The 55132-nt window shown below is 62.2% G+C and carries 58 protein-coding genes (1 of these 58 running past the window's edge); 26 read left to right on the top strand and 32 right to left on the bottom strand.

Going from position 1 to position 55132, the window contains the following annotated elements; translation table 11 throughout:
* Positions 1–15: 15 nt before the first annotated feature.
* The 10 genes from JI748_RS09195 to JI748_RS09240 form a co-directional block, all read right to left on the bottom strand.
* Entirely contained in the window at positions 16–522 is a 507-nt protein-coding gene (locus JI748_RS09195) for a DUF6456 domain-containing protein (RefSeq protein ID WP_201629787.1), read from the bottom strand.
* Positions 515–874, bottom strand: coding sequence for a helix-turn-helix domain-containing protein (locus tag JI748_RS09200; RefSeq protein ID WP_201629789.1), 360 nt, complete (start codon positions 872–874; stop codon positions 515–517). Before JI748_RS09200 ends, JI748_RS09195 begins: the two co-directional genes overlap by 8 nt.
* Positions 875–1012: 138 nt before the next feature.
* Positions 1013–1435 (bottom strand): MucR family transcriptional regulator, encoded by a 423-nt coding sequence (locus JI748_RS09205; RefSeq protein ID WP_201629790.1) that lies wholly within the window; start codon positions 1433–1435, stop codon positions 1013–1015.
* A gap of 122 nt (positions 1436–1557) precedes the next feature.
* Positions 1558–1914, bottom strand: a complete 357-nt coding sequence (gene mnhG / locus JI748_RS09210; RefSeq protein WP_201637189.1) for a monovalent cation/H(+) antiporter subunit G — start codon at positions 1912–1914, stop codon at positions 1558–1560.
* Positions 1914–2216 carry a cation:proton antiporter gene (locus tag JI748_RS09215; protein WP_201629791.1) on the bottom strand — a complete coding sequence of 101 codons (303 nt, stop codon included), beginning with the start codon at positions 2214–2216 and terminating at the stop codon, positions 1914–1916. The genes mnhG and JI748_RS09215 overlap by 1 nt, the downstream gene beginning before the upstream one ends.
* Positions 2213–2692, bottom strand: a complete 480-nt coding sequence (locus JI748_RS09220; RefSeq protein WP_201629792.1) for a Na+/H+ antiporter subunit E — start codon at positions 2690–2692, stop codon at positions 2213–2215. The genes JI748_RS09215 and JI748_RS09220 overlap by 4 nt, the downstream gene beginning before the upstream one ends.
* On the bottom strand, positions 2689–4269 hold the full coding sequence (locus JI748_RS09225; protein WP_201629793.1) for a proton-conducting transporter transmembrane domain-containing protein: 1581 nt from the start codon (positions 4267–4269) through the stop codon (positions 2689–2691). Before JI748_RS09225 ends, JI748_RS09220 begins: the two co-directional genes overlap by 4 nt.
* Positions 4270–4272: 3 nt before the next feature.
* Positions 4273–4650 carry a Na+/H+ antiporter subunit C gene (locus JI748_RS09230; RefSeq protein WP_201629794.1) on the bottom strand — a complete coding sequence of 126 codons (378 nt, stop codon included), beginning with the start codon at positions 4648–4650 and terminating at the stop codon, positions 4273–4275.
* On the bottom strand, positions 4650–5078 hold the full coding sequence (locus JI748_RS09235; protein ID WP_201629795.1) for an MnhB domain-containing protein: 429 nt from the start codon (positions 5076–5078) through the stop codon (positions 4650–4652). Before JI748_RS09235 ends, JI748_RS09230 begins: the two co-directional genes overlap by 1 nt.
* Positions 5075–7477 carry a putative monovalent cation/H+ antiporter subunit A gene (locus tag JI748_RS09240; RefSeq protein WP_233280475.1) on the bottom strand — a complete coding sequence of 801 codons (2403 nt, stop codon included), beginning with the start codon at positions 7475–7477 and terminating at the stop codon, positions 5075–5077. Before JI748_RS09240 ends, JI748_RS09235 begins: the two co-directional genes overlap by 4 nt.
* Positions 7478–7656: 179 nt before the next feature.
* Here JI748_RS09240 and JI748_RS09245 point away from each other — a divergent pair, with 179 nt between their 5' ends.
* The 3 genes from JI748_RS09245 (at position 7657) to JI748_RS09255 (ending at position 11113) form a co-directional block, all read left to right on the top strand.
* The gene (locus JI748_RS09245; RefSeq protein WP_201629797.1) at positions 7657–9738 is read left to right on the top strand and encodes a S9 family peptidase; all 2082 of its coding nucleotides are present in this window, start codon (positions 7657–7659) and stop codon (positions 9736–9738) included.
* 69 nt (positions 9739–9807) lie between these two features.
* Complete coding sequence (locus JI748_RS09250) at positions 9808–10410, top strand: superoxide dismutase (protein WP_164534904.1); 603 nt, start codon at positions 9808–9810, stop codon at positions 10408–10410.
* 154 nt (positions 10411–10564) lie between these two features.
* On the top strand, positions 10565–11113 hold the full coding sequence (locus JI748_RS09255) for a response regulator (RefSeq protein WP_201629799.1): 549 nt from the start codon (positions 10565–10567) through the stop codon (positions 11111–11113).
* A 170-nt stretch (positions 11114–11283) separates the two neighbouring features.
* Here JI748_RS09255 and JI748_RS09260 read toward each other — a convergent pair whose 3' ends face one another.
* From JI748_RS09260 to JI748_RS09275, 4 genes are all read right to left on the bottom strand, one after another.
* On the bottom strand, positions 11284–11826 hold the full coding sequence (locus tag JI748_RS09260) for a hypothetical protein (protein ID WP_201629801.1): 543 nt from the start codon (positions 11824–11826) through the stop codon (positions 11284–11286).
* Positions 11826–13301 carry a helicase HerA-like domain-containing protein gene (locus tag JI748_RS09265; protein WP_201629803.1) on the bottom strand — a complete coding sequence of 492 codons (1476 nt, stop codon included), beginning with the start codon at positions 13299–13301 and terminating at the stop codon, positions 11826–11828. The genes JI748_RS09260 and JI748_RS09265 overlap by 1 nt, the downstream gene beginning before the upstream one ends.
* Positions 13302–13354: 53 nt before the next feature.
* Positions 13355–14359 carry an asparaginase gene (locus tag JI748_RS09270; protein ID WP_201629805.1) on the bottom strand — a complete coding sequence of 335 codons (1005 nt, stop codon included), beginning with the start codon at positions 14357–14359 and terminating at the stop codon, positions 13355–13357.
* 63 nt (positions 14360–14422) lie between these two features.
* Positions 14423–14761: an SH3 domain-containing protein gene (locus JI748_RS09275; RefSeq protein WP_201629807.1), complete on the bottom strand. Its 339-nt coding sequence runs from the start codon at positions 14759–14761 to the stop codon at positions 14423–14425.
* A 178-nt stretch (positions 14762–14939) separates the two neighbouring features.
* Between JI748_RS09275 and JI748_RS09280 the strand changes: the two genes are divergently transcribed.
* Positions 14940–16208: a DUF3422 domain-containing protein gene (locus tag JI748_RS09280; RefSeq protein WP_201629812.1), complete on the top strand. Its 1269-nt coding sequence runs from the start codon at positions 14940–14942 to the stop codon at positions 16206–16208.
* Here JI748_RS09280 and rhaM read toward each other — a convergent pair whose 3' ends face one another.
* From rhaM to JI748_RS09310, 6 genes are all read right to left on the bottom strand, one after another.
* A complete protein-coding gene (gene rhaM / locus JI748_RS09285; protein ID WP_201629816.1) occupies positions 16209–16541 on the bottom strand; it encodes an L-rhamnose mutarotase in 333 nt (110 codons plus the stop codon).
* Positions 16538–17539, bottom strand: coding sequence for an ABC transporter permease (locus tag JI748_RS09290; RefSeq protein ID WP_201629818.1), 1002 nt, complete (start codon positions 17537–17539; stop codon positions 16538–16540). The genes rhaM and JI748_RS09290 overlap by 4 nt, the downstream gene beginning before the upstream one ends.
* A 157-nt stretch (positions 17540–17696) precedes the next feature.
* Positions 17697–18677 carry an ABC transporter permease gene (locus JI748_RS09295; protein ID WP_201629820.1) on the bottom strand — a complete coding sequence of 327 codons (981 nt, stop codon included), beginning with the start codon at positions 18675–18677 and terminating at the stop codon, positions 17697–17699.
* On the bottom strand, positions 18674–20176 hold the full coding sequence (locus JI748_RS09300) for a sugar ABC transporter ATP-binding protein (RefSeq protein WP_201629821.1): 1503 nt from the start codon (positions 20174–20176) through the stop codon (positions 18674–18676). The genes JI748_RS09295 and JI748_RS09300 overlap by 4 nt, the downstream gene beginning before the upstream one ends.
* Before the next feature lie 163 nt (positions 20177–20339).
* Positions 20340–21329 (bottom strand): rhamnose ABC transporter substrate-binding protein, encoded by a 990-nt coding sequence (gene rhaS / locus JI748_RS09305; protein WP_164532700.1) that lies wholly within the window; start codon positions 21327–21329, stop codon positions 20340–20342.
* A gap of 32 nt (positions 21330–21361) precedes the next feature.
* Positions 21362–22168: a DeoR/GlpR family DNA-binding transcription regulator gene (locus tag JI748_RS09310; protein WP_201629822.1), complete on the bottom strand. Its 807-nt coding sequence runs from the start codon at positions 22166–22168 to the stop codon at positions 21362–21364.
* A gap of 179 nt (positions 22169–22347) precedes the next feature.
* Between JI748_RS09310 and JI748_RS09315 the strand changes: the two genes are divergently transcribed.
* Together JI748_RS09315 and rhaI are read left to right on the top strand one after the other, a co-directional pair.
* Positions 22348–24444, top strand: a complete 2097-nt coding sequence (locus tag JI748_RS09315; protein WP_201629823.1) for a bifunctional rhamnulose-1-phosphate aldolase/short-chain dehydrogenase — start codon at positions 22348–22350, stop codon at positions 24442–24444.
* A 169-nt stretch (positions 24445–24613) separates the two neighbouring features.
* Positions 24614–25903: an L-rhamnose catabolism isomerase gene (gene rhaI / locus JI748_RS09320; protein ID WP_201629824.1), complete on the top strand. Its 1290-nt coding sequence runs from the start codon at positions 24614–24616 to the stop codon at positions 25901–25903.
* On the opposite strand, the gene JI748_RS09325 is transcribed toward rhaI, so the two are convergent.
* The gene (locus JI748_RS09325; protein ID WP_201629825.1) at positions 25904–26812 is read right to left on the bottom strand and encodes a LysR substrate-binding domain-containing protein; all 909 of its coding nucleotides are present in this window, start codon (positions 26810–26812) and stop codon (positions 25904–25906) included.
* A gap of 122 nt (positions 26813–26934) precedes the next feature.
* Here JI748_RS09325 and JI748_RS09330 point away from each other — a divergent pair, with 122 nt between their 5' ends.
* Together JI748_RS09330 and ybaK are read left to right on the top strand one after the other, a co-directional pair.
* Entirely contained in the window at positions 26935–27129 is a 195-nt protein-coding gene (locus JI748_RS09330) for a hypothetical protein (RefSeq protein ID WP_201629826.1), read from the top strand.
* A 37-nt stretch (positions 27130–27166) separates the two neighbouring features.
* Positions 27167–27640, top strand: coding sequence for a Cys-tRNA(Pro) deacylase (gene ybaK / locus JI748_RS09335; RefSeq protein ID WP_201629834.1), 474 nt, complete (start codon positions 27167–27169; stop codon positions 27638–27640).
* Between the two features lie 68 nt (positions 27641–27708).
* On the opposite strand, the gene JI748_RS09340 is transcribed toward ybaK, so the two are convergent.
* The 4 genes from JI748_RS09340 to JI748_RS09355 form a co-directional block, all read right to left on the bottom strand.
* Positions 27709–27855 carry a DUF1127 domain-containing protein gene (locus JI748_RS09340; protein ID WP_201629835.1) on the bottom strand — a complete coding sequence of 49 codons (147 nt, stop codon included), beginning with the start codon at positions 27853–27855 and terminating at the stop codon, positions 27709–27711.
* Between the two features lie 254 nt (positions 27856–28109).
* Positions 28110–28244 carry a cytochrome bd-I oxidase subunit CydX gene (cydX, locus tag JI748_RS09345; RefSeq protein ID WP_201629836.1) on the bottom strand — a complete coding sequence of 45 codons (135 nt, stop codon included), beginning with the start codon at positions 28242–28244 and terminating at the stop codon, positions 28110–28112.
* Positions 28245–28254: 10 nt separating this feature from the next.
* Positions 28255–29400: a cytochrome d ubiquinol oxidase subunit II gene (cydB, locus tag JI748_RS09350; RefSeq protein ID WP_201629839.1), complete on the bottom strand. Its 1146-nt coding sequence runs from the start codon at positions 29398–29400 to the stop codon at positions 28255–28257.
* Positions 29397–30992, bottom strand: a complete 1596-nt coding sequence (locus JI748_RS09355) for a cytochrome ubiquinol oxidase subunit I (protein ID WP_201629843.1) — start codon at positions 30990–30992, stop codon at positions 29397–29399. The genes cydB and JI748_RS09355 overlap by 4 nt, the downstream gene beginning before the upstream one ends.
* A gap of 144 nt (positions 30993–31136) precedes the next feature.
* Here JI748_RS09355 and cydD point away from each other — a divergent pair, with 144 nt between their 5' ends.
* Both cydD and cydC read left to right on the top strand, forming a co-directional pair.
* Positions 31137–32855, top strand: a complete 1719-nt coding sequence (gene cydD, locus JI748_RS09360) for a thiol reductant ABC exporter subunit CydD (RefSeq protein WP_233280476.1) — start codon at positions 31137–31139, stop codon at positions 32853–32855.
* Complete coding sequence (cydC, locus tag JI748_RS09365) at positions 32852–34504, top strand: thiol reductant ABC exporter subunit CydC (RefSeq protein WP_201629846.1); 1653 nt, start codon at positions 32852–32854, stop codon at positions 34502–34504. Before cydD ends, cydC begins: the two co-directional genes overlap by 4 nt.
* Here the strand turns inward: cydC and JI748_RS09370 are convergent.
* Positions 34501–35223, bottom strand: a complete 723-nt coding sequence (locus JI748_RS09370) for a Crp/Fnr family transcriptional regulator (protein ID WP_201637195.1) — start codon at positions 35221–35223, stop codon at positions 34501–34503. The genes cydC and JI748_RS09370 overlap by 4 nt on opposite strands.
* Positions 35224–35380: 157 nt before the next feature.
* Between JI748_RS09370 and JI748_RS09375 the strand changes: the two genes are divergently transcribed.
* Genes JI748_RS09375 through JI748_RS09385 form a run of 3 tightly spaced genes read left to right on the top strand, consistent with a single transcriptional unit; the run spans position 35381 to position 38183 of the window.
* Positions 35381–37597 (top strand): heavy metal translocating P-type ATPase, encoded by a 2217-nt coding sequence (locus JI748_RS09375; protein WP_201629847.1) that lies wholly within the window; start codon positions 35381–35383, stop codon positions 37595–37597.
* On the top strand, positions 37594–37992 hold the full coding sequence (gene cueR, locus JI748_RS09380; protein ID WP_201629849.1) for a Cu(I)-responsive transcriptional regulator: 399 nt from the start codon (positions 37594–37596) through the stop codon (positions 37990–37992). The genes JI748_RS09375 and cueR overlap by 4 nt, the downstream gene beginning before the upstream one ends.
* Positions 37989–38183: a heavy-metal-associated domain-containing protein gene (locus JI748_RS09385; protein ID WP_201629851.1), complete on the top strand. Its 195-nt coding sequence runs from the start codon at positions 37989–37991 to the stop codon at positions 38181–38183. The genes cueR and JI748_RS09385 overlap by 4 nt, the downstream gene beginning before the upstream one ends.
* A gap of 242 nt (positions 38184–38425) precedes the next feature.
* Here the strand turns inward: JI748_RS09385 and JI748_RS09390 are convergent, their stop codons facing one another.
* The 3 genes from JI748_RS09390 to JI748_RS09400 form a co-directional block, all read right to left on the bottom strand.
* Positions 38426–39376, bottom strand: coding sequence for a substrate-binding domain-containing protein (locus tag JI748_RS09390; RefSeq protein ID WP_201629852.1), 951 nt, complete (start codon positions 39374–39376; stop codon positions 38426–38428).
* Between the two features lie 67 nt (positions 39377–39443).
* Positions 39444–40469 (bottom strand): ABC transporter permease, encoded by a 1026-nt coding sequence (locus JI748_RS09395; protein WP_201629853.1) that lies wholly within the window; start codon positions 40467–40469, stop codon positions 39444–39446.
* Positions 40447–41991 (bottom strand): sugar ABC transporter ATP-binding protein, encoded by a 1545-nt coding sequence (locus tag JI748_RS09400; RefSeq protein ID WP_201629854.1) that lies wholly within the window; start codon positions 41989–41991, stop codon positions 40447–40449. Before JI748_RS09400 ends, JI748_RS09395 begins: the two co-directional genes overlap by 23 nt.
* 196 nt (positions 41992–42187) lie before the next feature.
* Between JI748_RS09400 and JI748_RS09405 the strand changes: the two genes are divergently transcribed.
* The gene (locus JI748_RS09405; protein WP_201629855.1) at positions 42188–43210 is read left to right on the top strand and encodes a LacI family DNA-binding transcriptional regulator; all 1023 of its coding nucleotides are present in this window, start codon (positions 42188–42190) and stop codon (positions 43208–43210) included.
* Here the strand turns inward: JI748_RS09405 and copM are convergent.
* Positions 43207–43566: a CopM family metallochaperone gene (gene copM, locus JI748_RS09410; RefSeq protein WP_201629858.1), complete on the bottom strand. Its 360-nt coding sequence runs from the start codon at positions 43564–43566 to the stop codon at positions 43207–43209. The two genes, JI748_RS09405 and copM, sit on opposite strands and share 4 nt — an antisense overlap.
* Before the next feature lie 108 nt (positions 43567–43674).
* On the opposite strand from copM, the gene cobF reads away from it, so the two are divergent.
* The 10 genes from cobF (at position 43675) to JI748_RS09460 (ending at position 51276) form a co-directional block, all read left to right on the top strand.
* Positions 43675–44397, top strand: a complete 723-nt coding sequence (gene cobF / locus JI748_RS09415; protein ID WP_201629860.1) for a precorrin-6A synthase (deacetylating) — start codon at positions 43675–43677, stop codon at positions 44395–44397.
* Positions 44398–44432: 35 nt separating this feature from the next.
* Positions 44433–45668 carry a precorrin-3B synthase gene (gene cobG, locus JI748_RS09420; RefSeq protein ID WP_201629861.1) on the top strand — a complete coding sequence of 412 codons (1236 nt, stop codon included), beginning with the start codon at positions 44433–44435 and terminating at the stop codon, positions 45666–45668.
* Positions 45665–46297, top strand: coding sequence for a precorrin-8X methylmutase (locus JI748_RS09425; RefSeq protein WP_201629862.1), 633 nt, complete (start codon positions 45665–45667; stop codon positions 46295–46297). Before cobG ends, JI748_RS09425 begins: the two co-directional genes overlap by 4 nt.
* On the top strand, positions 46264–47019 hold the full coding sequence (locus JI748_RS09430; RefSeq protein ID WP_233280478.1) for a precorrin-2 C(20)-methyltransferase: 756 nt from the start codon (positions 46264–46266) through the stop codon (positions 47017–47019). The genes JI748_RS09425 and JI748_RS09430 overlap by 34 nt, the downstream gene beginning before the upstream one ends.
* Positions 47016–47771, top strand: a complete 756-nt coding sequence (locus JI748_RS09435) for a precorrin-3B C(17)-methyltransferase (RefSeq protein WP_201629863.1) — start codon at positions 47016–47018, stop codon at positions 47769–47771. Before JI748_RS09430 ends, JI748_RS09435 begins: the two co-directional genes overlap by 4 nt.
* The gene (cbiE, locus tag JI748_RS09440) at positions 47768–48982 is read left to right on the top strand and encodes a precorrin-6y C5,15-methyltransferase (decarboxylating) subunit CbiE (protein WP_201629864.1); all 1215 of its coding nucleotides are present in this window, start codon (positions 47768–47770) and stop codon (positions 48980–48982) included. The genes JI748_RS09435 and cbiE overlap by 4 nt, the downstream gene beginning before the upstream one ends.
* A complete protein-coding gene (cobM, locus tag JI748_RS09445; protein WP_201629865.1) occupies positions 48976–49740 on the top strand; it encodes a precorrin-4 C(11)-methyltransferase in 765 nt (254 codons plus the stop codon). The genes cbiE and cobM overlap by 7 nt, the downstream gene beginning before the upstream one ends.
* Before the next feature lie 91 nt (positions 49741–49831).
* Positions 49832–50071: a hypothetical protein gene (locus JI748_RS09450; protein WP_201629867.1), complete on the top strand. Its 240-nt coding sequence runs from the start codon at positions 49832–49834 to the stop codon at positions 50069–50071.
* Between the two features lie 77 nt (positions 50072–50148).
* Positions 50149–50718 carry a DUF1003 domain-containing protein gene (locus tag JI748_RS09455; protein ID WP_201629869.1) on the top strand — a complete coding sequence of 190 codons (570 nt, stop codon included), beginning with the start codon at positions 50149–50151 and terminating at the stop codon, positions 50716–50718.
* A 54-nt stretch (positions 50719–50772) separates the two neighbouring features.
* Complete coding sequence (locus tag JI748_RS09460) at positions 50773–51276, top strand: response regulator (protein ID WP_201629871.1); 504 nt, start codon at positions 50773–50775, stop codon at positions 51274–51276.
* Here the strand turns inward: JI748_RS09460 and JI748_RS09465 are convergent.
* Together JI748_RS09465 and JI748_RS09470 are read right to left on the bottom strand one after the other, a co-directional pair.
* Positions 51248–52021, bottom strand: a complete 774-nt coding sequence (locus tag JI748_RS09465; protein ID WP_201629872.1) for a Crp/Fnr family transcriptional regulator — start codon at positions 52019–52021, stop codon at positions 51248–51250. The two genes, JI748_RS09460 and JI748_RS09465, sit on opposite strands and share 29 nt — an antisense overlap.
* Before the next feature lie 67 nt (positions 52022–52088).
* Positions 52089–53786 carry a hypothetical protein gene (locus JI748_RS09470; RefSeq protein WP_201629874.1) on the bottom strand — a complete coding sequence of 566 codons (1698 nt, stop codon included), beginning with the start codon at positions 53784–53786 and terminating at the stop codon, positions 52089–52091.
* 86 nt (positions 53787–53872) lie between these two features.
* Between JI748_RS09470 and JI748_RS09475 the strand changes: the two genes are divergently transcribed.
* Both JI748_RS09475 and JI748_RS09480 read left to right on the top strand, forming a co-directional pair.
* Positions 53873–54976: an inositol-3-phosphate synthase gene (locus JI748_RS09475; RefSeq protein ID WP_201629876.1), complete on the top strand. Its 1104-nt coding sequence runs from the start codon at positions 53873–53875 to the stop codon at positions 54974–54976.
* A protein-coding gene (locus JI748_RS09480; RefSeq protein ID WP_201629877.1) for a histidine phosphatase family protein crosses the window boundary here: on the top strand, positions 54973–55132 show its start. Its footprint extends 437 nt past the window's final position; 160 of the gene's 597 nt are visible here — the first part of the coding sequence; the start codon lies at positions 54973–54975; its stop codon lies off the right edge, out of view. Before JI748_RS09475 ends, JI748_RS09480 begins: the two co-directional genes overlap by 4 nt.

Here is a 55132-nt window from a genome sequence, read left to right on the forward strand (position 1 = left end):
AAACATGAACAAACGTTACATCGTTAACGGCGGCTCGTTGAACATCGGCACCCGCTCTTCGAGCCAGCCCGTCACGGCATGACGCTCCGGTCCTTCAGCGTGCGGCGAAAGTTCAAAGGCGGTGCAAAGCTGGTCAAGACCGATGCGCAGCACCAGTTTTGCGCCGCGACGGGGCCAGCCCCGCTCCGTCTCGATCTGCTGCAGGCCTTTGTCGAAGGCACAAAGATCGGCAAGAACACTCCAGCAATCGGCCGGCAAGGATTGCGCCAGCAGGTTGAGCCGCTTGCGCGCGTCGGCTGCGCTGTCTGCCAGCATGCCTTGTGGTGCAGCACCCCGGTTGCCGCCAAGGCGGGTCGGGTCATAAGACATCGTGACCCGCTGTCTTAGTCGCGACCGCTCGAACAAACGCGTGAGGATTCGGGCAGCCTCCACGTGGTGGGCTGCAAGAAACGGTTCATCCTTGCCCGCGGCTGCAAGCCGGAGAACGGCGTCCGGCGCCACTTCGCCCAAGAACTCAGTCACGGCTTTGCTCCTCGTTCAGCATGGCTTCGAAGCGGTCGAGCTCGTTGTCGAACGCCCGATCGTCACGCAAATCCTCAATAACGCCGCAGGCATAGGAGACAGTAGTCCTATCGCGGTGGAAGGCCCGGCCCACTTCGGCAAGGCTTTGACCCAGCACCACATGGGACAGGTACATGGCGACCTGCCGCGCCTTCGCTGCGCTGGCGCGGCAGCGGGAATGGTGTAGGATCAGCACCTTGGATACGTCGTATTCCCGCGCCACAAGATCGATGACGCGGTCCAGGCCGCTTCGATCGAAGAGAGCAGGATCTTCGTCGGATGGGCGCGAGCCCGATGATGTGACAGCAAACATTGCGATGGCCTCGTCGATATAGGACTATATTCCTATACCTTCAGCCGGCGCCAGGGGGTGGGGGATAAGTCGAACAACTTTCCCCGAAAAAAAGGCCGCCCCTCAGGACGGCCCTCATGGACGCTTTTTTGTCTTAGATCAGTCAGCCTTGCGCCCGAGGCCATTGTCCTTGGCCAACTTGGAGCGCGTCGCCGAGTAGCTGGGAGCAACCATCGGGTAATCGGCCGGCAAGCCCCACTTTTCGCGATATTCTTCGGGCGAAAGATTGTAGTGCGTGCGCAGATGGCGCTTCAACGATTTGAACTTCTTCCCGTCTTCCAGGCAGATGATGTAATCGGAAGCGATCGACTTCTTGACCGGCACGGCAGGCTTGAGTTCTTCGACCTGAACCGGAACTTCATTTGTCTGCAGTGCGCGCAGAGCGCCATGCACCTCGGCGATCAACTTGGTAAGATCGCCTGGGCTAACAGAATTATGGCTTACATAGGCAGAAACAATATCTGTGCTAAGCCCAATCAAGTCAGTATCAGCAGCCGCAATCGCGCTGGTATCGTCGTTCATATCCAACCTTCCAGTTCTTATTTATTGGCAGCGTGTAGGGGGAAACTGCCTTGCTTGGTAACTAGGCCTGTTCTGCAGTCCACGCAACCAAAATTGCCTCGGTTGAACGCAAGTGAAAGACGTTATTCAGCAACTGGCCTGTTGCTAGCAATTGTAACTGTCTCATCTGCCACAGTTTCGCCCCAAGGCTTATATCCAGCACCAAGACTAGCTTTGGCCAGAAGGTGCGCCGAAACTGGTGTCGTCAGCAGAAGGAAAACAATGCCGATGATTGCTCGAATAGCAATAGAGGCGTCCTGCGACATAAGAGCAACGACAAGCAGAATCAGTCCTCCGCCCACCGCGCCTGCCTTCGATGCTGCGTGCATGCGGGTGTATAGATCGGGAAACCGCAGCACGCCTACTGCGGCCAGCAAGGTGAACAGCGCGCCGATGAGCAGCAGGACGCCACTGCCATAGACGACGACTTCGTTAAACATCATGGACCTTCCCCGTCCCGAGCGGTGTCTCTGCGCAGCATGATGTATCGCGCCAGCGCGACGGTTGCGAGGAAGCCCAGCAGCGCCAGGGCAATGGCGATGTCCACGTAGAGCCAGAAGCCGGTCCTGATGGCGATGGTGCCGATAAAGCCCATCGCAACGACGGTCAGAAGGTCGAGAGCAAGGACGCGGTCCGGCAGGCTGGGCCCCAGAACGATGCGGACGACCGATAATGCGAGCGCCAAAGCCAGCATCACGAGCGCAATCAAGGTTGCCCATTCCATGAACAGTGCCGCATTCATTCGAATACCTCCCTGACCTTGGTTTCAAAACCGGTGACAATGCCGGCAATCACAGCATCCCGGTCCTCATGGGTCAGCGCATGGACATAGAGCACCGAACGATCGGGAGAAACGTCGATACTGAGCGTACCCGGCGTCAGCGTGATGAGATTGGCGAGGAGCGTGATCTCCCCGTCCGATTTCACACTCAGCGGCACGGCAATGATGGCGGGACGCAGTGCGGTCTTGAGGTTGGGCCTGACCGTCACGAGTGCCACTTTGATGGCGCTGAGAAACAGTTCGTAGATGAACAGGAGGGCGAGGGAGACTATCCGGCGCCAGCGCCGCAGCCCGTTTCTTCGCACCAGAGTGTTGCGCAGCAAGGTGACGACCACCGCCCCGACAATGCCACCAAACAGAAGGTTCAGTCCGGAGAAACTGCCGGTCACTGCTGCCCAGACCAGTGACAGGATGACGACAAGGAAACTGGTGCTCACGGCATCGCCTCCGCCAAACCTGTTGCGGCCACGAAACGAGCGGGATCAAGAATGTCCGCCGCACCGGCGCTGGCGCCCTCCATCAGTGGCGCAGGCCAAAGCCCGGCGAGCACCACTGCCAACACGAGGAAGCTGGTTGCGGCCACACCAAGCCGGTCACCGCGAGACGGCGGGACCGTCACCGTCATAGCGACCGGAGCGCTGCGCCAAAAAACATGAGCCCAGAGCCGTGTGCCCGCGATCAGGGTGAGTACGGCATTGACCAGAAGCGAAAGTGTCAGCGTCAAACCCACCCAGCTCGGAGCGGAGCTCGTCACTCCTTCGGCCAGGCTCGCTTGCAGCAGCAAAAGCTTGGGCCAGAAACCCAGAAACGGCGGCACGCCGGCTGCGGCGAGGATGAGAACCAGGAACAGAATGGAAATGGGCGCGCTCGCCGCATAGAGGCCGCCCATCTGCAGCGTGTCGCTTGCACCGGTTCCTTTCTCCACCAGGCCGGCGGCCAGGTAGAGCCCCGACATGGTGAAGATCGCGTGGAGGATATAGAGCCCAGATCCGGCGATGCCATCGGAACTCGGCATGGCGAGGCCTGCCATGATCGCACCGATGCCGCCGATGACGATGAAGCCCATGGCACGGCGCAGACTGGTTTCGGCAATGGCCCCAAGAGGTGCGATCAGCAATGTCGCGATGGCGATCAGCGCCAGCGCCGGCTCCAGCAGATCGCGGCTGCCTGGCAGCACGGCAACCAGGGCACGCAACATGGCATAGGCGCCAACCTTGGTCAGAAGGCCTGCAAACAGCGCCGATACTGCTGCGGGGGGCGTGTGGTAAGATGCCGGGAGCCAGGCATTGACCGGGAAAGCCGCCGCCTTCATGCCGAAAGCCAGCAGCAACAGGGCTGCGACACCGGCCATGGCGCCAGGATGCGCCAGCGGCGCGACCCTCATGATGTCGGCCATGTTGAGCGTGCCCAGCAGCCCGTAAAGCAAGCCCAGCGCCATCAAGAAAAAGGTCGTGGCAAGGAAATTGAGGAAGCCGTACTTGACCGCGCCATCCAGTTGCAGCGGCCGGTTGCCCCCCACGATCAGACCGAAGGACGCGATCAGCATGACCTCGAACCAAACGTAGAGATTGAAAAGGTCGCCCGTCAGGAAGGCGCCTGTGACACCGGCAAGAAGCAGCAATACCATGGCGTGGAAGTCATCCCGAGCGCCGCTCTTGGTGCGATCGGCCTCCGCATAGATCAGGACGATCAAGGTGACGATGGCAGCGGCCAGGGCGAAGGCGGCGCTGAAAAGGTCAACCGTCAGGCTGATACCGAAGGGCGGCAGCCATTTGCCCATGGTCATGCTGAGAGGGCCTTCTGCCGCCACGCGCACCAGCAAACCGATTTCGCAAGCGATTACCGCCAGCGTCACCACGACCGCAACGATAAGGGGCATCACGCGGGTGCGGCGCAGCACCAATTCGGCGGCGGCACCGATGAGGCAGAGAACGATGGGCAGAACCAGGACCCAATCGGCAAGTGCTGTCGCCGTATCGATCATGGCCATCGGCAGAGTCGTGGATGCGTCCATGGATCAGTAGCTCAACGGCGGTTGCGGCGAGCGTTTCGGCTCGGCCAGGCGCATCGTGTCGGTGTCGTCGGCATCAAGGCTGCGATAAGCGCGGAAGGCCAGCACCAGGAGAAAGCTGAACATCGAGAAGCCGATAACGATCGCGGTCAGGATCAATGCCTGGGGCAGAGGATTGGCGATGGGGCCATCAGGCACTTCAAGTCCGGGCGGAACGATTGGCGCAACCTCGCGCATCAAACGGCCAGCGGTAAAAATCAGGAGGTTCACGCCATTGCCGAAGATGGTCATGCCGATCAGCATCCGGATGACCGAGCGCGAGAGCAGCAGATAGGTGCCTACGGTAATGAAGAGGCCGACCAGAATGGCCATGACGTAGTCCATCAGAGGTCCTCCTCGTCGCGATCGCTGGCAAGCGCCAGTCCCACAGCGGTCAGTGCGCCGAAAACGACGAGGTAAACCCCTAGATCGAAGAACATCGGCGTCGAGAGCGGCACCGTGGTCTCGCCGAAGTTGAGATAGGCCCAGATGCTGGTCATGAACGGGGATCCCGTGAAGGCGCTGAGAAGACCCGACATGGCAGCCAGCAGCACGCCGCCACCGGCGACGACCAGGGGATCGAAGCGCATCGCCTTGCGCGTGTCGGGCACACCAAGTGCCAAGCCCAGGACCTGGATCGACGCCGCGGCGATCAGCCCGCCGATAAAGCCACCCCCGGGCTCGTTATGCCCACGCAGGCAGATGTAGAGCGAAAACACCAGCATGATCGAAACGATCAATGGCGCGATGGTGCGAAAGATCAGCGTGTTCATGCCGGCTCCTTCCGCTTGCGCGGCGCACGCGGCTTTTTCACCTGCACAACCTTGCGCACGCGCATCAGTGCGATGATCGCGATGCCGGCACCCATGACAACCGAAATCTCACCCAGAGTATCGAAGCCGCGATAGTCGACGAGGATGACGTTGACGATGTTGTGGCCGTGAGCGATCGGCACGCTGGTGGCGGTGAAGAGGTCCGAGAGACGGGTGTCGAGAGTGCCACTCAGCACCTGCATCAGCATCAGGGTGACCCCGACGCCGCAGACCAGGGCGATCGATCCGTCGCGGAGCCAGTCCTCGGGCGGGCGCGCGTCGCGCCGATCAAGGTTCAGCCGGGCCATGACAAAGGCCAGCACGGCAACCGAGAGCACTTCGATCATGAACTGGGTGAAGGCGAGGTCCGGCGCGCCAAACAGCAGGAAGATCAGCGCCAGGGCCGTTCCCTGCACACCCAGGGACAGGATCGCGGTAAGGCGTGTCGGCGATATAACCACGACGACGAGTCCGGCCGCCGCAAGCAGCACCACGCCCCATTCGTAAAAGGTCAGCGACGACAGATCGAACCTGATCCACCAATTGCCGAGGTCAGCCGCCGGCACCAGCCAATCGAACCCGCTCCAGACCAATAGCGGGCCGAACAGCGCCAGAGCCAGAGCGCCAAAGACCACGACCAGGTAGAGCTCAAGCCGGCCGTGATGAAGGAAACGCGTCACGGCGCCGGAGAAACGGATCAGCCCGAACATGACGTCGTCAAAGACGGTATCGGCGTTCCAGCGCATCGCGTTGTCAATGCGCCGCAGGACAGTGCGCGCGCCATCGGCTTGCCGGTAAACAGCGATGCCAAGCAACCAGGTCAGCACCGACAACCACAAGAGCAGGCTGGTGAAATCCAGCGCCAGGCTCAGGTGGCTTTCCACGGCGCGTCCGAGAATGGCCAGGGACGCCGGCTGCAGCACGTCGTGTCCCAGCCACTCGGGCAGGATGCCGGCGACGATTGCGAGACCACCAAGGAGAATGGGCCCGACCAGCATGGCGATCGGCGCCTCGTGCGGCTCGCGCGGCGTCGGCACCGCCTCCCCGAGGAAGGGCCGGATCATCACGAGCATGGCGACTCCTGCGAGCAGGGCATTGCCCACCACAAGGATGACCAAGGTAGCAATCTGGGTCGGGTCGCCACTCAGAAGGCCGAGATACATCTCTTCCTTGGCGAAATAGCCGATCGTCAGCGGCAGCCCGATCATCGACAGGGCGGCCAGTGCGGCGGCAATAAAGGTGACCGGCATCTTGTCGGCCAGACCGCGCAGAACGGTGATGTCCCGTGTGCCGGTCTCATGATCGACCGCGCCAGCGACCATGAAGAGCGCGGCCTTGTAGAAGGCATGGGCAACGAAATAGACGACCATGGCAGCGATCGAGGCCTCGCTGCCCAAGCCGATCAAGAGCACCAGGAGCCCGAGCGAGGCGATCGTCGTCTGTGCCAGGATTTGCTTGAGATCGGTTTGCTTTAGGGCGCCAAGTCCGCCCCAGATCAGCGTTAAGCCGCCGAAAACTACGAGAACGGTGGTCCAAACCTGAGTACCGCCCAGCACCGGCGTCATGCGCGCGAGGAGATAGACCCCGGCCTGCACCATGGTGGCCGAATGGAGGAAAGCGGAAACGGGCGTCGGCGCTTCCATGGCATTGGGCAGCCAGAAATGGAGCGGGAACTGCGCCGACTTGGTGAAGGCGGCGACGATAAAGCAGAAGAGGACGAGACCATAGAATCCGCTCTGACGCAGCAGGTCGCCCGTCTCCCGCAGCGCGCTCATATCCCACGTTCCGGCGATTTGGCTGACGAGGATGGCGCCCGCCAACAGCGCCATGCCGCCGATATTGGTGATCACCAAAGCCTGGATCGCCCCGCGACGGGAAGCCTGCCGCCCGTGATCGAAACCGATCAAGAGGAACGAGGTGACCGAGGTCAGCTCCCAGAAAAGAAACAGCGCGAGCAGGCTGTCGGCCAGGACCAGGCCCAGCATCGCCCCCATGAAGGCAAGCATAAAGGTGAAGAACCGCCCCTGATGCCGGTGCCCCTCGAGATAGGCACCGCTGTAAAGAACGATTAGCGCGCCAATCCCCGATATGGTGAGCGCAAAAACAAGGCTCAGGCCGTCGAGGTAAAAGCTGAGGTTGAGGTGGTAGGCAGGGACCCAGGCAAAGCTGACCTTGATCGCCTCGCCGCCGACCACGCGCTCAACAAAGCTGAGCAAAAACACAAAGATCGCGGCCGGAACCAGTGCCAGCAGCCAGCCGGTGAACCTACCCGTAAAGCGATGGAGAAATGGCGCAAGCAGCGCGGCCACGAAGGGAACCACGGCGACCAAAGCAATACCGGCGTCGAAAGGCGCGTTCACCCTTGTGCTGATCCTTGGTGATTCAATGCAGGAGCGGGGGTGACCTTAACCATCGAGACCGCGTGGGCAACCGGTTATGACATCGAGGGACCGCTATCGAGACGTTTTCAACCGTTTCCGGGGCTGGCAAAGCGCGTCACCGGCGCCTATGTCGGTCGGACCCAGTTTTCGGAGCCCACATGACCCAGGCCAAGCCACCCGTCGCCAAGCGCATCGATCACGCCCACACCCATCACGGCCGGCGCGTCGAGGACCCTTATGCGTGGCTGCGGGCCTCTAATTGGCAGGAGGTGATGCAAAAGCCCGAGACGCTGGACGCGGAAATCCGCGCCTATCTCGAAGCCGAGAACACCTTCTACGAGGCCGAGTTCGGCAATCCCACCGCCGCGCTCCAGGACAGGATTTATCGCGAGATACGCGGCCGCATCAAGGAAGACGACAGCGGCGTCCCCTCCCCCGATGGACCCTTCGCCTATAATTCGCGCATGCTCGAGGGCAAGCAGTATTCGCAGGTCGTGCGCACCCCCCGCGATGGTGGGCCGGAACAGGTTCTGCTCGATTGCAACGTCGAAGCCGGCGACGGCTATTTCGGCTTTGCCGGTGCCGCCCACGACCCGTCGCACCAGATCCTTGCCTGGGCTGCCGATCGCGCCGGCTCGGAATATTACGATATCGTCTTGCGCGACCTCGCTACCGGCACCGACCGCGACGACGTCATCGCGGAAACCGCCGGCTCCTATGTCTGGAGCAATGACAGCCGCTCCATCTACTACACCGAATACGACGACAACCACCGCCCCTACCGCATCCGCCGCCACGACCTCGGCACCGCGCAAGAGGCCGACCCGATCATCTACGAGGAAAAAGACCCCGGCTTTTTTGTCGGCGTCGGTAAGACCCTCTCGGATCGCTTCATCATCATCGACGCGCACGATCACCAGACCTCCGAAGTCTGGCTGATCGATGCCGCAACCGGTGGTGAACCGCGCCTCGTGGCGCCGCGCGTCGCCGATCGCGAATACGATGTCGATGAACGCGACGGCGTGCTTTACATCCGCACCAATGCCGATGGCGCCGAGGACTACAAGATCGTCACCGTTTCGGCCGACACTCCCGGCGCCGAGAACTGGACCGATCTCGTCCCCCATCGCGAGGGCGTCCTGATCCTCGACATTGCCCTCCTCAAGAACCACCTCCTCCGCCTCGAACGCGAGGACGGCCTGCCGCGCATCGTCGCCCAGGACCTTCGCACCAGCAGGGAAGAGGTCGTGCGATTTGAGGAAGAGGCTTATTCGCTGGGCATGTCGACCGGCTACGAGTTCGATACGTCTGTGTTCCGCCTCAGCTATTCCTCGCCGACGACGCCCAACCAGACATGGGACGTCGATCTCGAGACCGGTGAACGCACCCTGCTCAAGACCCAGGAAGTGCCCTCCGGCCATGATCCCGAGCATTACGAAACACGGCGCCTCTTTGCCACCGCTGCGGATGGCGAGCAGGTGCCTGTGACCTTGCTCTACCGAAAGGGTCTCGAACTCGACGGCAGCAACCCGGCCCTGCTCTATGGCTATGGCGCCTATGGCATGTCGATGCCCGCGTCTTTTTCGGTCTCCGTGCTGTCGCTGGTCGATCGCGGCTTCGTTTATGCGATTGCCCATATCCGCGGCGGCATGGAAAAGGGCTATCGCTGGTATCGCCAGGGCCGGCGCGAGCACAAGACCAACACCTTTACCGACTTCATTGCCGCAGCCGAAATGCTGATCGCCGAGGGCTATGCCACCAAGGGCAAGATCATTGCGCAGGGTGGATCGGCCGGCGGCATGCTGATGGGCGCCATCGCCAATCTGCGGCCCGATCTATGGGGTGGCGTCATCGCGCAGGTCCCGTTTGTCGACGTGCTCAACACCATGCTCGACGACACCCTGCCGCTGACGCCGCCGGAATGGCCCGAATGGGGCAACCCGATAACGTCGCCCGATGACTACGAGCGCATCGCCGCCTATGCTCCCTATGAAGCGGTAAGCGAACAAGACTATCCGCCGATCTTTGCCCTGGCGGGCCTCACTGATCCGCGCGTCACCTATTGGGAGCCGGCCAAGTGGGTAGCCAAATTGCGTGCAACCAAAACCGGCACTGCGCCGCTTTATCTCAAGACCAATATGGGTGCGGGTCACGGCGGCGCCTCGGGACGCTTCGATCGCCTCAAGGAAACCGCCGAGTGCTATGCCTTTGCAATAAAGTCCGCCGGATTGGACGCTTAGTTCTCCCGGCGACATTGTTGCCCAAACCCCTGACGCCTATAAATACCTTCTCAAGCCAAGGAGCTCACCATGACCTTTGAACTGCCGCCCCTGCCCTATGCCTACGATGCTCTGGGCCCGTACATGTCCAAGGAAACGCTCGAGTTTCACCACGACAAGCATCACCAGGCCTATGTGACCAACGGCAACAACCTGCTCAAGGACTCGGGCCTTGAAGGCAAGAGCCTCGAAGAGATCGTCAAAGAGAGCTACGGCAAGAACCAGGGCCTCTTCAACAATGCCGGCCAGCACTACAACCACATCCATTTCTGGCAGTGGATGAAGCCCAATGGCGGCGGCAAGTCGCTTCCAGGCAAGCTGCAAGCTGCGGTCGATAGCGATCTCGGCGGCTTCGACAAGCTGCGCACCGATTTCATCGCTGCCGGCACCACCCAGTTCGGGTCCGGCTGGGCCTGGATCGCGGTAAAGGACGGCAAGCTCGAAATTTCCAAGACCCCAAACGGCGAGTCGCCGCTGGTCAATGGTGCCCACCCGATCCTGGGCGTCGACGTCTGGGAGCACTCCTATTACATCGACTACCGCAATGCGCGTCCGAAGTACCTCGAAGCCTGGTTCGATAACCTCGTGAACTGGGAACATGTCGAAGAGATGTACTCCAAGGCCACTGCATAAGCTCTGATCTGGAGCAATTCTGCTTCGTTCGAACCCGCCGCTCACCGCGGCGGGTTTTCTGTTTTCCCCCAGCCTCTTCACCCTATTGGAACAAACTGATTCAATCCCTCGTTCGGTCGTGTTAACGAAGCATTTACCAAGAGGGGAATCGAGCGTGACTGCAGCGGGCAAGACCATTGCTATTTTGGCCGCCAATCCAGCGCTCAATGCGGTGCTCACCATGGTCCTGGCGGGAGACTCGCGCCTGCGCGTGCGCCCCTTCGACAGCGAGGCAGAGCTCTTTGCCTATATGCGCATCGTGCCGCTCGACATGCTGGTCGTCGATTTCGACCGCGATGGCCGCCCGGCCTATGAACTGGTGGAAGCCATCCGACTCGATCCCAGCATGGTGTCGCGCGAACTGCCGGTAATCGCCCTCACCCGCGCCATCACCCCGCCCATGCGCCAGCAAACCATCAGTGCCGGCATCGACGAGGTGGTGGTCAAGCCAATGTCGCCGCGTCACCTGTTGCAGCGCATCCAGGCTCGGCTCTTGAAGCGCCCCATCGTGGGCGTTCCCGGTTCAGGCTATAGGGGCCCCGACCGGCGCAACAGGATCAGCATGCGCGCGCCGCAGCCGCATCCGAACCGCCGCGTCACCGACAATGTGGTGCAGCTTTTCCCCGATCGCCGCGCGCGCCCCGAGATGGAACCGCTGGTCTAATCCGGTTTCGCACACATCAAACTGTAGGCCTCATCCTGCTACGCGGCAGTAGACCTCATCCTGAGCCTCCTGAGCTTGTCGAAGGGCGGAGGACGAGGTCGTGGCAGGATCAATGTGCCCGACCTCGTGGTTCGACAAGCTCACCATGAGGTCTCTCGATATCCGTGAGCTTAACGCCGCTGTTCGACCGCCGCGACCTTGTTCCAAAGATCCTCGACGGTTTCGGCGAACTGGATCTTGCGATCATAGTGAGGCACCGAGGCCGCAACCACATCGGTGGCAAAGCCGCGCAAAACCTCGAAGGCCTTGTGCCGGTTGAGCAGCACGACGGGTTTTCCCCCACTGCTGGACCAGGCAGCAAAGAGTGCCCTCACCGACGCTAGCGACCCCGGAAGTCCGACAAAGACCGACGCCTCAGCCGCAAGCCTTGCAAGACGTTCTGCGCGCTCAGGCACAACACTCATCGGCACTCCCGACAGCGCCGGCGGCAGCACGATGCTGGCATCGGCAATGATCTGCACCGAGCCTCCAGCAGCGCGCGCCGCCGTGATCAAGGGCACGGGCAGCATGCCATCTTCGGCAAGGCACACGATCCTGGCGCCCCTGCGGGTGAAGATCATGCCGAATTCGCTCATCATGCTGGCGCGCTCGGGGTCCCCCGGGCCCCGATCCGAGGCGAAGACGGCGACGACGGGTCCGGCTGGCGCAGCCATCAGCGTTTCCCTCGCAGGCCGCCAAGGATGCCACGCATGATTTCACGGCCCAAGGTGTTCGCCACCGAGCGGGCAAAAGAATTGACCGCAGCCTCCACCGGCGTTTGCCTTGTCGAGCGGCGCGGCGCCGCAGCGCGTTCCGCCCGCGCGGCCTCGACTTCACCCTGCGTCCGCTCGGTCGCCAACTGCTTGTCGCGCGCCCGCCGCTCCAGGATTTCGTATGCCGACTCGCGATCGATGACCGTGTCGTAGAGACCGCCGACCGGAGAGTTCGCCATGGTTGCATCGCGCTCCGCCGGGCTGATGGGCCCGACCTGAGCCGATGGCGGGCGGATCAGCGTGCGGCCCACGATCGATGGCACGCCCTTTTCCTCCAGCACCGAAATCAGCGCCTCGCCAACGCCTAGCTGCGTGATCGCTTCTTCAGTCGAGAAGGCCGGGTTGGGACGGAAGGTTTCGGCCGCCACACGCACCGCCTTCTGCTCGCGCGGTGTGTAGGCACGCAAAGCATGCTGGATGCGATTGGACAGCTGGGCCAGAACGCTTTCTGGAATATCGACCGGGTTCTGCGTGACGAAATAAACGCCGACGCCCTTGGAGCGGATGAGTTTTACCACCTGCTCCACCTTGTCGATCAGCGCTTTGGGCGCGTCGTCGAAGAGGAGGTGCGCTTCGTCGAAAAAGAAGACCAGCTTGGGTTTTTCGATATCGCCCACTTCCGGGAGCTCTTCGAACAGCTCGGACAGGAGCCACAGGAGGAAGGTTGAATAGAGCCGCGGCGACTGCATCAGCTGGTCTGCTGCCAAAACCGAAACGAAACCACGGCCATCAGTGTCGGTTCGCATCAGGTCGGCGATCTCGAGCGCGCGTTCGCCGAAGAAGTTGTTGGCTCCCTGCTGTTCGAGGATCAGCAGTTGCCGCTGGATAGCGCCGATCGAGGCGGCGGCGACATTGCCGTAGCGGCTCGAAATCTCCTTGCCGCGTTCCTGGATATGGACCAGCAGCGCCCGCAGGTCCTTTAAGTCCAGCAGCAAAAGACCATCGTCGTCGGCAACACGGAAGGCGATATTCAGCACGCCTTCCTGGGTGTCGTTGAGGTCGAGGATTCGGCTGAGCAGAACCGGGCCCATTTCCGAGATCGTGGCGCGGACGGGATGGCCCTGCTCGCCGAACAGGTCCCAGAACATGGTGGGAAAGACGTCGCTGGCGTAATCGGTGAAGACGATGTCTTCGGCGCGCTTGGTTTGCCACTCCTGGGCCAGGCCGAGCTTGGAAATGCCCGAAAGGTCGCCCTTGATATCGGCGGCAAAAACCGGGACGCCTGCGGCCGAGAAGCCTTCGGCAAGTGTCTGTAAAGTCACGGTTTTACCGGCGCCGGTGGCGCCGGTGATGAGGCCATGGCGATTGGCATATTTGAGGTGCAGGTATTCCGGCCGGTCACTCGCGCCAAGAAAGATTTTGTCGTCCACGAGCATAGGGCACCTTTGGGCAAATCGAGCCCGTTTATAGCCGCAGGCAGGCGCCGCGGCTAGAACGCGTCGGTCGTCCGCAATTCACCCACGATCGCGCCGCGGACATTCCTGGTTGGTTGTGACGCGAACTGCTCCAACACGCTGCGCTGAGCTGACGTTGGGTCAGCATATTTGAGCAAGAGTGCTGCAATCATGGCGTGACTTGCGGCCATGTTGCCATCGTCGCATTTGAGCGCATAACCCCAGCCCTTGTCGCGGATGGCGCCGCACTGGACGCCCTCGGCTCCGCCCTTCTGCATCAGCCGACCGCCAAAAGCTTCCATCACCAGAGTGTCGAGGTGACCGGTGCCGGCAACGAGGTGGGGATGGCTGGTCGCGGCATCGAACAGCGCCTGGGCACCGGCAGCATGGCCGGCATCGAGCCCTCTGCCCGTCGTCATGCGGGCAAAGCCGAGGGCCCAGCTGCGCAGCGGCGCCGCAAAGGTAGGGATGGAGCAGCCATCGGTGCCGCAACGATCTTCGGTCAGGTCTTCGCCGATCACATATTCGACCGCCGCACGGACCGCCTGCTGCACCTCGTGCTCGCGGGAAACATAGCCCGCAGTCGGCACGCCCATGGCGAGGGCGACGCTCAGCATGCCGGAATGCTTGCCCGAACAATTGTTGTGCAGCGCACTCGGTTCGGCGCCCTTGGCGCGCAAGGCGTCTCGCGCCTTGGCATTGGTCGGCATATGGGCGCCGCATTCGAGATCGGCGGCCGAGAGCCCCATGCGCTCGAGAAAATGGGCAACATTGCCCACATGCTCGTCCTCGCCGTGATGGGAGGCGCAGGCAAGGGCCAACTCTTCTGTCGTATGGTGGAACTTGTCGGTCGCGTGCCGGTCAAAGATCGCTAGCGCCTGCATCGACTTGATTGCGGACCGTGGAAAGACGGGTCGCTCGACGTCACCGCCCGAGGCAATCACCGTGCCCCCGTCGTCGACGATGATGAACGCCCCGCGATGGCGGTTCTCGACCCAGTTGCCGCGCACGGCCTCGGCAAGTATTGGGTTGGCGTCCATGGGCAATCTCCGGTCCGTCTTACCCTCACGAACAAGGAGCGGACCGGAAAGTCAACATGGCCATCAGATGTCCCAGTCGTAGACTTCGGTCAGAAAGCGCGAATTGACCCAGCCGGTTATTCCATTGCGGTCGACCAGGCACCAGTCGGCGCTGTTCTTGACCTCGATGCATCGCTCGACCCAGACATGGACGCCGGGCTTCAGCGCCCCGACCTTCTGCGAGTAGCCGGCTGGCCACTTGCGGACATTGAGCTTGTCCCACTGCGATACGCCGGTCACCTGCGCCATGTTGTCGACAGTATAGCCGGCGGCCATGGTCGGCTGCACGGCAAACCCGGCGGCGGCGGTGATGATGATGCCACACAGGGTGGCGACGAGAACTTTTTCCTGAGCTTTGTTCATTTGGGTGTCCCCCGACTGCGTTGAACCATGCTCTACATCTAGACACAGGCCTTTGAACCCACTCTGATGGGTGGGTTCAGACTGGGTTCATCTGAAATACGTGGCTGGCTTCTTCTACTAAGGACGCGTGATCGAATGTCTCATTGCCAGAAACACCGACGCAGCGCCTTCTAGCGCCATGAGCACGAACGCCCCCATTCCGCCGGACCATCCCAATCGCCAGGCCATCATGGACGAAGTCCATGCACGGCCAGTCGAAATCGTGCCCGAAGCCTGCCGCGTCCGTCGGCTGGTGCTGGTCATGCCGGGTGAACCGGGCGCCATGCAGCGCGCCTTCGAGCGCTTTGCCGCCTTCCGCCGCACAGCAGGCATCGAGCTGCCGCAAACCGGAACAAGGCAATATAGTTTCGTGACGCCAGAGCGCGCGATCACGTGGGAATTCCACACCGAGTTCGTTACCGTCACCTGGCGCGCCGCCTCCGATGACAGGCAAAGCTGGCCCGATGACATCGGTCTCGACGCCATTGGCGAAGGCATGCTGATAAGCGCGATGCGCATCGACGTTATTGCCGATGTCACTGTGCCCGAGCGCCTGCTGCCCAGCTTCAATCTCGCAAGCTTGTGCCTTTCGGACATCGAAACCGGCAAGGCGCAGGTGGTGACCGATTTTACGCCGGACGGCGATCGGTTCACGCGCTTCGAATTCGCCGCCGGTGGGCTCACCACCTTGCGCCGCTCGATCCTGTTGCGGCGGCTACTGGAGATCGAAACTTACCGCAATATGGCGCTTCTTGGCCTGCCGCTGGCGCGCTCTGCCTCCCATGACCTGCGCGAAATGGAGACCGAGCTCTCCGCGGTCATCGGTAACCTTTCGGACGCAACGACGCCCAAGGGCGCGCAAACTGTACTCGACGCGCTGCATCGCTTGTCGGTGCGCTCGGGCCAGCTTTCCGAACGGCTTGGGTATCGCTTCGCGGCCGGGCGCGCTTATGGCGAAGTGCTGCGCACGCGACTTGCCGGATTACGAGAAGCGGGCACCAACAAGGGCTCGACGCTTACGCATTATATCGGCAATCGCGTGGATCCGGGCTTGGCGACATGCGCCGCCATCGAACAGCGGCTGGCAGTCTTGTCGAGCAAGATCGAGCGCGCCATCGGGCTGCTCAACGTGCGGATCAGCGTGGACATGCAGGTGCAGAACGCTGCTTTGCTGGACAATATCGCACAAACGTCGCGAAGCCAGTTCCTGCTCCAGCGCACGGTGGAAGGTCTTTCGACCATCGCCATCAGCTACTACCTGCTGGGCATTGTGAGCTATCTGCTGGCGGGTCCGCTGACGCAACTGCACTGGGACAAGACTATGGCGCTGTCGATCGCGGCGCCCTTCGTTGTTCTGGTCGTGTGGCTCATGGCCCGCTCGGTGCGGCGAGCGCACGATATAAAGTAGCTATTTCATCCAGAACATGGGTGTGAGATCGGTCGAGAGCGGCTCGTTTCTGCTGTTTGTGGCCATGATGTCGGCCATGTGCGCCCACCAGCGTTTCATAACCTCAGTGTTGGGGAGGTCAGCCATGGTGTGGTCCACTCGCCTCCACAGCACGCCAAAAAGGGTGCCGGTCTCCTCGTCGAGGTGGATGGAGTAATCCTTCACCCCTGCCTGGTGCAGCAGGTCGACGAGTTCGGGAAAAATCTCGTCATGGCGCTTCTTGTATTCGGCCGCCATGCCAGGATTAAGCTTCATCTTGAAGGCGTGCTTTTCGTAGCCCTGATCGGCGATCATGCCCGGCGCGCCTTCCACATGTTCCAAAGGATCGGCAGGGCGATGACGATGATCAAAAGCGTGCCGGTAAAGATGGTCATGACGATGCCGGGAACGTTGAGCAGCCCAAGGCCAAAGGTCACGAGCCCGATGATCAGCGCCGCCAGCACGACGCCAATGATGGAGCCGGCACCGCCCAGGATCGAGACGCCGCCGAGGACGACCATGGTGATGACGTCGAGTTCGAAGCCCTGCGCGATCGAGGGCCGGGTCGATCCGAGGCGCGCGGTCAGGAGCACGGCGGTGATGCCGCTCATCAGGCCCGTAAGGCAGAAGAGCACGAACTTGATGCGGTCGACGCGCACGCCGGAAAACTGCGCGGCGGTTGCATTGTTGCCGATGGCAAAGACGCGGCGGCCGAAATTGGTGTGGTGCAGCAGCACGTAGAAGATCACGGCGGCGACAAGGAAAAGCACCAGCTCGAACGAGATCACCCACCAGACATAGCCTTGGCCGAACCAGGCGAAATCACGCGGGTAGCCGCCATAGCTCTGGTCGCCGAGGATGATAAAGGCGATGCCGCGAAAAAGGCTCATCGTTCCGATGGTGACGACGATCGAGGGCAGCTTCAGTCCCGTGACCAGCCAGCCATTGAAGGCGCCGCAGGCAAGGCCGGTGAAGATGCCGACCAGCACCAGGACCGGGGTTGGCGCGCCGAACTGGTTGAGCACCAGACCCATCAGCGTGGAGGCTAGGGCGATGATCGAGGCGACGGAAAGATCGATCTCGCCGGTGATGATCACCAGTGCCATGGCCAGCGCGATAAGCGCTTTTTCGGTGAAGTTGAACGTCATGTCGGAAAGCGACCAAGCGTTCAAGAAATAGGGCGAGGCGATCGAATTGGCGATGAAGATGCCGATGGCGACAAGCACCAAGAGCGTTTCCCAGCTGAGGACAGCAGATTTGAGCGGCGTGTCGAGCCGGTCCGGAAGGCGGCGATGGAGGGAGGTGTCTGTCATTGGGTCGTCCCATAGGGCTTCGGCTCTTGTGCATCCCTCCCCCTTGAGGGGAGGGATCGAGGGTGGGGGTCCGCCAGCGACACACTGCACCACCCCCCACCCCAGCCCTCCCCCTCAAGGGGGGAGGGAGCCGACGTCCGGTGATTTACTAGAAAAATCAAGCCACACCCTCCGCACGCCTCAAGATCACCCTGCCCTTGCGGCTTTCGCCGCGGGCGTTGAGGATGACGGCGATGAGGATGGCGGCGCCGGAAATGGCCATCTGCCAGAAGGGAGAAACGCCGATCACCGGCAGGGCATTGTTGACGACGCCGAGGAACAGCGCGCCGAGCAGGGCTCCGGCCACGGTGCCGATGCCACCGGCGATGGAAACGCCGCCGATGACGCAGGCGGCAATGATGGTGAGTTCATAGCCGCTCGCGACTTCCACCGAAGCGATGACGTAGCGCGAGATCCAGAGATAGCCGGCAAGGCCCGAAATGGCGCCCGAGAGCACGAAGGCCAGGAACTTGGTGCGGCCGACATCGATGCCGGTATAGACCGCAGCTGTCGGATTGACGCCGATGGCATAAAAGGCGCGGCCCTGCGGGGTCCGGGTCATGAGGATATAGACCAGGATTGCGACGGCGATGGCAAAGTAGCTCAGGATCGGCAGGCCCAGGAACGAGCCGCGCTGCAGCTGGATGAAGGCCGGGCTCATCTGCGCGGCGTTGACCCAGGCGCCACCAGAAATGACGAAGACCAGGCCGCGGAAAATGGTCAGCGTGCCCAGCGTCACGACGATGGACGGAATATCGAGCTTCCACACCAGGATGCCGTTGAAGGCGCCGAGGGCTGCCCCGACGAGGATACAGCCGAGGATCAAGAGCGGGATCGGGATCATCGGGAAGGCGGCATTGACCATGGCGACGATCATGCCGGTGAGGGCAAGATTGGAGGCCATGGACAGGTCGATCGAGCGGGTGAGGATCACCGCCATCTGCCCGAGCGCCAGCATCATCAGGATGGAAGTGTCGTTGAAGATGGTCAGCAGATTTGCTGGCTGCGAGAAGCGCGGGAAGCGGAAGGTCACGAGGACGATGACGGCGAGGATGGCAAGCGCCAGCCAGATCTCGCGGGTTTTGAGAAGCCTGTTCATGCTGCTTCCTCGACAATGCCGGCGGCGAGACGCACCAGGGTTTCGGGGGCGAGGGCTTTGTTGTCGAGCGTATCGATGACGAGCCCTTCGCGCATGACGACGATGCGGTCGCTCATGCCCAAGACTTCCGGCAGTTCGGACGAGACCATGATGACGCTGAGGCCCTGCGCGACCAGTTCGCCCATGAATTCGTGCACGGCGGCCTTGGAGCCGATATCGATGCCCTTGGTGGGCTCATCGAGGATGATGACCTTGGGCAGGGTCGCGAGCCACTTGGCGATGACGACCTTCTGCTGATTGCCGCCCGAAAGGGTCGAAACGTTTTGGCTGAGCGAATGGGCGCGAAGATCGAGCCGCTCGGTATAGGTGCGGGCGAGCCTATATTCTTCGGCCATGCGCAGGAAGCCCGAGCGGCTGGTCTTGCCAAGGCTGGGGAGCGAGACATTCTTGAAGATCGGCTCGCCGGTAATGACGCCCTGCTTGCCGCGTTCTTCGGGCACGTAGACGATGCCCGCTTCCACCGCGTCGGCAGGAGAACGCGGCGCCACCGTCTTGCCGTCGAGAACCATGGTGCCGCCCGATGGCCTGGTCATGCCGAAGACGGCCTGCATCACCTCGGAGCGCCCTGCCCCGACGAGACCATAGAAGCCCAGGATTTCGCCCTTGCGGACGGAAAAGCTGACATTTTCGAATTCGGTGGGATGGGTCAGGCCTTTGACCTCGAGCACCGTTTTGCCGATCTGCGCCTCACGGGCGGGGAAGATCTGGTCGACGGAGCGCCCGACCATGAGGCGGACGATCTCGGACTGCGGCGTGTCCTTGATGAAGCCCTTGCCGACCATCTCGCCATCGCGGAAGACGGTGTAGCGGTCGGCGATGCGATAGATTTCATCGAATTTGTGCGAAATAAAGAGGATGGCCTTGCCGTCTTCCTTGAGGAGCTCGATGAGGACGTAAAGCTCCTCGATCTCCTTTTGGCTCAGCGCCGCGGTGGGCTCGTCCATGATGACGACCTGGGCGTCGACGCTCAGCGCCCGGGCGACGGCGACGAGGTGCTTTTTGGCGATGCCGAGCTCCTTGAGCGGCATGCTGGCGTCGATGCCGGACGCCATGGAATCGAGCGTCAACTGCGCCTCGCGCCGCATCGTCTTCCAGTCGATCATGCCGAAACGGTTGGTCGGCGTGTGGCCAAGATAGATGTTTTCGGCGACCGATAGCTCGTCGAAGAGCACGGTCTCCTGGTGGATTGCGGTGATGCCCATCTGCGCGGCGGAATGGGCGGTCGGCAGCGTGATCTGGCCGCCAGCCATGCGGATTTCGCCGGCGTCGGGCTGGTAGATGCCGGTCATGGTCTTGACCAGCGTCGACTTGCCGGCCCCGTTTTCCCCGATCAGCGCGGTGACTTCACCGGCATAGAGTTCCAGCGACACATCATTGAGCGCCCGGACGCCGGGAAAGCTCTTGGTGATGCCGGAAAGGGTGAGGATGGGTTCGGTCATTTTCTTCTCTTGTTCCTCTCCCCCTCGGGGAGAGGGTGGATCGGCCGAAGGCCGAGACGGGTGAGGGGGATGCATCCGCACACGCTGCGGCCACCCCCCTCATCCGGCGCTACGCGCCACCTTCTCCCCGAGGGGGAGAAGAATAGGGCGTGCCATCCAAGCCTTAGTAGATCTTGGAGAACTCTTCGATGTTGGAGGCGTCGAACTGGAACGGGGCGGCCATGGCGGCCGAGTTGGTGTCGTCCAGCGTTACTTCGCCGACGCGGCCGATCGAGAAGGAGGCGCCGGGGGCCGCTTCTTCGCCTTCGACCAGAGCATTGGCGAGGAACACTGCCGAGTAGCCGAGGTCGATCGGGTTCCAGAGGGCGACGGCCTGCGAGGCGCCGTTATCGATGAATTGCTTGAACTCGGACGGCAAGGCGAGGCCGGTGACGTTGATCTTGCCGATCAGGTCCTGGTCGGTCACGACCTGGGCGGCCGCAACGACGCCGACCGTGGTCGGGGCGATGATCGCCTTGAGATCCGGATAGGCCGAGATCAGGCCGCGGGCTTCTTCGGTCGACTTCACCGAGTCATCGTCGCCATAGACGGTCGCGACGAGATTGATATTGGGGAATTTTTCCGGGATCGCAGCCTTGGCGGCTTCGATCCAAGCATTTTGGTTGGTCGCGGTGGATGCGGCCGAGAGGATCGCGACGTCGCCGCCTTCCGGCAGGTAATCGGCGGCCAGCTTGATGATGGTTTCGCCGATGAGGTTGACGTCGGACGGGTTGAGGTGGATCTGGCGGCCTTCTGGCGCAACGCCTGAATCCCAAGAGATGACCTTGATGCCGCGTTCCTGGGCGCGCTGCAGAACCGGGACCAAAGCGTCCGGATCGTTGGCGGAGATGGCGATGGCGTCGACCTGCTGGGCGATCAGGGTGTTGACCACCTCGATCTGGGCTTCGGCGGTCGCGGCGGTCGGGCCGGTATAGATGACTTCGACGCCGAGCTCTTCGGCGGCTTCCTGCGCGCCCTTGTTGGCAGCGTCAAAAAAGCCATTGCCCAAGGACTTGACGACCAGCGCGATGCGGGTCCCGTCCTGGGCTGCGGCGGGGGCCGCGATCATGACGGCAACGGTGGCCGTGGCAGCGAGCAGTTTGAACAGGTTCATTCGGTTTCCTCCCATGATATCTGATCTTGTTCTCAGGCGACGGTTGCTTGCTTGTCAGCCTGAGAGGTTGCGTCCGCAACAAGGAGCCGCACGCCTGCCGTTTCCAGCATTTGGCGATCTTCGTCGCGGATGCCGCTGTCGGTGATGACGGCAGCAATTCGGTCCAACCCGCAAAGGATGAGGCTCGAGCGGGCGGAAAATTTCGAGGAGTCGGCAAGGACGATCAGCTCGTCGGCCTGGCCGATCAGGGCCAATTCGGACTGGACCACCATTGGGTCCGCCTCCATCAGGCCGTGGGCGCCGATGCCCTGGCAGCCGATGAACATGCGCTTGGCAAAAAAATGCGACGCCACCACGCCGCCAAAGGGCGAGAGGATGACGTTCTGCTCGCGATAAACGGTGCCGCCTGGGATGACGACGGAATTGCGCGAATTGTGGATCAGGAATTCCGCAATGGCGAAGCTGTTGGTGAAGACGCTGAGACGCTTGGCCGTGAGATGGTGCACCATCTGGTAGGTGGTGGTGCCGCCATTGATGATGATGGGCTCGCCATCACCGCACATATCGGCAGCGATGCGCGCAATTGCGCGCTTTTGCCCTATGTTGATCGTTTCGTTGACAGAGAAGGGGCGACCGATCAGTCCGCTTTGCGACGGCGGGTTGATGGCCTCGGCGCCACCGCGCACACGGCGCAGCTTGCCTTGCACGTGAAGGGCCGCAATATCCCGGCGAATGGTGGCTTCGGACGAATTGGTGACCTCGCACAACTCCGCCACCGTCGCCACGGGGCGAGACTGCGCTGCGGCCAGAATAACGCGATGGCGTTCCGTTTCGTGCAATGCTGATACTCCCTGAATGCATTTCCTTCCACTCGCCACGGTCGGAGTCAATCACCTAAAACTAGTTTTCGATCATTTTCGCGCATGGGTGACGGAGAGTGATTGTTTCTGATTGACACGTTGCGTGTCGTCGTGCCCATCTCCGCGCAACTGACTGTTGCCGATCTGGGAGGAATGCCATGTCCACCGCGCCCAAGCGCCTCGAAAACAAATGGGACGATGCCGTCGCGGCGGGTATGAGCGAGCCGGAACGGCTGGTTTATCGCTCGAACCTTCTAGGCTCGGACAAGCGCGTCACCAATTACGGTGGCGGCAACACCTCCTCCAAGATCATGCAGAAGGACCCGCTGACGGGCGAAATGGTCGAAGTCCTCTGGGTCAAGGGTTCGGGCGGCGACAGCGCCTCGATCAAGCTCGATGGCTTTGCGACGCTCTACATGGACAAGCTGCGGGCGCTGAAGGGTCTTTATCGCGGCGTCGAGTTCGAAGACGAGATGGTGGGCTACCTGCCCCACGCCACCTTCAACCTCAACCCGCGCGCCGCCTCGATCGACACCCCGCTCCATGCCTATGTGAACCATCCGTTCGTCGACCACATGCACCCCGATGCGATCATTGCTATTGCGGCCTCAGAGAATTCCCGCGAACTCACGCAGCAGATTTTCGGCGACACTATCGGCTGGTTGCCGTGGAAGAAGCCGGGCTTCGAACTGGGCCTGTGGCTCGGCAAGTATTGCGAGGAGAACCCGACCTCTAAGGGGCTGATCCTTGAGTCGCATGGCCTCTTCACCTGGGGTGACACGCCCAAGGAATGCTACGAGACCACGATCGGCATCATCAACCAGGCGATCGAGTGGTTCGAGCGGGAAACCGAGGGCAAGACCATCTTCGGTGGCGCCGCGAAGCAATCACTGCCTGCGGAGGAGCGCCGCGCCGTTGCCGCCAAGCTGATGCCAAAAATCCGCGGCTTCATTTCCGAGGACTCGCACAAGCTGGGCCATTTCGACGACAGCGACGCGGTGCTTGAATTCGTCAATTCCAATAACCTGCGGCCGCTGGCGGCGCTGGGCACCTCCTGCCCCGACCACTTCCTGCGCACCAAGATCCGTCCGCTGGTCATCGATTTCGATCCGGCCAATCCGGACGTCGAGGGCGTCATCGCCGGGCTGGACAAGCAGATCGCCGACTATCGTGCCGACTACGCCGCCTATTACGAGCGCTCCAAGCACTCTAATTCGCCTGCCATCCGCGATCCCAACGCCGTGGTCTACCTGATCCCCGGCGTCGGCATGATCACCTTTGCGAAGGATAAGGCCACCGCCCGCATTTCCGGCGAGTTCTATGTCAACGCGATCAACGTGATGCGCGGCGCTTCGACCGTGTCGGAATATCAGGGCCTGCCTGAACAGGAAGCCTTCGACATCGAATATTGGCTGCTTGAAGAAGCCAAGCTGCAGCGCATGCCCAAGCCAAAGTCGCTCGCTGGCAAGATCGCCCTCGTCACCGGCGGCGCCGGCGGCATCGGCAAGGCGACGGCCGCCCGCCTCCTCCGCGAAGGCGCTTGCGTCGTGCTCGCCGATATCGACCAGACGGCGCTCGATGGCGCCACGGCCGAACTTTCCGGCATCTTTGGCGCTGATTTCGTCCGTCCGGTCAACATCAACGTCACCAAAGAAGAGCAGGTTACTGCCGGCTTCGCCCATGCCGTGGTCGAATTCGGCGGGCTCGACATTCTCGTGTCGAACGCTGGCCTCGCTTCCTCGGCCCCGATAGAGGAGACGACGCTCGAGCTTTGGAACAAGAACATGGACATCCTGTCCACGGGCTATTTCCTCGTCTCGCGCGAGGCTTTCCGGCTGTTCCGCAGCCAGAAGATTGGCGGCAACGTCGTGTTCGTTGCCTCCAAGAACGGTCTCGCCGCTTCGCCCAACGCTGCCGCCTACTGCACCGCCAAGGCGGCCGAAATCCATCTCGCCCGCTGCCTCGCGCTCGAAGGCGCCGAAGCACAGATCCGCGTCAACGTTGTCAATCCGGACGCCGTGTTGCGGGGTTCGAAGATCTGGGCCGGGGAATGGCTTGAGCAGCGCGCTTCGACCTACAAGACCGACAAGGACGGCCTTGAGGAAATGTATCGCCAGCGCTCGATGCTGAAGCGAAGCGTGTTCCCCGAGGACATTGCCGAAGCCATCTACTTTTTCGCGTCGGAGGCTTCGGCCAAGTCCACCGGCAACATTCTCAATGTCGACGCGGGCAATGCCCAGTCATTTCCGCGGTAAGGTAAGATAGACCCCTCACCCTGACCCTCTCCCCATAGGGGCGAGGGGACGCAGGAGCCGTTACAACTGTGTCGGCTCCTGCACTGCAAGTGCCCCCATCGTCCCCTCGCCCTTCCGGGGAGAGGGTTAGGGTGAGGGGCTGGCGGGCGGAGGAGGTCGGGAGAGAAAAATGACCGAACACATCATCGAAGCTTCCATCGTCGAAGCGGAAAACGCCAAGCGCGAGGCCGACCTCCGTCGGGACTATGAAACCCTGGGCGAGCGCCTTGACCGCCGTGGCATCGCCATCGATGCGATCAAAGCCAAAGTCGCAAAATTCTCTGTGGCCGTCCCATCCTGGGGCGTCGGCACCGGTGGGACGCGCTTTGCCAAGTTCCCGGGCGCCGGCGAGCCGCGCGACATCTTCGACAAGATCGAAGATTGCGCCGTCATTGCCCAGCTGACGCAGGCGACCAAAACCATCTCGCTCCACATTCCATGGGACAAGGCCGATCCGAACCGGTTGAAGCAGGCAGCGAGCCGCTTCAACCTGGGCTTCGATGCCATGAACTCGAATACGTTTGCGGACGCCAAGGGGCAGATGCAGAGCTACAAGTTCGGCTCGCTCTCGGCCTATGACAAGGCGACCCGCGACCAGGCGATCGAGCATAATCTGGAATGCATCGAGATCGGCAAGACGATCGGCTCGAAGGCCCTGACCATCTGGATCGGCGACGGTTCGAACTTCCCCGGCCAGGTCAATTTCGCCGACCAGTTCGCCAACTATCTCGACTCGGCCAAGGCCATCTACGCCGCCCTGCCCGACGACTGGCGCGTTTATACCGAACACAAGATGTACGAGCCGGCTTTCTATTCGACGGTCGTGCAGGATTGGGGCACGAACTACATCATCGCCAAAGAACTGGGCGATAAGGCCTTCTGCCTCGTCGACCTCGGCCACCACGCCCCGAACGTAAACATTGAAATGATCGTCTCCCGCCTGGCACAGTTCGACAAGCTCGGCGGCTTCCACTTTAACGACTCTAAGTATGGCGACGACGACCTGGATGCCGGTTCGATCGATCCCTATCGCCTGTTTCTGGTGTTCAACGAGTTGGTGGACATCGAAACGCGTAACGCGGACTTCCACCCGGCCCATATGCTTGACCAGTCGCACAACGTCACCGACCCGATCGAGTCGCTGATGTTGTCGGCGTCCGATGTGCAGCGTTCCTATGCGCAAGCTCTGCTGGTGGATCGTGCTGGGCTCAAGGCTGCTCAGGAAGCCAATGATGCGCTCGCCGCGACCCAGGCACTGCGGCTGGCCTTCCGCACCGATGTCGAGCCGATCCTTGCCATGGCGCGGCTCGACCAAGGTGGCGCTATCGATCCGCTGGCGGCCTATCGGGCATCGGGTTACCGGGCCAAGGTCGCCGAGATCCGTCCTGAAGTCGAAGGTGGTTCGGGTGGCATCGTCTAATTAGTCGATCGCCTTGCCTCGCTGCGACAGTCGCAGCGGGGCTGTCGCCTCGACAATCCAGTCGCGGAATGCCTTGATCTTGGGCTGATTGCGGCGCGACTCCGGATAGACCAGGTAATAAGCGTGGCCGTTCCATCCGACGGTCTCGAAGGGCTGCACCAGCCGGCCCGACGCCATTTCTTCCGGGTAGAAGGCGGGCGTCATCATCGCAAACCCGCGGCCTGCGGCAACGGCGGCCGCCTCCATATATTGGGACTCCAGGCGGCTGAACGGCCGGTCGTCGAATTTCGGCGGCGCGATGCCGCTCAGTTCAAGCCACTTGATGAACCAGGGATCGTCGGGCGTGATCTGCGGCACGCGCAACAGGTCGCGTGGTTCGCGGATCTGGTACTCTTCCATGAGTTTAGGGCTGATCATCGGGGCAAATTCGGCGTTGAGCAGCCGGTGGTAAACCAGGCCCTCGACTTCCCGGCTGGTGGCGCGAATGACGGCGTCGAACTCTTCGGCAGCGAAGTCGACCAGGTGCCCTGAACTTTCGACGCGCACCGCGATGTCGGGATGCGACAGCTGGAAGAGGCCGATATTGGGCGCGAGCCACTGGCTGGCAAAGGTGGGAACGCTGCTCAGTGCCAGCATGCCGTCGATCTGGCCGCGCGAGCGGGCGAAACCACTGCGCAAGAGATCGAAGGCTTGCGCCACTTCGGGAGCGAGCCGGATTCCGGCTTCAGTCAGTTCCACCTGGCGCGGCTTGCGCAGGAAAAGGGGCGTGCCGACGCGCTCTTCAAGCAGGCGGATCTGGTAGCTGACCGCGGCCTGAGTCATGCCCAGCTCTTCTGCCGCACGGGTGAAGTTGAGGTGGCGGGCAACGGCTTCGAAGGCCCTGATGGCAGCCAGCGGTGGCAGCGTCATGCATAAACTCTCCTTATGCACCCCTCTCGACGTTTAGTTGGAATGCATAAGCATGCAGCGGCATGATGAGGCTCAAGTCAACCAGCTTGGAGCACTGACCATAAGGCCAGTGAATGCTCGTCATGTTCACCTTGCCCAGTTTTCTCGCCTTTTTGCTGCCCCTGCCTGCCCTTGGAGATCCCGAAGGACTGGAGCGCCGGCGCCGGCTCAACCTGCTCCGCCTGCCCAGCCATTTGCGCCGGGACATCGGCGCCGATGATTACGAAAACCCGGCCGACGATCCGCGCTGGGCGCGACGGTTCGACCTTGAACGGTAGTGCTTGAGCTTTAGCGGACTTGGCCTAAAACAGCGTCATGTCCAAGACCACGCCCGCGACCCTTGTTCTGGCTAAGGCCGGCATCGCCTTCACTCTTGCGTCCTATGAGTACGACCCCAATGCGGAACGCGTGGGGTTGCAGGCGGCCGAGGCGATGGGGGTTTCGCCGTCTGAGGTGTTCAAGACGCTGATGGCCGAGCTCGATGGCAAGCCGGTCTGCGCCATTGTGCCTTCCGATGAGGAGGTCAACATGAAAAAGCTCGCGGCAGCGCTGGGTGGCAAGTCGGCGCAGATGATGAAACCGGCGGATGCAGAGCGCCTTACGGGCTACAAGGTCGGCGGCATCTCGCCGCTTGGGCAGCGCAAGTTGGTGCCCATAGTGCTCGACGAGCTGGCGATGCTTTACGACGAGATTTATCTCAATGGCGGACAGCGCGGATTGCAGATCCGGATCGCGCCTGCGGACCTTGTAGCGGTGCTGAACTGCAAGACCGCTGATGTGGTGCGCTAAGAGCGGGCTCAAACGATGAAAGGCGCCCTGGTGGACGCCTTCATCGGACACTTAGCGATGCAGAGAACTTAGGCTGCGTAGGTGCCGCGAGCGATGTTCTTGATGTCGCCCTTGGTGATGCCGAGATCGTTCAGCTGGCGTGCATCGAGCGAGTTGAGTTCGCGGATGGTGCGCTGGTAACGGGCAAAGTCGGCAAGCTTCTTGGTGATGTTCATTTCGGTTCCCCTTCGTTCGATGGCCTCTATGTAGACCCGTGAGGTCGTGATTAGTAGTTGGCCTTGCTGCACATCCGTTATGCACGTTGTGCAAACGAAAGAGGCACGTCAGTTCATGAAGGGTTCATCTGCCGCTTTAGCCGCAACGAAGTGTTAAGCAAGGTTAACCGGCTAAAGCCCTGTTTGGAAATGAAGAAGCCCGCATGCTGGATGGCGCACGCGGGCTTTCCCATTTTTGACCATCTGGTCAGGAGCTATGCGTCAGCATGCACCTTCTCGCCTTTTGTTCGCGCAATGCGGCGATCTTCGCGCAGCTCGAACCACATGGCGTTGAGGATGCCGAAGGCACAGGCGAGGCCAAGGCCAAGGATCCAGGAAAAATACCACATCTTAGATCTCCTAATAGGCGTTGGGATTCTTGCTGAGGCTGTCTGTCGACACCGTGCCGCGCATCACCCGGAACACGAAGCCGGTGTAGAGAATGATGATGGGCAGGAAGAGCAAGGTCATCAGCAGCATGATGAAAAGCGTGAGATGGCTCGACGAGGCGTCCCACAGGGTAAGACCGGAATCGGGCTGCGTGGCCGACGGCAGGAAGAACGGGAAGAGCGACAAGCCCGCCGTCGAGATGATGCCGAAGATCGCCGTGCTCGACCCGAGCAGAGCGAGGGTCCGGGCTCGGCCGCGGAGTGCAATGGCCGCCACGGCGAGGCCGGCAAAGGCAATTATAGGTGCCGAGAGCATCCAGGGATAAAGCCGGTAATTGTTGAGCCAGCCGCCGGTGACCAGTTCAACGGTCTTGGATAGGGGATTGATTGGGCTATTGGGGTCGATGACGCTGGTGACGACGTGGCCAGGAAGGAAGCCAAGCCAGAAGCCGGCAAGCGCGAACAAGGCAGCGGTGACGAGCGCGGCAAGAACGCCATAGGTTCGGGCGCGTTCGGCCATGGCGCCTTCGGTGCGCCCGGAGATCACTGCGGCGCCCTGCACCACGATCATGCCGACGCTGACCAGCCCTGCCAGAAGCGCAAAAGGCATCAGGAGGCCCAAGAAGTTGCCGGTGTAGAAGATGCGCATGGTGTCATCGAGGTTGAAGGGCGCGCCGAGGAGCACATTGCCGACGGCCACGCCCATGATCAGTGACGGGACGACACCGCCAATGAAGAGGCTCCAGTCCCAGACCGAGCGCCAGCGCCTGTCTTCCACTTTCCCGCGGAATTTGAAGCCGACAGGCCGCAGGATCAGCGCCAGGAGGATCACCAGCATGGCGAGGTAGAAGCCTGAAAAGCTCACCGCATAAAGCGGCGGAAAGGCCGCAAAGATCGCGCCACCGCCCAGGATCAGCCAGACCTGGTTGCCTTCCCAGGTTGGGCCCACGAGGTTGAGCAAAATACGCCGCTCATCGTCGGTGCGGGCAGCGAAGGGCAGAAGCGCACCAACGCCCAGATCGCGGCCACCCATAATGGCAAAGCCTATCAAGAGCACGCCCAGCAGCAGCCACCAGATCAGCCGCAGGGTTTGGTAATCGAGGGGAATGCTGCTCACGATCCGAGCTCCTGGGTGACGGGGGTTTTCGGCAGGGCTGCGATAACGAAATCGTCTTCATCGTCAGCCGCCAGGAACTTGTCCTTGGGGCCCGCCTTGACGGTGCGGATCATCAGGAAAACCATGACGATGAGCAGGGCCGTGTAGAGCAGCACGAAGAAGCTCAGCGACAGGACGAGGTCGAGCACCGTGAGGCCCGACGCGGCGTAGAAGGTGGGCAAGACGCCTTCCACTACCCAGGGCTGGCGGCCGAACTCGGCGATGAACCAGCCCGACTCGATGGCGATCCAAGGCAGCGGCAGGGTGAAGACGCTGAACCAGAGGAACTGGCGGTTCGTCTCGATCCAGCCGCGCGATGCCCGGTAGAACCAGACCCCGAAGAAGGCGATGAAGAAGAAGCCCAGGCCCATCATGATGCGGAAGGTCCAGAACAGGGGCCAGACGCTGGGCACCGTGTCGGCGGCAGCCTGGGCGATCTCCGCATCCGTGGCGTTCTCGACATCTGCACGATAGCGCTTGAGCAGGAGTGCATAGCCAAGGTCGGGCCAGGTTTGTTCGAAAACGGCGCGTGCTTCGGCATTGCCGTCGGCGCGTATCTCTTCGAGCGCCTGGTATGCAACAAGACCGGAGCGGATACGCTCATCGGCGCGAGCCACCAATTCGTTGATGCCGTCGAGTTCTTCGGTAAGCGAGCGCGTGGTGATCAGACCACCCAGCCACGGGACCTGCAATTGCCAGATCGGCGTGCCATCTGCGCCGGGGATGGCCAGCACGGTCCAGGGAGCCGGTGCCGGTTCGGTGTGGAAGCTTGCCTCGATGGCGGCGACCTTCATCTTCTGATGCTCGGTCGCGACATACCCGCTCTCGTCGCCGAGGACGACGACCGACAGGGCGGAGGCCAGACCGAAGCTGGCCGCCACAACCATCGAGCGCTTGGCAAGTTCGATATGCTTGCCCTTGGCGAGGTAGAGCGCCGAGATGGCCAGCACGAACACGGCGCCGCAGAGATAGCCAGCGCTAACGGTATGGACGAATTTGGCCTGCGCGACGGGGTTGAAGATCACCGCGATGAAGTCGGTGATCTCCATGCGCATTGTGTCGGGATTGAACCGGGCGCCGACCGGGTTCTGCATCCAGCCATTGGCGATCAGAATCCAAAGCGCGGAGAAGTTTGCGCCGATAGCGACGAGCCAGGTGACGACCAGGTGACCGATTTTGCTCAGACGGTCCCAGCCGAAAAAGAAAAGGCCGACAAAGGTGGCTTCAAGGAAGAAGGCCATCAGCCCTTCGATAGCGAGAGGCGCACCGAAGACGTCGCCGACATAGTGGCTGTAATAGCTCCAGTTCATGCCGAACTGGAATTCCATGACGATGCCGGTGGCGACGCCCATGGCGAAGTTGATGCCGAAGAGCGTGCCCCAGAACAGGGTCGCCTTGCGCCACACCGAACGCCCGGTCATCACATAGACGCTCTCCATAATGGCCATCATGAAGGAGAGGCCCAGAGTCAGCGGCACGAAAATGAAGTGATACATGGCGGTGGCAGCAAACTGCCATCGCGAAAGGTCGACAACGAGACTGTCGATCGGCATTAGGATGCCCCATGGTTGCGGCGGCCGGAATCGGGGCTGCCAATAGCCCTTCCCTACGCTCCTCGGGTGGAGCGTACCTTGATCCAGATCAAGGCGGGTCCATCCTAAGCCGACTAGGGTAAGCGTTAGTTGAATGGAGCGCCCGTGACCGCCCGAAGCCAAACATCGAGGAAGGCGCTGAACCGCTTGCAACGGCATGGCGGGGCTGCCTTGTGGCTTGCCATGATCTTGCCGCTGATCGGAGGCGGGCTCCTGGTCTGGCAGGCCTGGACACTGGCGCATATTCTGGGTGAAGCGATCGAAAATCATGCGGCGCCCCAGGCGCTGATGCCGTCGGTGTTGCTGATCTTAGGGCTGCTGATCGTCCGGGCGGGTCTCGGTGCCATCGGTGAACAGGCAGGGCTGGTCGGTGCCGAGGCAATCAAGCAGCAGCTTCGGCAGGTGTTGTTCACGCAGCGGCTGGCGCGTTCGCCGCGGGATGCGGATGCGCCGGCCTCGGGACTTTCGGCCAGTGCCATAGTGGACCAGGTCGAGGCGCTCGATGGCTACTTTGCGCGCTACCTGCCGGCATCGATCCAGGCGGCACTTTTGCCGCTGGTGTTCGGCGCGATCATCCTACCGCTCGACTGGGTCGCAGGGGTGCTGTTTCTGGTCACCGCACCGTTGATTCCGATTTTTATGGCGCTGGTGGGCTGGGGCGCGCAACTTGCCACCGACCAGCAGGCACAGGCGCTGAGCCACCTTTCCGGCCGCTTTGCCGATCGCTTGCGGGGCATCCTGACGCTCAAGCTCTTTGGGCGCGCCGAGGTCGAAACAGCTGGAATTGTTCAGGCAAGCGAAGCCTTGCGGGTACGCACCTTGCGGGTGCTGCGGATAGCCTTTTTGTCTTCAGCGGTGCTCGAGTTCTTTGCCGCGTTGGGCGTGGCCGGGGTGGCACTTTATGTAGGCCTCACCTTTATCGACTATCTCCACCTGCGGACAACGCCGCTGACACTTTCGACCGGCATGTTCCTGCTGCTGATGGCGCCGGAGGTTTACAACCCGCTCAGGCTCCTGGCTGCCCATTACCATGACCGGGCGACGGCGAAGGCGGCATTGCTGGAGATTGAGACGCAGCTTGGCGATTTTCCGGAGGCCGCATCGCCGCTTGCCGACATCGAACCGCGAGCGGGCACTCCAATCGGGGTGGAGCTCGTTGGTCTGACATTGCGGACGCCCGACCGGATGCGGGCTGTGCTTCAGGATCTGTCGTTGAGCGTTAAGCCCGGCCAGCATGTGGCCCTGCTTGGTGCGAGTGGGTCGGGCAAGTCGACCCTCCTCGAGCTTCTAGCGCAACTGCGCGATGCGGAGGGGTCCGTGCAACTGGATGGCCGCGCCATCTCGGATTGGCCGGAGGCGGAGCTGCGGGGCCGGAGCTTCCTGTTGCCGCAGAAGCCACGGCTGATCCATGGCAGCATTGCCGACAACATCGCGCTGGCACGGCCCGGTGCCTCGCGCCGGGACATCCAGCGGGCAGCGGAGCAGGCCTCAGTGGCGCCGTTTGCCGCGGCGCTGCCGGACGGGCTGGATACCATCATCGGCGAGGATGGGCTGGGGCTGTCCGGCGGACAGGCGCAGCGGGTTGCCGTTGCGCGGCTCTTTCTGCGCGAGGCAGGCTTGATCCTCCTCGATGAGCCAACTGCGCATCTCGACCAAGCGCTGGAGGCTGAAGTCATGGTCAATATCCTTTCCTTCGCGCAGGGCCGTACCTTGATCATTGCCACCCATTCGCTTGCCGTGGCCGCAAGCATGGACAAGGCCTGGCGCATTGCGGGTGGTGGGCTGCTCGACATGCCGGTTCGCCGGAGAAAGGGCGCAGCATGAGGGCGCTTCTAACATTTCTGCCGCTCTTCAGGAGGCGCTTGGGGGCATTGCTGCTGGCGCTTCTTTTGTCGCTGATCACGATTGTATCGGGTGTTGGACTGCTGGGGACGTCCGGGTGGTTTATCACCGCATCGGCACTGACCACGGCTGGGCTGGCCTTCAACCTCTTTGTCCCTTCTGCGGGCGTGCGGGCCTTCTCCTTCGTGCGCATTCTCGCGCGTTACGGGGAACGACTGATCGGTCATAATGCAACGCTGCGGTTGCTGAGCGATCTGCGCGGCTGGTTATTTTCAGCGCTATTTCCGCGCCTGCCGCTCCCGGATCGTTCGCTGCGCCACGGCGACCTCGTCAGCCGGCTGACGGCCGATGTAGACGCGCTGGACACGGCCTTCCTGGTTGCGGTGGGACCGCTGGTATCGGCTGTGGTTGTCGGCGCCGGAATGACTGCAGTGCTGGTCTGGCTGCTTCCGGGAGCCGCCCTGCCCTATGGCTTGGCCATCGCCGCGGCTGCCCTCGTTGTGCCCACGTTGATGGTCGTGCTTGGCCGCAGTGCCGGACGGCGGAGTGTCGAGGCCAATGCGGAATTGCGGGCGCAAGTCTTGGATGGCGTCGCGGGGCATGCCGATCTCACCGTGCTTGGCGTGCTCGGAACCGCAGTGCGGCGTTTCGCCGGGGCAGGTCTCGCAGCAAGCGGGGAGCGGCTTCGGCTGGGCGGGCTGGCGACCGCAGGTGGCTTTGCCGTCCAGGTGCTGGCGGCGCTGGCGCTGGTCGGCACTCTGCTCGCCGGGCTGGATGCGGTAGCCGCGGGAAGGCTGGACGGGCCTGTGATGGCGGGGTTGCTGCTGGCCGTGCTCGCGAGCTTTGAGGTGACCAGCACGATCGTGCGCAGCGTCAGCAAGGCGACCAGTGCCATGGCTGCGGCGGAACGGCTGCAAGCCTTGGCGGCGCTGCCGCCAGCTGTCGCTGAACCAACGCAGCCCCAGGTCATAGCTCCGGATGCCTCGATTGGCTTTGATTGTGTCACCTTCGGCTACGGTTCGCTGCCTCCGGTACTCGACGATTTCTCGCTCGCGATTGGAGCTGGCGAGCGGATCGCCATTAGCGGGCCGAGCGGCTCGGGAAAGTCTACTATCCTGCGGCTCCTGCTGCGGCTTGCCGAACCGCGTCAGGGGCAGGTTAAGCTAGGTGCGACAAGTATAAATAAGTTTGCCACGGCCGATCTGCACGCCCATATGGCGTTGCTCAGCCAGGATAGTCCGGTGTTTATCGACACTGTCCGCAACAATCTGCTGATCGGGCGCGACGATGCCAGCGACGAAGAGCTCTGGGTGGCGCTGGGGAAGGCGCAACTGGAAGAGCATATTGCGAGCTTGCCCAGGGGGCTTGATACTCTGATCGGCGAAGCGGGCCGCACCCTGTCAGCGGGGCAAGCACGTCGACTGTGCCTCGCGCGGGCGCTTCTCTCCGATGCGCCAGTGCTGTTGCTGGACGAGCCGACCGACGCGCTGGATCGTGAGACGGAGCTGGCATTTTTCGAGACGTTGGCAGAGGCTACCCTGGGACGAACCGTGGTGCTCGTGACCCACGCTATCCTGCCCGAGGGCACCGTGGACAAGACTTACACGTTGCGCGACGGTCGCCTGCGCTAACCGCAGCGCAGGCGCAGGCGGGCGAGGTCGGGGACCGTCACATGGCGGTAATTGTGGATCTCGATGACGCCATCGGCCTTGAGCCTGGTCATCTGGCGGCTGACGGTCTCGATGGTGAGGCCCAAAAAGTCGCCGATATCGGCACGGCTTAATGGCAGGTCGAAGGTCGTGACCTCGCCCTCGTCCGTCGGATCGATGTGGGTCGCGATGAGATAAAGGAAGCTCGCGACCTTTTCGGCAGCGCTTTTACGGCCCAGCGTCACCATCCAGTCGCGCGCTTCATCGAGTTCGCGCAATGCCTGCAGCATAACGCGGCGCTCCAGAGGCGCGCTCTCGGTCAGCATGGATTCGAGGACAGACTTGGGAATGAGGCAGAGGTCGACCTCCGACGCCGCTTCGGCGCTGACGCGGCTTTCGGTTGCGAAGGGGCGGCCGAGGAGGTCAGGTGCAAATTGGAGACCGACAACCTGCTGCCGCCCGTCTTCGAGCACCTTGGTGAGCTTGACCACGCCGCGCAGTACATTGGCAAAGGAAGCGATCGGCTCAGCATCGGCCATCAGTTCCTCGCCCGGAGCGCGGCGAACGCGGCGAGTGGACTTGGAGACGGCAACGAGCTGCTCGGGCGTAAGCGAGCCGCAGATGCCCTGATGCCGGGCTTCGCAACTTTGGCAAAGCAGCGGAATGTCTGAATTGTGGATGTCTTTGCGAACCGTCTGCATCATCTTGGCTCCGGTGACAGAGCCGAAATAATCCTCACGCGTCGCAACTATAAGACGCGTGAATGTCGCTGTGCCAACTGGTCGCAGCAATTCGCGCCCGCGCCCTTGACCTTACCATAATGGGAAGGTCTATATGGATGAGGACGAGGTGAAACCGATGAACCAGCACGTCCCGCAACCAGTAACTCTCGACATCTCCGGCATGACCTGCGCCTCCTGCGTGGCGCGGGTGGAACGCGCCCTGCTAAAAGTGCCGGGCGTCGAATCGGCTTCGGTAAACCTGGCGACGGAACGCGCCACCATCGCTGGCGGTGACAGCGGAGCGCTGCTCGAGGCGGCGCGCAAGGTGGGCTATTCGGGGGCCTTGCGGCAGGCAGATGCGCCGGCGCAGGACCATAGCCACCATGACGAGGATGCAGCGGCGCTGCGGCGGGATGTGATCATTGCGGCCATTCCCACCGTGCCGCTGTTCGCGATCGAGATGCTGGGGCATCTCCATATGCCGTTCCACATGTGGCTGATGTCGGTCGTCTCCATGGACGCGCTTTGGCCGATCTATTTCGTGCTTGCCACATTCGTCTTGTTCGTGCCGGGATTGCGTTTCTTCCGCCATGGCATCCCTGCCCTGCTGCGGGGCGCACCGGAGATGAATTCGCTTGTGGCGCTGGGCGCTGGAGCGGCCTGGCTCTATTCAAGCGTCGTCACCTTTGCGCCGCAGCTGGTGCCGGCGGAAACGCGCTTTGTGTATTTTGAAGCTGCAGCCGTGATCGTGACGCTGATCCTCGTGGGGCGCTGGCTCGAGGCTTTGGCCAAGGGGCGGACCGGGGAGGCTATTCGCCGGCTGGTGCAGCAGCAGGCCAAGACGGCGCGGGTCGAGCGGCACGGCGCGACCATGGACGTGCCGGCAGAAGACGTGCGCGTCGGCGACATCATCGTGGTGCGGCCGGGCGAGAAGATCGCGGTGGATGGCGAGATTGTGGATGGGGCGAGCCATATCGACGAGTCGATGATCTCGGGCGAGCCTCTTCCCGTCTCGAAGTCTACGGGTGCAACCGTGATCGGCGGCACGCTCAACACGTCGGGCAGCTTCCGCTTTCGCGCCACCAAGGTGGGTGGCGACACCATGCTGGCCCATATCATCCGCATGGTCGAGGACGCACAAGCGGGCAAGCTCCCGATTCAGGCGGTGGTCGACCGTATCACACTGTGGTTCGTGCCGGTGGTGATCGGGCTCGCGGTTTTGACCGCCCTAGCCTGGCTGGTGTTCGAACCGCAGTTCGCGCTGGTCAATGCCGTGGCCGTGCTGATCATCGCTTGTCCCTGTGCCATGGGGCTGGCGACGCCCATGTCGATCATGGTGGGCACAGGCCGTGCGGCGCAGCTGGGCGTGTTGTTCCGCAAGGGCGAGGCGCTGCAGCTGTTGCGCGACGCAAAGGTCGTTGCCTTCGACAAGACCGGCACGCTGACCGAGGGCCGCCCGGCGCTGACCGACTTCATCCTGGACGATGATTTCGAGCATGACGAGGTTCTGGCTTTGGTTGCGGCGGTCGAAAGGCGCTCCGAGCACCCGATTGCCCTGGCTATTGTTACAGGTGCCGAAACGGCGGGGATGGTTTTGCCGGAGGTGGAAAGCTTTGCTTCCGAACCGGGCCGTGGGGTGTCGGCGACGGTGGGTGGCCGCAAGGTCGAAATCGGCTCCGAGCGGATGTTTGCCGGGCAGGAGCTGGCCGATTTCAACACGGCCCGGCTGGCGGCCGAGGGCAAGACGCCGGTTTTCGCTGCCATAGACGGCAAGCTGGCCGCAGCGATCGTCGTTGCCGATCAGGTCAAGCCGACCAGCAAGGCGGTGATCGCTGCTCTTCATGCGTTGGGAATCGAAACGGCCATGATCTCGGGCGACAACCGGCAGACGGCGGAAGCGATTGCCAGGCAGCTAGGCATCGACCGCGTCGAAGCCGAAGTGTTGCCGGCAGAGAAGCTCACGGCGATCAAGGCGCTGCGCGAGCAGTTCGGGACGATCGCCTATGTCGGTGACGGCATCAATGATGCGCCCGCCCTGGCCGAGGCCGATATCGGCATCGCGGTGGGCTCTGGGACAGATGCGGCAATCGAAAGTGCCGATGTGGTGCTGCTTGACGGCGACCTGCGCAAGGTCGCGACGGCGCTTACGCTCAGCCGGGCGACGTTGCGCAACATCCACGAAAATCTCGGCTGGGCCTTCGTCTATAATGCGGTGCTGATCCCGGTCGCGGCTGGTGCTCTCTACCCTGCGTTCGGTATCTTGCTGTCGCCGATGCTGGGCGCCGGAGCAATGGCTCTGAGCTCGGTATTCGTCATCGCCAATGCCCAACGCTTGCGCGGAGTAACGCCATGAATATCGGGCAGGCTGCAGAGCGGTCCGGCGTCTCGGCCAAGATGATCCGCTATTACGAAGGCATCGGCCTGATCACCGCCCCAGCACGCACGGGCAGCAATTATCGGGTCTATGGCGAAGACGAAGTGCATGTATTGCGCTTCATCAAGCGGGCGCGGACGCTAGGCTTTTCGGTGGAAGAGACGGCGACCCTACTAGGTCTCTGGCAGGATAGATCGCGCGCCAGCGCCGAGGTGCGTGACATTGCCAAGGAGCATATCGTGGCGCTCGAAACCAAGATTGCCGAGCTCAATGGCATGGTCTTGACGCTAAAACATCTGGTCCATTGCTGCCACGGCGACGACCGGCCCGACTGCCCAATCCTGGAAGATCTTGCACAAGGAAACCCACAATGAAGCATACGATCCTCGTCAACGACATGACCTGCAATCACTGCGTCGGCACGGTCCGCGGCGCGCTCGAAGAAGCGCTACCCGGCGCCGAGGTCGAAATCGATCTCGACAGCCATAAGGTGAGCTTTGAGGGCGACCGGGCAAAGGGTGAAATGGCTATCCGCGAGGCTGGGTATACGCCAGAGGCTGCTTGAAGCTCGAATATGCGAGGATTTGGTGAGCTCCAGCGGCACCAAGGTTTAGGCGGGCGTCGCCCGGAGCTCGGATTATAAATGCGTTGGATCGGGCGACGTTCCTGCGACATTGTGACCAACAAAAAGGGCGCCTTTCGGCGCCCTTCCTGTTTGTCCGTTGGAGCCATTCGAGCACAGCTCTCATTGCCTTCTCGCCTCTAATCGTTCCACCGGAGCGATTAGCCCATAGGGACGACTCGAAGTCAGAACGGGGAGTCGGGGAAGTAGTAGGCTTCCGCGTTTTCCTGGGTGATCAGCGGCGAACCGAGGATGTAAGAGCCGGTGACCGGGCCGTTCGAGGTGAAGTGGGCAACGGTCACGTCCATGGCGGTTGCGATCTGGGCAGGCGGATAAAGCACGTCGACGGGGACGAGCGCATCGCCATCCATCACGCCCTTGATGATTTCCTTCATGCCAGCGCCGCCAACGACGAACATTTCCGACTCGCGGCCAGCCTGCTTGATGGCTTCGACCACGCCAAGGGTGATGTCATCGTCCTGGGCCCAGACGCCGTCAATGTCGGGGAAGCGCGACAGGAAGTCCTGCATCACTTCGAAGCCGTCATCGCGGTTCCAGTTGGCGAATTCATCGTCGAGGACGTTGATGCCGGTGCCTTCCATGGCGCCCATGAAGGCGTCAAAGCGTTCGGTATCGAGAACGGTCGGAATGCCGCGCAGGATGACGATGTTGTCGCCTTCCTTGAGACGGGTCTTCATGTATTCGGCCGAGTTGACACCCATTTCGGTGTTGTTGCCCGAAACATAGACGTCCTGAATGGAGGGATCGGTGAGGCCGCGGTCGACGACGGTGATGAAGGCGCCCGAATCCTTAACGGCGCGGACCGGCTCGGTCAGCGGCTCGGATTCGAACGGCAGGACGACGAGGGCGTCGATCTGCTGCACGGAAACGAGGTCTTCGAGATCGGAAGCCTGGTCTTCCGGACCGTCGGCGGTCACGATGACGAGGTCGATATTGGGGTAAGCGGCTTCGAGGCGCTTTTCAGCTTCGGCAGCGTGCCAGTTGAGGCCACCCATGAAGCCGTGCGTTGCGGCCGGAATGGAGACGCCGATGGTGATCTGCTCGTCCTGCGCCACGGCGCCGCCGACGAGAGCGCTGGTGGCCAACAGGCCCAGTGCAATTGCCTTCAAAGACATTGTAGTCCTCCCTAGTGAATTGGCGCTTTGCGGGCGCCGGTTATCCTGCCCAAACAGGCTGGAATACTTATTCGGCTGCCTTCTTGCGGCCGGCTCGGAAGGAGCCGCGCTGCAGGTAAACCGCCGCAACGATGATCACGCCCTGCACTGCCCCGTTGAGGTAGTTGGAGATGATCTCGGTGAGATTAAGAATATTTCCGATCGCGGTGAGGATCAGCGCGCCGATAATGGTGCCGCCGACCCGGCCGAAGCCGCCTTTGAGCATGGTGCCGCCGATGATCACCGCGGCAATGGCTTCGAGTTCCCACAGCACGCCGGTCGCAGCAGAGGCGGAGCCCAGGCGCGGCACATAGATGATGGTAGCGAGCGACACGCAAAGGCCCTGAAGGATATAAGTCCAAGTCTTGACGCGATCGACCTTGATAGCCGAGTAGCGGGCGACGTGTTCGTTCGAGCCGATAGCCATGCAGTAGCGGCCGAAGGCGGTGCGGTTCATCAAGACCCAGCCGATGATGGCGACGAGGATGAAGACCCAAACCGGATAAGGAATGCGCAGGAAGCTGTCGTAGTAGACCGGGCGATAGATATCGCGCGCGTCACCGGCGAGCGAGAGCGTGCCGCCATCGGCAAAATAGGTCACGAGCGAGCGGTAGATGCCCATGGTGCCAAGGGTCACGATGAAGGCCTCGATCTTGGCCTTGGTGGTCAGGAAGCCGTTGATAAAGCCGGCACCGACGCCCAGGATCAGCGAGCAGCCGATGCCCAGAAGCACTGTCCAGATGGATGCGCCCATGCTGTCTACGGCGGTGTTCATGATGATGATCATGACGCCGGCGATGAAGGCCGCCATTGAGCCGACCGAAAGGTCGATGCCGCCGGCGGTGATGACGAAGGTGGCGCCGACCGCGATGATGCCGATAAAGGCAGAGCGGGTCAGAATGTTGGTGATGTTGCCTTCGGCCAGAAACAGCGGATTGAGCGAATAGCCCAGGATTACGAGCAGGATCAGGGCGACAAGGGGCCCGAGAGTTTTGAGGTCGAGGCGGAAGCCCTTGCTGGGCTTTTGTGCCTCAGGCGCTGATACGGTTGTCATTGTCCCCATCCTGCTTAATGCCTGCGGCGTACCGCATGATTTCTGCTTCCACGATCTCGGCGCCTTCAAGCTGGCCGGCGAGGCGCCCGTTGCGCATCACCAGCACGCGATGGGCGAGGCCGATCACTTCCTGCATCTCGGAGGAGATGACGATGATCGATTTACCCTCGGCCGCAAGCGCTGCGACGATGTGGTAGATCTGCTGCTTGGTACCGACATCGATGCCGCGCGTCGGTTCATCCATGATGATGATGTCGGGCTCGGTTTCCATGGTCTTGCCCAGCATCAGCTTTTGCTGATTGCCGCCCGACAGCTGGCCGACGCGCACCGAGGTGTCGCGGGCGCGGATATCGAAGCGGCGGGTGGCGCGTTCCAGCGCCTGAGCCTCGCTGCGGCTATCGAGGAAACCGTTCTTGAGGTGCTTCTTGAGCGTCAGAAGCGTGAGGTTCGGCTCCAGCCCGACATTGAGCAGCAGACCACGGCCCTTGCGGTCCTTGGTCATGTAGGCGAGGCCCGCATCGACCGACTTGGCAACGTCGGAAAAATTGGCAGGCTTGCCGTTAAGCGTTACGTCCCCGGCGGCCTTCGCAGTCAGCCCGACAACAGCTTCGGCGACGGCGGTGCGGCCAGAGCCGATGAGGCCGGCAAAGCCCAGGATCTCGCCCCGGCGAAGGTCGAAGGAGATGTCTTTGACGCCGGGCGCCACGAGTCCGCGAACGCTCAGCACGACCGGCGCATCGACATCGGGCTCGTGCTTGGGCGGGAAGAGGTTCGAGAGTTCGCGGCCAACCATCATCTGCGCGATGGAATCGGGCGTGAGGTTTTCCGTGCCGACGGTGGCGATCAACTGGCCGTCGCGCAACACGGTGACGCGCTGGGCCAGGGCCATGATCTCGTCGAGCTTATGCGAGATGAAGATGACGGCGACGCCGCGAGCGGTCAGGCGGCGGATTTGCTCGAACAGCGTTTCGGTTTCACCGACGGAGAGCACGGCCGTCGGCTCGTCCATAATGAGGACGCGGGCGTCACGGCTGATTGCTTTGGCAATTTCGACCATCTGCTTGTCGGCAACCGACAGCGTCGAGATGCGGGCATCCGGATCGACATTGACATGCAGGGTTTGAAGAATATCGGCGGCGCGCCGGCGCATTTCTTTGAGATCCAGGAAGCCAAAGCGCTTGATTTCGCGGCCGAGGAAAATCGAATCCGCTACGGTCAGGTGTTCGGCAAGATTCAGTTCCTGGTGGATCAGCACGATGCCCATGGCTTCGGCTTCGCCATTGGGCGGCAGGGTCACGGCCTTGCCATCGTAGACGATGGTGCCGGAGGTCGGCTGCTCGATGCCCGAAAGAATCTTGATGAGAGTGGATTTTCCTGCGCCATTCTCGCCGATGATGGCGTGAACCTCGCCAACGCGGATGTCGAAGTCGACGCTGAACAGCACCGGAATTTCGCCGAAGGATTTAGAAATGCGGTTCGCCGACAAGATCGACGGCGCAGCTGTGCCTTCGGCGATGAACATGTTCGAAACCCCTCCCTCGGACGTGGCGCGTTGACCCCGGCTCTTCGTCCCTGACCTGTGATGTAAAGGTTTTCATGAATGCTGTAAAGGTTTACACAAACGCAAAACGGGATAACCGTAGCGGGAGGGTCTGGCGCAACCTGCGGCATCTGCTAAGGCAGCAGCCGCGGGCGCCAGAGGGTGTCGGGGCGTAGCTGTGCAGCACCAGAAACTGGCGACAATCGAGGACGTTGCTGCCCTGGCAGGCGTGTCTATTGCCACGGTCAGCCGGGCCATCAACGAGCCGACCAAGGTTGCCGAAGAGACGCGCCGCCGCGTCACGGAGGCCGTCGCCCGTACCGGTTACACCACAAATGCCATGGCGCGTTCGCTGCGAATGCGCCGCAGCAACATGATTTTGATTCTGGCGCCCGATGTGGGTGATCCGAACTTTTCCAATATTCTAGTCGGGCTCGAAACCGAAGCCAGCAAGCGCGGCTATGGGCTCCTTATCGGCAACACGCAGAACGATGCGAGCCGCGAAACCGATTACCTCCGGTTCATCAGCTCCAACCAGGCCGACGGGTTAATCCTGTTCACGGGCCACCTGCCCTTCGGCTTTGGCGTGGGCCAGGACGAGAACCGGCTGCCGCCGATGGTTGCGGTCAACGAGCCGGTGCCAGGGCAGGACGTTCCGTTCGTGGGCGTCGACAATTTCGAAGGTGCGCGGGTCGCGGCCGAACACCTCGTCAGTCAGGGGCATCGGCGCATCGCCTTTATCGGCCGCTCCCCCGGGAGAGAGGTCAATCGTTTGCGGGAGGCGGGTTACCGGGCGGCGCTAACCGGCGCTGGTCTGGCCGTCGATCCGCGGCTGATCATCGATGGCGACGGGACAACGGAGAGTGGGCGCGCGGCTGCCGAGCTGATGTTCGTGCGCGACGCCCTGCCCACCGCATTTTTGTGCGTCAACGACGCGACGGCACTGGGCGTCATCATCTCGCTTAATGCCCGGCGCTATGAATTGCCGCGGCAGTTTTCGGTGATGGGGTTCGACGACATCTCCTTTGCCAGCTTCGTCACGCCATCGCTGACCACGATGAAGCAGCCCCGCCACAAGATCGGCGAAGCTGCCATGGAACTGCTGTTGAGTCTTCTGGCTGGCGAAAAACCGAAATCACGTGAAGTACTGTTCCGCGCCGAGTTGATCGTGCGCAATTCAGTGTCGCCGCCGGGTGCCTAATGCTCGGCGTGGCCGTGCTTGGTCAGCCACTCCTTCATCCAGGCAATCTCGGCTTCCTGCGCAGCAACGATGTCTTCGGCCAGCTTGCGCACTTCGGGGTCTTTGCCGTGCTCGAGCACGATCCTGGCCATATCAACGGCCCCTTGATGGTGCGGCAGCATGCTGAGGATGAAATCGACATCGGGATCGCCGGTGAAGTCGATGTCCATGGTCTCGTGCATGCGCGTGTTGGCGTCCATGTAGGCGGAAGTGGCGGCGCTCTCCTCGCCGGCTGGCGCCATATGTGCGGAGTGGTCTTGCGCGAAGGCCGGAAGCGAAAGCGTGGCAAGAGCAATGGCAAGGACGACGGGCTTCATGAGTGTTCTCCATCTGGTGGTTCCTGATCCTGCCGCATTCCACAGTGGGAAGGTCAAGCCCGTGGAGCGGCGTTGTCACGCGGGTGACGACATGGCATTCGGATGGGCATGAAAACCATTCTTGTAGTGGGCATCGGTACGGGGTCTCCCGAGCATATGACGGTTGCAGCGATCGCGGCGCTGAACCGGGTGGATGTGCTGTTTATCCCAGACAAGGGCGCGTCGAAGGCTGATCTGGCCGATGTGCGACGGACGATCATCGAGCGGTTTGTCACCTCCGCGGCACGGCAAGTGAGCTATGCCGTGCCGCGGCGGAATGCGGCCGAGCCTGACTATGGCAAGGGCGTCGATGATTGGCATGGCGTGCTGGCTGGCGTCTTTTCCGGGCTGATCGACCAGGTGCCGGACGGCGGCGCCGGGGCATTTCTCGTCTGGGGTGATCCGGGGCTTTACGATTCGACGCTACGCATTCTGCATCGTGTGGAAAGGCCGATCGAGGTTCAAGTGCTGCCGGGGATCACTGCGGTTCAGGCGCTGACGGCTGCGCATGGAGTTGCGCTCAATCGCATCGGAGAGCCGGTTCTGATCACCACCGGGCGGCAGCTTGGCGCGGTCGAGACGGACACTGTCGTAATGTTGGATGGACAGCTTGCGTTTCTCCAAGCCGATCCGGAGCTTGAAATTTTCTGGGGGGCTTACCTCGGCACCGAGGACCAGCTGCTGATCGCTGGCAGGCTGGGCGATGTGGCGGAGCGGATCGTCGCCACGCGCAAGACGGCGCGGGAGCGGCATGGCTGGATCATGGACACGTATCTGTTGCGCCGGCGCTAGTTCCCCCAGGCTAGCCAATCCGGTAAACCTGAGGCATGGCGCAGGCTCTTGATATCGCAAATTTTGGACGGCGCAGCGCCTGCCCGACGCTGGATGCGCCGATGCAGACCGGCGATGGGCTCTTGGCGCGGGTGCGGATCGCTGGTGGGCGTTTGAGGCCCCGTCAGCTGGCGGGCTTGGTGCGGCTTGCGATGCAGCACGGCAATGGCGTGGCCGAGGTGACGGCGCGCGGCAACCTCCAGGTGCGGGGACTGAGCGCGGACTCGTCGGGCCCGTTTGCGGGCGCGGTGACGGAGCTTGTGCCGGTGGAAACGGGACTGGTGATCGATGTTTCGCCAATCGCGGGGGAAGATCCGGAGGAGCGGGCAGATCCGAGACATTTGGCGCAGGCGATCCGGGCGGGCGTCGAAGATTTTGAGCATCGGCTGGGTCCAAAGGTCAGCGTGGTCGTCGATGGCGGTGGGCAGATCTCGCTGGCGGCGCTGAAGGCGGATGTGCGGCTTTTGGCGGTTGAAGGCGGGCGTTGGTCGGTGCAGATCGGGCGCGGTGCGGAGGAGACTTGTGACGCTGGGCACGCGGTTGCGGTGGCAGTTGAGACGCTGGCCAGATTGGCGGCGATGGGGCCGGGGGCTCGGGCGGGCGACCTGCCTCCACAAGACCCCCACCCCGCCTCCCCCGTTAGGCGGGGGAGGAGTTCGATTGGGGTTGGGGTTGGATCGGGGGTTAGCGCCCGCGGAACTCCTCCCCCTTCTCCAGGGGGAGGTTGGGTGGGGGTGGGCCGCGGGCTTGGACTTCTGAGGGGAACCACGACGCCTATCGCCCTGCCCTTCGGTGTCGTGCACGCCGAAGCACTTCTGCAGCTTGCCGAAGCGGCTAACGACACTATCCGCCTTGCGCCGGGCCACATGCTGTTGCTCGACAACGCCTCCCCTGCCCTGATCGAGACTGCCGAGAGCCTCGGCTTCATCACCCGCGGCGATGATCCGCGCCTGCGCATTTCGGCCTGTATCGGCAGCGATGGCTGCGCATCTGGCTTAATGCCGGCGAGACGGTTGGCCGCCCGGCTGGCGACGCAAGCGCCAACAGGAAAAACCCTTCATGTCTCGGGCTGCGGCAAGGGTTGTGCGCATCCGCGGCCGGCGGATGTTGCGCTCGTGGGGCGGGCCGACGGGATTGGCCTTGTCATCGACGGACGTGCAGGCGATACCCCAGTGCAAGTGCTTGACGAGGCGGGCATTCTTCCTGCCTTCGCCGACCTGGATCGCCGATGACCCAATACGACTACATCAAGGATGGCGATGCGATCTATCGCCAGTCCTTTGCCACCATCCGCGCCGAAGCCGATCTGGCGCGCTTCGATGGGGACGAAGCCGAGCTGGCGGTGCGGATGATCCATGCGGCAGGCATGATCGAGGCTGCGGAGCATTTCGTGTTCGGGCCCGGTTTCGTCCATGCGGCGCGGCGCGCGCTGATGGCTGGGGCGCCCATTCTTTGCGATGCGGAAATGGTGGTGCGCGGGGTAACGGCGGCGCGGTTGCCAGCACAGAACAAGGTCGTCTGCACCTTGCGCGACGAGCGAACACCGGCTCTAGCGGCAAGCATCGGCAATACGCGTTCGGCGGCAGCGCTACATCTTTGGGACGAGTATCTGGACGGGGCAGTGGTGGCGATCGGCAACGCCCCGACGGCGCTGTTTCACCTGCTCGAAATATTGCGCGACGGCGCGCCGAAGCCGGCGGCGATCTTGGGCATGCCGGTCGGTTTTATCGGCGCGGCGGAGTCCAAGGATGCGCTGGCAGAGAACTCCTATGGTGTGCCTTACGCCATTGTGCGGGGGCGGCTTGGGGGTAGTGCGATTACAGCGGCGTGCCTAAACGCATTGGCGAGGCCGGGGCTTTGAGCGGCAGGCTTTATGGCGTAGGCACCGGGCCGGGTGATCCGGAACTCTTGACGCTCAAGGCATTAAAGACGCTGCAAGCGGCTGATGTGGTTGCCTATTTCGCCAAGCGCGGCAACTCCAGCAATGCACGGCAGATCGTTGCCGGCTATATTCGAGCTGGTCAGGCGGAAGAGGCGCTCCACTATCCGGTCACGACCGAACTGCATCGCCATGCCGATGGCTACAAGGCGCAGATCGAGGAATTCTATGCCGAAGCGGCAGAGCGGGTTGCAGCGCATCTTGATGCGGGGCGCTCGGTCGCGGTCTTGAGCGAAGGCGATCCGCTGTTTTACGGCAGCTATATGCATCTCCATGTGCGATTGGCGCCGCGATACGAGACCGAGGTTATCCCTGGCATTACGGCGATGTCGGGCTGCTGGTCGGCGGCCGGATTGCCGCTCGTGCAGGGCGATGACGTGCTGACGGTTCTGCCCGGAACGCTGGAACAGGCGGAGTTGGTGAGGCGGCTCGGCGACAGCGAAGGCGTGGTTATCATGAAGCTCGGGCGCAACTTGCCCAAGGTGCGGGCGGCGCTGGAGCAGGCCGGGCGGCTTGCTGGCGCGGTTTATGTAGAGCGCGGCACGATGGGCAACGGCTCCTTTGTTCCGGTTGCCGACAAGGTTGACGACACGGCGCCGTACTTCTCCTTGATTCTGGTGCCCGGCTGGAGTGCGCGGCCTTGAGCGGGCGTCTGGTGGTGCTGGGCACCGGGCCGGGCAAGCCGGAGCAGATGACGCCTGAAGCGGCGGCGGCGATCGCCGAGGCAGAGGTGTTTTTCGGCTATGGGCCGTATCTGGGCCGGTTGTCACTTAGGCCGGAACAGCGGATTGTGGCTTCGGACAATCGCGAGGAAATCGACCGGTCGCGGGCGGCGCTTGAGGCTGCGGCTGGAGGGGCGCGGGTATGCGTCGTTTCCGGTGGCGACCCCGGTGTTTTTGCCATGGCGGCCGCGGTGTGCGAGGCGATCGAAGATGGCCCCGCGACATGGCGGGCGCTGGATGTGCAGGTGCTGCCGGGGGTGACCGCCATGCTGGCCGTGGCTGCGCGCGCCGGAGCGCCGCTGGGGCATGATTTTTGCGCCATCTCCTTGTCGGACAACCTTAAACCCTGGGAGCTGATCGAGCGGCGGTTGCGAGCGGTGGCGGAGGCGGGGCTGGTGATTGCGCTTTATAATCCGATTTCGAAGGCGCGACCGTGGCAGTTGCCAGCCGCATTTCGGGTATTGCGCGAAGTGCTGCCGGTGAGCGTGCCGGTCATCTTTGGGCGGGCGATTGGACGGGTGGATGAGCGCTTTGCCGTGGTGCCGCTGGCAGAGGCGGAGCAGCATCGGGCGGACATGGCGACTTGCGTGATCGTGGGCTCGGCGGAGACGCGAACAATCGAGCGTCCCGGGCGTGATCCGCTGATCTATTCGCCGCGGAGTGCGCGCGGATGAGCGAGCCTTGGCTGACGATTGTGGGGATTGGCGAGGACGGGCTGAACGGCATTTCTGCGGCGGCGCGGGCAGCGATTTCTAAGGCTGATCAGGTATTTGGCGGGGCGCGGCATCTGGAGCTTGCGGCCGAGGCGATCACCGGGAGCGCCCTGCCCTGGGCGTCGCCGTTTTCGGATTCCGTAGAGCAGATCATCGCGGCGCGGGGACAGAAAATTTGCGTTCTGGCGTCGGGTGATCCGTATCATTTCGGGGTCGGAGCGACGCTGTCCAAGCGGGTTGATCCGGCCGAAATGCAAGTTCTTCCAATAGCTTCTGCATTCAGCCTGGCAGCGGCGCGGTTGGGCTGGCCGTTGCAGGATGTCGTGAGCCTGTCGCTGCATGGGCGGCCGGTGGAATTGATCTTGCCGCATCTGCATGCTGGGGCGCGGATTTTGGCGCTGACGTCGGATGAGAATGGGCCGGTGGCTTTGGCGCGAGTGCTCACCGAGGCGGGGTTTGGGAGGTCGATCGTTACGGTTATGGAGGCCCTGGGGGGGCCGGATGAACGGATCCTGTCACAAATGGCAGAGTTGTTCATGTTGACCGATATTCACCCGCTCAATGTCTGCGCTGTGACGGTGGTGCCGCTGCCGGGCGCGCGGGTCCTGGCGCTGACGCCGGGGCTCGACGATGGGCTGTTCGAGCATGACGGGCAGATGACCAAGCGGGAGATGCGGGCACTGACGCTATCGGCGCTGGCACCGCGGCGGCATGAGCTGCTGTGGGATATCGGGGCCGGGTCGGGATCGGTGGGTATCGAGTGGATGCTGGCGGATCCGTCGTGCCGGGCCATTGCGGTAGAGTCGCATCCCGAGCGGGTGGCGCGGATTGGGCGCAATGCCAAGGCATTTGGGGTGCCGGGTCTGACGGTGGTTGAGGGGACTGCGCCCTCGGCTCTGGATGGGCTTGAGCCGCCGCATGCGGTTTTTGTCGGTGGCGGCGGGTCTGAACCGGGGGTGATGGAGGCAGCGATGACAGCCTTGCGGCCCAATGGACGGTTGGTGGCCAATGCCGTGACGCTGGAAATGGAGGCGGTGCTGCTTGCCTTGCAGGCTGAGCATGGCGGTGACCTCACGCGGCTTAGCGTAGCGCGGGCGGAGCCGGTGGGGACGATGACGGGGTGGCGGCCGGCCATGCCGATCACGCAGTGGCGGTGGGTCAAGCCGTGGTAGTGCACTTTATCGGCGCGGGTCCGGGGGCTGTCGACCTGATTACGGTGCGCGGCAAGACGCTGCTCGAGAACTGTCCGGTCTGTCTTTATGCCGGGTCGATCGTGCCGCGCGAGATGCTGGACTGGTGCCCCCCGGATGCGCGGCTGGTGGATACGGCGCCGATGTCGCTGGACGAGATCGAAGCCGAATATGTTCGGGCGCATGAGGCGGGCGAGGATGTTGCCCGGCTCCATTCGGGCGATCTCTCGATCTGGAGCGCGGTGGCCGAGCAGATGCGGCGGCTGGACCGGCTCGGGATCGCTTATACGCTCACGCCCGGCGTCCCGGCCTTTGCGGCGGCAGCCGCAGCGCTCGAGGCGGAACTGACGGTTCCCGAGATCGCGCAAAGCGTGGTGCTGACGCGGGTGAGTGGACGGGCGTCACCGATGCCAGAGCGGGAAACGCTGGCCGCCTTCGGCGCGAGCGGAGCGACCATGGCGATCCACCTGGCCATTCATTCGCTGCAACGCGTAATGGCTGAGTTGCGCCCCTTCTATGGAGACGACTGCCCGGTCGCGATCGTGGCGCATGCGAGCTGGGCGCAGCAGAAGATCATTCGCGGGACCTTGGAGAATATCGAAGGGCGTTTCGCGGAAGATCCGGTCGAGCGCACGGCGATCATCTTTGTCGGCCGTGCGCTGGGTGCGGCGGAGTTCAAGGAAAGCGCGCTTTATTCGGCAGAGTATCAGCGGCGGTTTCGCGGCCGGAACGGGCTTTAGCTTGCTTGGTGACTGCCAGACAGGTGTTCTGTTTTAGCTTGCAGCAAAACGGCGCGTAGTGTGCTGTAATCGAGAAAGCTGGAGGTGCGCGATGCAGGTGAATGTCTTTATCTCGGAAGTGCAGCAAGACGGGGAACGCACGCAGATGCTGGTGCTGCCGACCGGGCCGGCCGCAGCAATCCCGATTCATCTGCAAGACCGGAACTGGCGCTATTTCGCCACCACGGATGCCGATGACCAGTGCATCGGATTGCCCAAGGGCGAGGTGAGCGTGGCGCTCTCGGTGGCCGAATATCTGCTGACAACTCCGGAAGTCGCAAGACTGAGCTGACCGCTCAGCAATTCTGTCGCCGGACGGGAGCACCAAAGCGGCTTTCGGGCGTTGGCTTGTCTCACGGAGAAAGCCAGATGTCACAGCGGACCGATAAGCAGGTGGGCGACAGTCCGACGGTAACGTCAAAGGGCACGCTGAGCCCGGTGCTGACGCGCAATATCGAGGCGATCCTCGAGCGGCGGCAAGCGAAAGCAAAGGCTGCATCTGCCGAGGAAAAGGCCGCAGCGGCGATCAGCAAATTCGCCGGCAGCATGATCTTCGTTTATATCCATCTGGTTTTGTTCGGCGGCTGGATCCTGATCAATGTCGGGCTGGTGCCGATTATTCCCGCTTGGGACTCTTCACTGGTGGTGCTGGCGATGATCGCTTCGGTGGAAGCGATTTTCCTCTCTACCTTTGTTCTCATCAACCAGAACCGGATGGCGGCCGACGATGATGCGCGATCTGACCTCGACCTCCAGATCAACCTTCTCAACGAGCACGAAACCACCAAGCTCATCGCCATGGTCGATGCCATTTCGCGGCATCTTGGGGTCAAGGTCGTGGAGGAAAAGGAAGTGGAAGAAATGAAACGGGACGTCGCACCCGAAGCGGTGCTGGACCGGTTGGAGGAAGAGGACGCGGCTGGCGAGGAGAGCCGTTAGCGCTGGTTGAGACGGTTAACGTCACCTGCTGTAAGGTCTTGAGCGAGGTTGAGCATGGCAGAAAACAGTACGGAGCTTGCGGGAAAACGGATCCTCGTTGTCGAGGACGACTACCTGCTGGCCAATGATGTCTGCAGCGAATTGCGGGAGCTGGGCGCCACAGTCCTCGGCCCCGCCCCGACCCCATTTTATGCCATGCAGCTGATTGGCAATCGTAAGCTCGATGCTGCGGTGCTCGATGTGCGGCTGCACGGGGCCACGGTTTTCGAGGTTGCGGATCACCTGGTTGGCCGCGGCGTCCCGATCATCTTCGTGACGGGATATGCCCGCTCGGAGATGCCGAGGCGCTTCCAGATGGCGAGCCTCTTCGAAAAGCCATTGGATCGTCCGCGGCTAATGGCGGAGATCATTTCCGTGACCAAAAGACTGGGAGCACGAGGAACGCCAATGGTCGAAAAGTCAGGCTCTGGGTTGCCACTGGAGCGGTCCGAAGAAATGTTTGCCCGGGCCTTGGCGCGCTCGGTGGCCGCTAATGTGCGCGCAGGTAAGCCGGACTGAAGCCGGCGATCCCAGCGAGCCCGGCAAAATCGAGAACGGTCACCTTGCTGCGCACCATGGTAATGTAGTCGCGCTTGCGCAATTGCTGAATGGTGCGGTTGACGTGGACATTGGAGAGGCCCAGCGCCTCCCCCAGCTCGGACTGCGTCAGTGCAAAATCGAACTGTCCGCTGGCATCGACGCGACCTACGCCGTCGAGGCGCACATAAATCTCACAAAGCAAGTGGGCGAGACGCTGCTGGGCATCGCGAGTGCCAAGGCTGACAATCAGTTCCTGGGCGCTCGCCTGTTGGATCGATGCGGCGCGCATGCCCGCGAGGATGACATTGGGCAGGCCATTGGCAAGGCTTGCCATCTGCCCCAGGTCGATGCGGCCTATCGTGGCAGGACCCAAGGTCATTACGCGCTGCCTTACCGGGCTATTGGATAGAAAACCAAAATCGCAAAAATCGCCTGGTGTGATGAAGCCGGTCATCTGGCGCCGGGCGGAGTCCAGGTTGCGGTACTGGCAGGCAAGACCGTCGAGCAGCACCACGGCTTCCGCGGCCGGGCGGCCCTCAGCATGGATATCGCTATGGCTAGAAAGCGGGATCGGGCCTTCAATCAATGCGGCGAGAGCGGCCGCCTCATGATCGCGCCCGGGCAGGAGCTGCAAAAATCGCCTGGTGACCACGGAAGTATAGGTCTGGGGCGAAATGTCGGCGGGGGCGCGACTATCCTCTTTCAGCAAAACCTGCGTGATCATGAGCTCTGCCTTCCGTTATGGCTCACCGTACCGGTAAGAACTCCTTAACGAGATAACATGGGTTAACCTAACTCCGCTTCTCGGCTTCTGAACATAGCAGCAAGCGTACACGGCGCCCATAGCGGGCGATCTGTCGATCGATACCGGGCTGCTCGGTTTGGCCGTTGCGGGCCTTTGCCATGGTCCAGAGGCCGATCTGAAAACCAAGATAGCAGAGTTCCATGGATCGTAGAAAATCTGCATCAAGGATGCGTCCGAGCCTGTTCTCAAGCGCGCCAGCAAGGCTGGCAACGGATAAATCGAGCTCCACTGATGCGCCGGCCACATCCCAGGCAATGTCCTGACAACCGACCAGGTCATGGGCCGCGTGGTGATCAAGGCCATCGAGCTTCATCCAGCCCTCCGCGCCATGCACCCATTCCCACCGATGCATGCGATTATCTGTGCAGCACGGCTGGGCTGCAAAGCGGGCCGGGTCGCCAAGGGCCGCTGTTGCAGCTTCGCCGATTTGGAGGCCCAGGCTCTGGCCAAGGTTGTAGGTGGCCATGGAGAAGAGGTCATCAAGGCTTGCGCCTCCGCCGGTTGGCGCAAGGCCGGCGCGGAAGGCGAGGTAGTCAAGGACGCGAGCTGGTGGCGGCTTGGCCTCGGGCGTCGCTACGGGTTGGATCCAGGGGGTGAGCATGAAGCCGTGGCAGATGCCGCTTGGTGGCGGCGCGAAACCAGCCTCGCTTAGCGCCTGGGCGATGGCCAGCTTTTTAGGCCCGCTGTCTCCGAGGCCGATGAATTTGGCGAGGTAGCGGCCGCTCTCGGTCTCGACCAGAAACTTGCGCTTTTCCATGGCTGGATCGGCTGGGGGAAGGTCGGAAACAAGGGAGCGCCAGCCCCCGCCCGAAAGGTCGCGCATGGGCTTGGTCAGGGGGCCAACCATTGTGGCGATCCAGTCTTCCAGCCGGCCCGATCTGAGGAGCACAGCGTCCATGTCCGAGACATGCTTGCGGGCACCCATCCAGCGGGCGCGATGCGCCTTCTGCGCCTCGTGGCCGAGATCTCCCCCATGGCTCGGAAAGAAGTGGATTTGCTCTTCGGCGACGCCGTGAGCGACCAGCCAACCGGCGACGCAGTTGAAGGAACTGCCGGAAAGGCCGGGGCCCTCATCGACGATGGCAAAGGGTCCGGTGGCGGTGAGAAGACGTTCGGCGAGGCCCTGCCCCACACTCATACGGCGATCGAAGGGATGGCCGACGGGCCGGATGCTGAAGGCTGGTGGAGCGCCAAGCGCTGCTGCCACCATAGCTGCGAGGCCAATGCCGATACTGCGAATACCGATTACTGTGGTGCCGGGGCCGAGGCCGGATTGTCGTGCGGCCTCGAAGTAGTTTTCGGGATAAAGCGCGTAAAAAGCATAGCCTTCGGGCAGTTTGCTGCGGATGGCTCCGGACCGGGACAGCAGCGCCAGGGCACTCTCGTCCACCGGGGACATGGCAGCAAAGTCACTGTCCCACGAAGCGCCGATCGCCTGCGCCAAGGCGAGAAGCAGAGTTGCGCCTGCGTCTTGCGCGGGAGTGGTGTCATCGACCCCAGTGGCTTCGCTCTCCCCGTCGGCAACGCCTTGCACCAAGGTGCTGCAGGCGATGAAGGTCGCGACCAGTTCCGCGTGGCGCGCCAATCCGGGCGGAAGCGCACGACATCGCTCGATCCCTGCGGAGACGCGCGCTGCCAGTGTCGCCGCGGCCTCGTACCGCTCGATATCGCCATAAACCAGCATGGAAGGAAGTTGCCCCGCTCTTGAGCAGGAACAAAGCTTGGGAGGTCCCGTTGGCTTCATAGATCAAGTCTTTGGGAGCATTGTTCATGACGGCACAAAAGGTGCGCATCGGCATCGTAGGCGTTGGAAACTGCGCATCTTCGCTGGTTCAGGGCCTCACCTACTACCGTGATGCCGACGGCAACGAGCCTGTGCCGGGTTTAATGCATGTTAATCTTGGCGGGTACCATATCGCCGATATCGAGGTCGCCGCGGCCTTTGACGTGGACAGCAAGAAGGTCGGTAAGGACGTTGCTGAAGCGATCTATGCCGAGCCCAACAACACGCAGCGTTTTGCCGATGTTGCGCCTACCGGCGTCACGGTTCAACGCGGTCATACGCTTGATGGCATAGGGAAATATCTCGAGGACGCCGTCGAGGAATCCGAGCTTCCGGCAGTGGATATCGCCGAGGAGTTGCGCAAGGCCAATGTCGACGTGCTGATCTCGTACCTGCCGGTAGGTTCCGAAGAAGCCACTCAATTTTATGCGGATCAAGCGATCAAGGCCGGTTGCGGCTTCGTCAATTGCATCCCCGCCTTTATCGCTTCGAAGCCCGAATGGGAGCAGCGGTTCGCCGACGCCGGCCTGCCAATCATCGGCGACGACATCAAGAGCCAGGTGGGTGCAACCATTATCCACCGCATGCTGGCAAACCTTTTCCGCGAACGTGGCGTCCGGGTGGACCGGACCTATCAGCTCAATTTCGGCGGCAATACCGACTTCCTCAACATGCTGGAACGCGAGCGCCTGCAGTCCAAAAAGATCAGCAAGACGCAGGCGGTGACCAGCCAGATCGACGTGCCGCTGGCGGCCAACGACGTGCATGTTGGTCCGAGCGACCATGTGCCGTGGCTGACGGACCGGAAGTGGGCCTATATCCGGCTCGAGGGCACCACTTTCGGCGGGGTCCCTCTCAATGCCGAGCTCAAGCTGGAAGTGTGGGATTCGCCCAATTCGGCGGGCGTGGTGATCGACGCGGTGCGCTGCGCCAAGCTGGCGTTGGACCGCGGCATTGGTGGCGCGCTGATCGGGCCATCGAGCTATTTCATGAAATCGCCGCCGCGCCAGTTCACCGATGCGGAAGCCAAGCAGCGGACCGATGATTTTATTGCGGGTACAGAAGAGCAGATGCTCGGTGCCGCCGAGTGACGGCAACGATCTTTCTGTTGCGCCACGCCGCCCATGACAATGTCGGCGGGTTTCTTGCCGGCCGGACGCCGGGGATCAGCCTCGGACCCGATGGCTTGGCCCAGGCGGAGCGGCTGGGGCAAATCATGAAGCGCGAGAGTTTTGACGCGCTTTACG

Origin of the sequence: Devosia rhizoryzae (genome assembly GCF_016698665.1) — a bacterium.
GTDB lineage: Bacteria > Pseudomonadota > Alphaproteobacteria > Rhizobiales > Devosiaceae > Devosia > Devosia rhizoryzae.

What these genes read in the sequence shown, in the direction of transcription:
- JI748_RS09200 (WP_201629789.1), bottom strand. Translation starts at nt 874, where the DNA reads ATGTTTGCTGTCACATCATCGGGCTCGCGCCCATCCGACGAAGATCCT.
- JI748_RS09205 (WP_201629790.1), bottom strand. Translation starts at nt 1,435, where the DNA reads ATGAACGACGATACCAGCGCGATTGCGGCTGCTGATACTGACTTGATT.
- mnhG (WP_201637189.1), bottom strand. Translation starts at nt 1,914, where the DNA reads ATGTTTAACGAAGTCGTCGTCTATGGCAGTGGCGTCCTGCTGCTCATC.
- JI748_RS09215 (WP_201629791.1), bottom strand. Translation starts at nt 2,216, where the DNA reads ATGAATGCGGCACTGTTCATGGAATGGGCAACCTTGATTGCGCTCGTG.
- JI748_RS09225 (WP_201629793.1), bottom strand. Translation starts at nt 4,269, where the DNA reads ATGGACGCATCCACGACTCTGCCGATGGCCATGATCGATACGGCGACA.
- JI748_RS09230 (WP_201629794.1), bottom strand. Translation starts at nt 4,650, where the DNA reads ATGGACTACGTCATGGCCATTCTGGTCGGCCTCTTCATTACCGTAGGC.
- JI748_RS09235 (WP_201629795.1), bottom strand. Translation starts at nt 5,078, where the DNA reads ATGAACACGCTGATCTTTCGCACCATCGCGCCATTGATCGTTTCGATC.
- JI748_RS09245 (WP_201629797.1), top strand. Translation starts at nt 7,657, where the DNA reads ATGACCCAGGCCAAGCCACCCGTCGCCAAGCGCATCGATCACGCCCAC.
- JI748_RS09250 (WP_164534904.1), top strand. Translation starts at nt 9,808, where the DNA reads ATGACCTTTGAACTGCCGCCCCTGCCCTATGCCTACGATGCTCTGGGC.
- JI748_RS09260 (WP_201629801.1), bottom strand. Translation starts at nt 11,826, where the DNA reads ATGGCTGCGCCAGCCGGACCCGTCGTCGCCGTCTTCGCCTCGGATCGG.
- JI748_RS09265 (WP_201629803.1), bottom strand. Translation starts at nt 13,301, where the DNA reads ATGCTCGTGGACGACAAAATCTTTCTTGGCGCGAGTGACCGGCCGGAA.
- JI748_RS09270 (WP_201629805.1), bottom strand. Translation starts at nt 14,359, where the DNA reads ATGGACGCCAACCCAATACTTGCCGAGGCCGTGCGCGGCAACTGGGTC.
- JI748_RS09275 (WP_201629807.1), bottom strand. Translation starts at nt 14,761, where the DNA reads ATGAACAAAGCTCAGGAAAAAGTTCTCGTCGCCACCCTGTGTGGCATC.
- JI748_RS09280 (WP_201629812.1), top strand. Translation starts at nt 14,940, where the DNA reads ATGAGCACGAACGCCCCCATTCCGCCGGACCATCCCAATCGCCAGGCC.
- rhaM (WP_201629816.1), bottom strand. Translation starts at nt 16,541, where the DNA reads ATGATCGCCGATCAGGGCTACGAAAAGCACGCCTTCAAGATGAAGCTT.
- JI748_RS09290 (WP_201629818.1), bottom strand. Translation starts at nt 17,539, where the DNA reads ATGACAGACACCTCCCTCCATCGCCGCCTTCCGGACCGGCTCGACACG.
- JI748_RS09295 (WP_201629820.1), bottom strand. Translation starts at nt 18,677, where the DNA reads ATGAACAGGCTTCTCAAAACCCGCGAGATCTGGCTGGCGCTTGCCATC.
- JI748_RS09300 (WP_201629821.1), bottom strand. Translation starts at nt 20,176, where the DNA reads ATGACCGAACCCATCCTCACCCTTTCCGGCATCACCAAGAGCTTTCCC.
- rhaS (WP_164532700.1), bottom strand. Translation starts at nt 21,329, where the DNA reads ATGAACCTGTTCAAACTGCTCGCTGCCACGGCCACCGTTGCCGTCATG.
- JI748_RS09315 (WP_201629823.1), top strand. Translation starts at nt 22,348, where the DNA reads ATGTCCACCGCGCCCAAGCGCCTCGAAAACAAATGGGACGATGCCGTC.
- rhaI (WP_201629824.1), top strand. Translation starts at nt 24,614, where the DNA reads ATGACCGAACACATCATCGAAGCTTCCATCGTCGAAGCGGAAAACGCC.
- JI748_RS09325 (WP_201629825.1), bottom strand. Translation starts at nt 26,812, where the DNA reads ATGACGCTGCCACCGCTGGCTGCCATCAGGGCCTTCGAAGCCGTTGCC.
- JI748_RS09330 (WP_201629826.1), top strand. Translation starts at nt 26,935, where the DNA reads ATGTTCACCTTGCCCAGTTTTCTCGCCTTTTTGCTGCCCCTGCCTGCC.
- ybaK (WP_201629834.1), top strand. Translation starts at nt 27,167, where the DNA reads ATGTCCAAGACCACGCCCGCGACCCTTGTTCTGGCTAAGGCCGGCATC.
- JI748_RS09340 (WP_201629835.1), bottom strand. Translation starts at nt 27,855, where the DNA reads ATGAACATCACCAAGAAGCTTGCCGACTTTGCCCGTTACCAGCGCACC.
- cydX (WP_201629836.1), bottom strand. Translation starts at nt 28,244, where the DNA reads ATGTGGTATTTTTCCTGGATCCTTGGCCTTGGCCTCGCCTGTGCCTTC.
- JI748_RS09355 (WP_201629843.1), bottom strand. Translation starts at nt 30,992, where the DNA reads ATGCCGATCGACAGTCTCGTTGTCGACCTTTCGCGATGGCAGTTTGCT.
- cydC (WP_201629846.1), top strand. Translation starts at nt 32,852, where the DNA reads ATGAGGGCGCTTCTAACATTTCTGCCGCTCTTCAGGAGGCGCTTGGGG.
- JI748_RS09370 (WP_201637195.1), bottom strand. Translation starts at nt 35,223, where the DNA reads ATGCAGACGGTTCGCAAAGACATCCACAATTCAGACATTCCGCTGCTT.
- JI748_RS09375 (WP_201629847.1), top strand. Translation starts at nt 35,381, where the DNA reads ATGAACCAGCACGTCCCGCAACCAGTAACTCTCGACATCTCCGGCATG.
- cueR (WP_201629849.1), top strand. Translation starts at nt 37,594, where the DNA reads ATGAATATCGGGCAGGCTGCAGAGCGGTCCGGCGTCTCGGCCAAGATG.
- JI748_RS09385 (WP_201629851.1), top strand. Translation starts at nt 37,989, where the DNA reads ATGAAGCATACGATCCTCGTCAACGACATGACCTGCAATCACTGCGTC.
- JI748_RS09390 (WP_201629852.1), bottom strand. Translation starts at nt 39,376, where the DNA reads ATGTCTTTGAAGGCAATTGCACTGGGCCTGTTGGCCACCAGCGCTCTC.
- JI748_RS09395 (WP_201629853.1), bottom strand. Translation starts at nt 40,469, where the DNA reads ATGACAACCGTATCAGCGCCTGAGGCACAAAAGCCCAGCAAGGGCTTC.
- JI748_RS09400 (WP_201629854.1), bottom strand. Translation starts at nt 41,991, where the DNA reads ATGTTCATCGCCGAAGGCACAGCTGCGCCGTCGATCTTGTCGGCGAAC.
- copM (WP_201629858.1), bottom strand. Translation starts at nt 43,566, where the DNA reads ATGAAGCCCGTCGTCCTTGCCATTGCTCTTGCCACGCTTTCGCTTCCG.
- cobF (WP_201629860.1), top strand. Translation starts at nt 43,675, where the DNA reads ATGAAAACCATTCTTGTAGTGGGCATCGGTACGGGGTCTCCCGAGCAT.
- cobG (WP_201629861.1), top strand. Translation starts at nt 44,433, where the DNA reads ATGGCGCAGGCTCTTGATATCGCAAATTTTGGACGGCGCAGCGCCTGC.
- JI748_RS09425 (WP_201629862.1), top strand. Translation starts at nt 45,665, where the DNA reads ATGACCCAATACGACTACATCAAGGATGGCGATGCGATCTATCGCCAG.
- cbiE (WP_201629864.1), top strand. Translation starts at nt 47,768, where the DNA reads ATGAGCGAGCCTTGGCTGACGATTGTGGGGATTGGCGAGGACGGGCTG.
- JI748_RS09450 (WP_201629867.1), top strand. Translation starts at nt 49,832, where the DNA reads ATGCAGGTGAATGTCTTTATCTCGGAAGTGCAGCAAGACGGGGAACGC.
- JI748_RS09455 (WP_201629869.1), top strand. Translation starts at nt 50,149, where the DNA reads ATGTCACAGCGGACCGATAAGCAGGTGGGCGACAGTCCGACGGTAACG.
- JI748_RS09460 (WP_201629871.1), top strand. Translation starts at nt 50,773, where the DNA reads ATGGCAGAAAACAGTACGGAGCTTGCGGGAAAACGGATCCTCGTTGTC.
- JI748_RS09465 (WP_201629872.1), bottom strand. Translation starts at nt 52,021, where the DNA reads ATGATCACGCAGGTTTTGCTGAAAGAGGATAGTCGCGCCCCCGCCGAC.
- JI748_RS09470 (WP_201629874.1), bottom strand. Translation starts at nt 53,786, where the DNA reads ATGCTGGTTTATGGCGATATCGAGCGGTACGAGGCCGCGGCGACACTG.
- JI748_RS09475 (WP_201629876.1), top strand. Translation starts at nt 53,873, where the DNA reads ATGACGGCACAAAAGGTGCGCATCGGCATCGTAGGCGTTGGAAACTGC.